Genomic DNA, 57,671 nt, shown 5'->3' with positions numbered 1-57,671 from the left:
TTAAAAGTTCATTAAACACTTTTATAGTATCAAAAGAATTTTCTGATTTTCTTACTACTTTGATTTTTCCATCTTCAACAACAACAAGTTTTATTGTTCGTGAACCTATATCTATTCCTGCTGAAATCATATGAATTTTTTATTTAGGTATTAGGTATATGGTATAAGGGCATACAGGAAATATTTACTTATACCTTTATACCCCTATACCTTTATAACCTTAATTAATTATTTTTTAATTCTTTCTATAAAAGCTTCAATTCTTGTTTTCAACTGACCTGCGTCTTCCTGACTGTAATCGGTTTCAATTAACAATACAGGAATACCGGCTTTTTCCAGTTCTTTTTCCAAAGTTTTACTTTCCATCTGATAAGGCTGGCAGAATTGTAGCCCATAATGTATTACTCCTTCAGCTTTATATTTTTTTACCATTTCTTTTACATGTTCCAATCGACCTGAATTTGGAGTGAATACAGCACAATCAATCTGGAAATATCGTTCAACAATATTATCAAGCAATTCATCAACAGTATTGCCTTTTATATTAACAAGATTTTGTGTGCCTCGTTCACCTGTACACATTTCTTCACCAACAATAACAGCGTTTGAAGTTTCGATGATGTATGGCAATTTCCAATTAGGTACAGCCATAGGACAACCTGATAGAAGAATTCTTGGTGTGCCTTTAGCTGCAATACCTACACCTTCTCTGATACGAGCATCAAGCTCATCGCAAATCGTATTAACAGAAGCCGTGAATCTTTCAGGATCATCATAGAAAAATACCTGGTTAGCAAGCAATGCATCAAGTCCTGATATTGGTGCAGGATTAACACTGCGAAGCGAAGCCAATCGATGAATTGCTCTGCGTTTGTTATTTGCAATTTCAATTCCTTTCTTTAAACTTTCTATCGTAATTTTTTTGCCGGACATTTGTTCAAGTTTCTGAGCAAACTTTTTATATTCAGCTTTCAGAAGAGCGCGTCCTTCAAGCGATTTCATCTGCGGTAAATCCATCACATATAAATTTCCTACGATATCTTTATAACTTTCGTAAGCTTTTTTCTTTCCATCGCAAGTGTTTTCTCCAACAATCAAATCTGTTGTTTCGATGTAAGGACAAACCTTTGCGAGCTTAAATCCAAATGCAGCTTTTATAAGCGAACATGTATTTCGTGGTAGGAATTTTTCAGCTTCCTCGAAACCTAACTCAGCACCAGCGCAAAGTCCGATACAGACCGCATCTACTGCCAGCACTAATTCTTCGGGAACAAAAACACAAAATGTTCCAACTACTTTTCTGCCTTGTGCTTTAGCATCCATGATTTCTTTTATACGTAATCCGTGAATTTCGCTCATTACGAAATCAAAATAGGACATGCCTTTCGGTCTGTGCTTTTGCGAAAGAAAAATGTCCTGATAAGCTTTGCCCACGATTTCTAAAACCATGTCGTGCGTTTTGAGGTCAAGTCCCAGACTTGCCCACATTTCATGATAATCTGCCATAATAGTTTTGTTTTTGGTTAATACTTAATTTGTTTAAGAGATTATTTATTGATTTTAATTTATTTTCATAAAACGCAGGAAGGACAAGGAGTATCACGATTCCTCGCAAGAAAAATAATTCAGAAAAAATTAATTGAAATAAAAAATATAAGGAATTAGAAAAAGAGAGGTTATGCTGAAAATTTTTCAGCTTTTGAAAAATTACAAATAATATTTTTTTCTTTACAAAAAGCATAAAGCTCAATGCCCACAATAGAAGCACCAGATATCAATTGACACCTGAAATATTGATGCTGCTGCAAATTACTTGCAGTGCTTTTGATGAATCAGTATTTACTTATAGAGTGCGACATTTTTATTTTTTATTTTTATTTGGGCTAAAGCCCTTTTAATTTTTAATATTGTTCCCCGACCTAAAGGTCGGGGCTAATCAATTTTATAATTTCAATATACAATTATATTTTTATTTTCTTTTTTTACAACTTCTCCAATCACTGATGTTGTTGGATATCCTGATCTAATTAAATCATTTCTCATTTGTTCAACATTATTATCAGGACAGCAAATCAGCATTCCGCCTGATGTTTGTGCATCAAGCAGAAGCATTTTATGATTATATGATAGTGATTTTTCAAACATACAATCGTTTTCAACATATTCAAGATTTCGAAAACATGCACCCGGAATGCATCCCATATCAAGCAATTCAAGAGATTGAGCAAATGCCGGAACTTTTTTGGAATCAATTTTTATTGTAACATTACTTCCCTGAGCCATCTTCAAAGCATGGCCAATCAAGCCAAAGCCGGTAATATCAGTTGCACATTTAATATTATATTTCTGCATTATTTCCGAAGCATTTTTATTTAACTGCTTCATACTTTCCAAAACAACCTGATGATTTTCATCGTTTACTTCACCAATTCTTTTTCCCGCAAGAATAATTCCAGCACCTAAAGGTTTCGTGAGCAAAAGCTTATCACCGGGGTTTGCTGCTGAATTGGTAATTATTTTTTGGGGATGCACTTTACCTGTAACAGCCAATCCATATTTCGGAATTTCATCAACAATAGTATGTCCGCCCATAATTACGCCGCCAGCTTCAATAATTTTATCGGTTCCGCCTTTCAATATTTCTTTTAAAATTTCCAAAGGTACTTTTGCCGGAAACATTACAATATTAAGCACGGTAAGCACTTCGCCTCCCATTGCATACACATCGCTTAACGCATTTGCTGCTGCAATCTGTCCGAATTCGTAAGCATCGGAGCAAACAGGCGGGAAAAAATCAGTTGTTTGTATTAATGCCAAATCATCATTAATTTTATAAACACCGGCATCGTCGTGGGTTTCAATATCGACCAATAAATTTTTATCAGAGATTTTTGGCAAATCAGCAAGCGCTTTGCTAAGTTCTTTAGCAGGCAACTTGGCTGAGCAGCCGCCATATTCAACAGTACTCAACAAATCAAACTTTAGCGGACTATTCTTTTTCATGAATCTTAAAATTCAAATTATTTTTCTTTAGTAATGATTTTATCATTTCCATATCTTCTGAAAAGCTTACCCTTACTGACATTCCGCAATCGGATGAAAATTCCTTTGGCGTTGGAATAATATCAAAACTGATTTTATTCGTCGCCAGAATTTTTTCCGCTTTCAGAACATGATGAATTGATTCAAATATCAGGATAAAATTTTTCATTCAATATAAATTACGGATAAATCACATTCCCTGCTTTACTCAATCTTTCAAGGATATCATACATATTCGAAATTTTTCCAACTCCTAACTCTTCTTTCTTTTTATAATAATCCAAACAAGTTCCGCAAGCAAGAATTTCAACTCCTGAATTTTCTAGTTTCTTCAACGATTCCAAAACCGGCGAATCTTTCAACGCCAGAAATATCCCGGAATTCAGAAACACAATAGTTTTTGGTTTTACATCAATTTCAGGAAGTGTATTTATAAATCCTTTAATTAAAATGGTTCCCAATTCTTCTGCACCATCGCCCAACCTGTTGCGTTGAATGGACACAACATAATTTGAAACTTTCACATCCTCAACCTGGCAATAGTCTTCAGCATTGGCACTTTCAGGAATGTTGCCTGTTTTATTAACAGTAAGTTCAAAAACATTTCCTTTCTTTTCGGTATGAACTTTCATTCCATTTTCTTCCAGAAAACGTGTTACATTTTTTACTGATGTTTCATTATCAATTAAAATTTTTAAACTCTCGTTTTCTTTAATTTCATTAATAGCCTTCTTGGTCATTATGATCGGAACCGGACAAAGTTTTCCTTTTGCATCAACTATTTTCATAGCTTATTGTTTTTTATTTTAAAGTATTTTATCATTTATTTAAAACTACTCCGTTATTTTACCGCAAAGAACTCAAAGTTTTTCGCAAAGTTCGCCATGGCGAACGCAAAGATTAAAGCCCATTTACAACTCTTTTAATTCCAGCCTTTAAGCGAACAACATTAAAATTTATCAACAATCCTAATTTATAATTACCTATTTTTAAATATGTAAGTGTTTGAGCCAAATGAATATCATTCAATGCTTCCACACTTTTTATTTCTATCACTAATTTTTTCTCTACCAATAAATCTATTCTATAACCACAATCTAATTTAATTTCCTCGAAAATTAATGGCATTGGTTATTCTTTTTCAACCAATATTCCCGATTGTCCAATTTTATAATACAAGCATTCTTTATACGCACTTTCCAATAATCCGGGACCCAATGCAGTATGGACTTCCATAGCTAATCCGATTATTTTATTCGATAGTTCGTTTTCCGTCATATTAAATTAATTTTTTTTCTTTGTGAACTTTGCATTTTTCATTGCGGACTTTGCGGTTATTTTTTAGCAAAGCTTGCAGCAACTAATATGATGGTTAAGTTTTTAAATCATTTATCTTTTTTATTTTTAAAAATTATCTTCTTTAATGAATCAACTGTATATTCAATTTCTCTTTCGGTATTAAAACATCCGATACTAAACCGTACCGTACCTTGCGGGAATGTTCCCATTGCCTTATGTGCAAGCGGCGAACAATGCAATCCGGCACGCACCATAATTTCATATTCGTTATCTAATTTATAAGCAAGGTCACTTGGAATAATATTTTTTATATTGAGTGAAATCAATGGTAATCTTTCTTCATTTCTATCGGGTCCGTAAAAAATTATCTCATCTATTTCCTGTAACTGATTGACAAAATATTTTACTAATTGTAATTGTTTCTTTCGAAGATTTTCAATTCCTTTTTCAATAATATATTCTATACCTGCTTTTAGCCCTACCACACCAACAGTATTTTCAGTTCCGGCTTCCAGTCTGTCGGGATAAAATTCAGGATGTGTTTCGTTTTCCGATTTACTTCCTGTTCCACCATGAATCAAAGTATCAATTTCAATATCGTCATTAATGCACAGACCGCCAATTCCCGGAGGGCCATACAATTTTTTATGACCGGTGAATGCAAGAATATCGATATTATCTTTTTGCATGTCGATAGGCACGAAACCCGCAGTCTGCGCCGCATCTACCAGGTAAAGCACTTTTTTCGATTTGCAGATTTCACCGATTTGATTTATTGGCAAAACTGTTCCGGCTACATTTGAACCATGAATAGTAGCAACAAGTTTGGTATTTGGTTTAAAACTGTTTTTTAATTTTTCTATATTTATGTTACCTCTCACATCGCAATCAACAATGCTTATCTCAATCAATCCAAGGTTTTCCAAATAACGTAAAGGTCGTATCATCGAATTATGTTCCATGTGACTGATGATAACATGATCGCCTTTTTTCAAAATCCCTTTCAATGCAATATTCAACGCATGTGTAGCATTAGCTGAAAAAATAACCCTTTCAGAAGATTTTGCATGAAACAATCCGGCAATTAATTCACGTGTTTCAAAAACTTCACGCGCTGCTCTTAATGCAAACTGATGACCTGAACGACCAGGACTGGCGCCATATTCGTTAAGGTAGTCGTTAATTGCATTTAACACTCCCGATGGCTTTGACCATGAAGTTGCCGAATTATCAAGATAAACTCTCATTTAATTTTTTTTCACCTGCTTTTGTAATATTGATGATAGTGTTTATTTCCAAACCTTTTTTCGATATTATTTTTTCTGCTTCAAAAATATCAACCAGCAACAGGCAGAAACGTTTTGTTGCATTCATCTTTGTTTTGAATTCATTCACTTCTATTCCGTTTTCCTTATTGACAAGCTCTTTCAACAGAAGTGTTCTGAATTTATTTACAAAGCTTGAATGAATAATTTCATTATTATAAAAATATATTTTCCCTTCTCTGATCAAATAAGATAAATACATTTTCAAATCATGTTTCGAAATTTTCTGGATAACGCTCTTCTCTTCAATTTCCGACATTACCGGTTTTTGAAGTTCATATTTTAATATTTCATTCTCAAGCCAGTTTATTTCTTCTTTTACTTTATTATCAAGCAAAGCCTGATGTCCTTTTATAATCCAGGTATTTTTATTTTTCTCGATTGAACCTTCTTTTTCCATTTCGGATAAAAGCAGTTCAAGAAAAGTTTTTCCAAGTTTAATTTTTGATAATCCAAGTTTGCCAATAATTTCATTAGGCTCCAAACCATCAGGAAATATAGGGTTCTCCTTATGATACTCTTTTAAAGCTTTAATAATTTTTTCTTTGAATGCATTGTTGTAATTACTATCAATCAAAATGAGTGACTCATTGGAATTATATACCTTGAAAGAAAAAGGTTTATTCTGAATTTCAAAAATTACCTGCTCGGTAATCATATGCAAACGCTCCGCAATTTCTTCGGGAGCAAATGGCCTGAATTCTTTTTTTAATTCAATATTTATAACATTATTGATGCTGTGTTCATCCAGGATATTTGTAGAAAGATGCGACAAACTTTCAATAAGCGTTGGTGTTCTTTTTTTGTGATGAAGCGGTGAAACATCAATGATATAGCCACCTCCAAGCGTTTTATCTTCTGAAGAATTCCGGATAATGAATTTATCTTTATTAACTAAAATCGTTGGTTTTGTGAAATGAATCTGTACGATTGCTTCTTCATTTTGTTTTATCGAATCTTTATCAAGCATGTGCATTCGCGCCTGGCATTCAAAAGTGCCGGTATGAAACGTGATGTTCGACCATGTTGATAACTCTGCTTCCGCATCAAACAATGAAATGCAGGCATCAACCATCATTGTTTCTTTTAATGATTTATTCGAGATGATCATTCCGCGAATAAAATCTTCTTTCTTCAAACCAATAAGATTTATCGCAGCCCTGTCGCCCGCAACAACCCTTTCCACGGCATTTCCATGACGTTCTATTGAGCGCACTCTCAATTTCGGATAGTTTCCGGGAAGAAGAAAAACATCACTGCCAACTTCAACACTTCCGTTTAAAACCGAACCTGTAACAACATTGCCAAAACCTTTTACATTAAATATTCTATCAATATACAAACGAAATAAATCACCTTTATCTTTTTCTTCAACATCAGCAATTATTTTTTCTATGGCTGAAATCAATTCATCTTTCCCCTGACCTGTAACTGAAGAAACACCGACAATAGAAGCATTTTTCAATGAAGTTTTTTCGAGAAATTCCATGATTTCATATTTCGCAATTTCTGCCAGTTCTTCATCAACAAGATCGATTTTTGTAAGCGCAACAATTCCTTTTTTAATTCCCAATGCATTGATAATATTGAGATGTTCGATGGTTTGCGGCATGATGCCGCTATCGGCTGCAATGACCAACAACACAAAATCAATTCCGCAAGCACCGCCAACCATGGTATTGATAAAATCCTTATGACCCGGAACATCAATAATACCAATGGATTCGCCCTTAGGAAGATTCAAATATGAAAAACCGAGATTAATGGTAATGCCTCTTCTCTTTTCTTCCTTATGTGTATCGCAGTCGATGTTGGTCAAAGCTTTTATCAGGGAAGTTTTCCCATGATCAACATGACCGGCTGTTCCCATTATCAAGTGCTTCATCGAATCAAAATTTCTATTATTATATAAATTTCTTTGTGAATCTTAGTGTAAACTTTGTGCACTTCGTGTTTAAAATAAACCACAAAAATTGCTAAGAGAAATACGTAAAGAACACAAAGAAATTATTTTTTACTTTTTTACTGTTTGATTTACTTCAATTATAATCTTCGCCAATTCATCAATCTCATCGTTGAACAAAGTCAGAATATCAAAATAGATATTCCCTTTTTTCAAAACTCCCAGCACCGGTTGTTTATGAGATAATAATCCCTGGTACATTTTTTCAGCATATTCCGAACGTTCTTTATTCGGATTCTCATTTTTTATCATCACTGAAAAACTTTCTATCTCACCATCAGGCAAAGTTCCACCTCCGCACTGACCAATGCTTGCAACCACTTCAGCAGGCATATTATTTTTTTCCAACTCATTTTTTAAAAGCTCAGCCGTATTTTTTAGATCATCTTTTTTACGATTGAAAATTTTAAAAAGAAGATTTTTTTCATTTAGTGTTTTTTCATCAAGGTAATACATACAAGCTGTTTCGAGCAGTGCCAGTGTGGTTTTGCAAACGCGCAAAGCACGAAGCATCGGTTCTTTTTTCAACTTGTCGATGAATATTTTTTTACCTGCAATAATGCCTGCCTGCGGTCCGCCTAAAAGTTTATCACCACTGAAACAAATCAAATCAATTCCTTTTTCAAGCGATTGCCTTACGTTAGGTTCATCAATAAATAATTTGTGATTATACTTTTTCAACAAACCGGAACCAATATCATACAACACAGGAATATTGTGCTGTTTGCCCAGTTCAACCATTTCTTCAAGTTCTGCTTCCTGTGTAAAACCTTTGATCACATAATTTGATTTATGCGCTTTAAACAGCATTGCAGTTTTATTGCTGATGGCATTTCTGTAGTCGTTGATGTTTGTTTTATTTGTTGTACCTACCTCTACCATCTTGCATTCCGAAGCTTTCATGATTTCAGGAATACGGAATGAGCCACCAATTTCAATCAGTTCACCACGCGACACTATCACTTCTTTCTTCTTTGCAAATGCGCGCAGAATAAGCATTACAGCAGCAGCATTATTATTCACTACTAAAACATCTTCAGCTCCTGTAAGGAATTTCAATAATTCTGAAGCATGGTCATTTCGGTTACCTCTGGCACCAGTATTAAGATTGAATTCAAGATTATTATATCTTTTCAGCACATTAATAGAATCGTTTATCAAAGCATCGCCAAAAGGCGCTCTGCCAAGGTTTGTATGAATTATCACACCTGTTGCATTGATAACTTTTCTAAGACTTCGATGCCCGCATAAGCGAATAAAAAATTCTATCTTATCAAAAATCTCATTTTGTGAAGGAGGCGGATTCCCTTTATTGATGCTGGTTCTGAAAAAATCTAATGAACTACGAATGGAAAAAATTACCAACTCTTTTCCATAAATGGAAATAAGCGATACAACTTCTGGCAGGTTAAGAAGCTTATCAACGGCAGGAAGGGTTTTAAAATCCTCCGGTTTAGGTTTCATATTTTATATATTCCGATTTTCATATTCTTTGCAGAGAAGGCAGGAATCGAACCTGCCACAGCCGGTTTTATCCGTCTGCTACCGGTTTTGAAGACCGGATGAAACACCAGTTTCGTCCTCTCTAATTATTTCAGTGTTTTCTACTTTGCTAATTTAGTAAAAATCGTAACACATTAACAAATATAGAAAAATATATATTTAATATTTTATATATGTTAGATGCAAATATTTTTCCAAAAACCAATTTTCTATTAAAACCCAATAGAAACAAGCTTTTCACAAACTTTCTACAGAATAAAAATATATGTAAAAATTTTTTAATATTTATTATTTTGATTTAATCTAAATAAATATTATTTTTGTTCAGAAATTATAACTTTGTAATTCCTGATTAATAAAAATAATTTAATGGAAGATAATATTTTAAATGAAGTAACGCAAAACGAATACAAGTGGGGCTTTACCACAAACATTGAAACTGAAACGGCTGCCAAAGGTTTGAATGAAGATATCATACGTTTTATTTCTTCGAAGAAAAATGAACCTGAATGGTTGCTTGAGTTTCGCTTAAAAGCCTATCGTTACTGGCTTACAATGAAGGAACCCAACTGGGCTCATCTTCATCACCCGCCAATAAATTATAACGACATTATTTATTACGCGGCACCAAAGCAAAAAGAAGAAAAGAAAAATTTGAATGAAGTTGATCCTGAACTTTTGAAAACATTTGAAAAGCTCGGCATTCCACTCGACGAACAAAAAATGCTTACAGGTGTTGCTGTTGATGCGGTAATGGACAGCGTTTCGGTAACTACAACTTTCAAACAAACATTAGCAGAAAAAGGAATTATCTTTTGTTCATTCAGCGAAGCAGTTCGCGAACATCCTGATTTGGTAAAGAAATACATGGGAAGCGTGGTACCTTATACTGACAATTTTTTTGCAGCGCTAAACTCTGCTGTTTTCAGTGATGGTTCGTTTTGTTATGTTCCAAAAGGCGTTAGATGTCCAATAGAACTTTCAACATACTTCCGCATCAATGCCTCTAATACCGGTCAGTTTGAAAGAACTCTAATTGTTGCAGATGATGATAGTTACGTCAGCTACATGGAAGGCTGCACTGCTCCCAGAAGAGATGAGAACCAGCTTCACGCCGCCATTGTTGAAATTATTGCAATGGAAAATGCTGAAGTGAAATATTCAACCGTTCAAAACTGGTATCCCGGGAATAAAGATGGTGAAGGTGGAATTTACAACTTTGTTACCAAACGCGGCATGTGTAAAGGAAATCATTCTAAGATTTCGTGGACACAGGTTGAAACTGGCTCTGCAATTACCTGGAAATATCCCAGCTGCATTTTACGTGGCGACTATTCTGTTGGCGAGTTTTATTCAGTAGCAGTTACTAATAATTATCAGCAAGCTGATACAGGTACTAAGATGATTCATCTTGGCAAGAATACTACAAGTACAATTATTTCAAAAGGAATATCGGCAGGTAAAAGCAATAACAGTTATCGCGGACTTGTAAAAATTACGAAGAATGCTATCAATTCAAGAAATTTTTCACAATGTGATTCCTTGCTGATGGGCTCGCAGTGCGGCGCTCATACTTATCCTTATGTTGAAGTTGCAAACAAATCTTCTATCACTGAACATGAAGCAACTACTTCAAAAATTTCAGAAGACCAGTTGTTTTACTGCTTGCAGCGCGGAATTGACATGGAAAGCGCAATAGGTCTTATTGTAAATGGATATGCAAAAGAAGTGTTGAATAAGCTTCCGTTGGAATTTGCTGTTGAAGCGCAAAAGCTTTTAAAGATTAGCCTTGAGGGAAGTGTAGGATAAGAGCAATTATTGAATTTTATAATGATTGAATAAAATAAATTTTAAGTGAACGATATTATTAAAATAGATAAAATACTGCTTGACAATATCAGTCAGCTAATAAAGCAAACCCATCAACGTGTTTCAAGCACCATTAACTCCGCTATGGTTTTGCTTTACTGGAATATCGGAAAAATAATTAAAGAAGATATTGTAAAAAATAAACGTGCTGATTATGGCAAAGCTGTTATTGAAGAAATTTCAAAGCATCTTACTATTCATTTTGGAAAAGGATATAGTCGTTCTAATTTGAGCAGAATGGTTGATTTTTATACGAATTTCAACAACCTGGAAATTTGTGCGACATTGTCGCAAAAATTATCATGGTCGCACTTTTTAGAATCAAATAAAAACTAAATAATATAATTATATGCTTTCAATAAAAAATCTCAAAGTAACCGTTAATAATAAAAAAATTATAAACGGTTTCAACCTTGAAGTTAAAGCCGGCGAAGTACACGCTATCATGGGTCCTAATGGTACAGGTAAAAGTACTTTAGCCTCTGCTATTGCAGGAAAAGAAAACTATACAGTTACCGAAGGTGAAATTATTTTCAAAGGTAAGAACCTCTTGGAAATGGCTCCTGATGTGCGTTCCAAAGAAGGAATATTTTTAGGATTTCAATATCCTGTTGAAATTCCGGGGGTAAGTCTTACTAATTTTTTAAAGACTGCTGTGAATGAACATCGCAAATATAAAAACCTTGAACCGCTTTCTGCATCCGACTTTTTAAAACTGATGGAAGAAAAGAAAAAAGTTGTAGAGCTGCAATCAAAGCTTACGAATCGCTCGGTTAATGAAGGATTCAGCGGAGGTGAAAAAAAGAAAAATGAAATTTTCCAAATGGCTATGCTCGAACCTGAACTTTGCATTCTCGATGAAACTGACTCTGGGCTTGACATCGACGCACTACGCATAGTTGCAAATGGTGTAAATAAAATGCGAACAAAAAATAATGCCTTCATCGTGATCACACACTATCAGCGCTTACTTGATTATATTGTTCCCGATTTTGTTCATGTAATGTACGAAGGTAAGATTGTAAAATCAGGAGGTAAAGAACTTGCGCTGGAACTGGAAAGCAAAGGATACGACTGGATAAAAAAAGAAATTGAAGAAAAAATTTAATTATATGCCGCAAAGACACGAAGAAACAAAGTTGCTCAAAGAAGCATTAACAATTTCGGAGCATGAAGAATTTCTTGCCAAAAGTATTGTCAATGCAGCATATAAAGTTCATTCTGCTTTAGGTCCAGGTCTTTTGGAAAAAGTTTATGAAATCTGTTTTTGCCATGAACTTGAAAAATTGGGTATACCTGTAATTAGACAAATGGATATTCCAATAACATACGATGGGTTGGTTTTCGAAGAAGGACTGAGGTTAGATGTTTTAGTTGATAATTTAATTATTTGTGAATTGAAAGCAGTTGATATTGTAAATCCAGTATGGGAGGCACAAATATTAAGTCATTTGAAACTTACAGGCAAAAAACTTGGTTTCTTGATTAACTTCAATGTTCCACTTATTAAACAAGGTATTAAAAGATATATTCAGAAGACTTAGAGAATCTTTGAGTCTTTGCGACTTCGTGGCAAAAAAATAAATATTATGACAACAAACGAATTCAAAGAAAAATTAAAAATATTATACGAAGAAAATTCAGCTTCGCTTTCAGGTAATGGATTCCTGTTACCCATGCGTAAGAAGGCTTTCAACAATTTCTATTCTTCAGGTTTTCCAACAACCAAGAATGAAGAATGGCGATTTACGAATCTTGAAAATGTTTTTTCTAACGATTACAATTGCTATTTTGAAAATACAGAAGGTAATGTTGACGTTGAGAATTTCTTCCGCTGCGATATCATGGACCTCGATACATATACCGCCGTTCTTGTGAATGGATGGTTTTTGTATAAAACATCTCCCATTACTAAATTTGAAAACGGAATTATTATTGGCAGTTTGCAAAAAGCACTGGAAGAATATCCACAACTGATAAAAAAACATTTTGGAAAATATAGCGACACAGAAAATAATGTTTTCGAAGCACTGAACACGGCATTTGCAAGCGACGGCGTATTTATTTATGTGCCCGATAATGTTGCTCCTGATAAACCTATTCAGATTATTAACATCATCAATAAAAAAGAAAATTTATTTATACAGCCCAGAAACCTCGTCATTGTTGGAAAAAACAGCAATCTTTCATTGGTGATGTGTGATGATGCTTTATCACATTTTCCAAGTTTAAACAATACCGTTACTGAAATTTTTATTGATAAAAATGCTTCTGTTGATCATTACAAGATGCAGAACAACGATAATCATTCTGCGATGATCAATAACATTAATTTCCATCAGCTTGATGGCAGTAAGGTTTCAAGCAACATCATAACATTGAATGGCGGCTTCATCAGGAACAATGTGAATATTGCTATTAATGGCGAACATTGCGAAACCAACCTGAATGGCTTGTATCTTGTTGACGGGAAACAGCATATCGATAATCACACATTCATCAATCATCTTAAACCAAATAGCACAAGCAAGGAATTATTTAAAGGTATAATTGATAACCAGGCTAAGGCTGTATTTAACGGGAAGATAATTGTACAGAAAGATGCCCAGAAAACATCGGCATTTCAGACTAACCGAAACATTCTTTTAACCGATGATGCTACCATAAATACAAAACCTAATTTGGAAATTTATGCTGATGATGTAAAATGTAGTCATGGGGCGACTGTTGGCCAGCTTGATGCCGATGCAATGTTTTATATGCGTGCTCGCGGTATTAGTGAAGATAGTGCTCGCATGTTATTGATGAATGCATTTGCAGAAGAAGTTGCTGCTAAAATTTCTATTGAAGCCATTCGCGAAAGAGTATGTCATTTGATTGATAAACGCCTGAAAGGTGAGCTTTCCATTTGCGACCAGTGCGTTCTGCATTGCAAGAAAAATGAACCTTTGGTGTTTAATATTGATATGGATAAGTTGAAATAGTTTTTTGTTTAGAGTTTGAAGTTATAAAAATATTAAAAAATAAACCACTTAGACACTAAGAACACTTAGATACACTTAGAAAAAACTTAGTGAGCCTTAGTGAACTTAGTGCCTTAGTGGTAAAAAATAGTACAGATTCATGTTTGATATAAAAAAAATAAGAGAAGATTTTCCTGCGCTGCATCAAATCATTTACAAGAAACCTCTTGTTTACTTTGATAATGCTGCCACTACACAAAAACCAAATTGTGTAATTGAAACGCTGAAAAATTATTACGAAAAACAAAACAGCAATATTCATCGCGGAGTGCACTACCTGAGTCAGCAGGCTACTACAGCTTATGAGGAAGCACGCAAAACTGTTCAGCAATTCATTAATGCGGAAAAATCGCATGAAATAATTTTTACTCGTGGAACTACAGAATCCATCAATCTTGTGGCTTCGTCGTTCATTAAAAAATTTCTGAAAGCAGGCGATGAAGTTTTAATCACTGCAATGGAACATCACTCTAATATCGTTCCCTGGCAAATAGGTTGCGAAGAAAAAATTGCAAAACTAAAAGTCATTCCATTTGATGAAAACGGAGAATTACAAATGGATGCTTTTGAAAAGTTATTAAACGAAAAAGTTAAAATTGTTGCAATAACTCATGTTTCAAATGCATTAGGGACAGTAAATCCAGTTAAAGAAATTATCAAAAAAGCACATCAGAAAAATATTCCTGTCCTTGTGGATGGTGCACAGTCATTGCCACACATGAAGGTTGATGTTCAGGATTTGGATTGTGATTTTTATTGTTTCTCCGGTCATAAAATGTATGCGCCAATGGGCGTGGGTGTTTTGTACGGAAAAGAAAAATGGCTTGAAGAATTACCTCCTTACCAGGGCGGCGGTGAAATGATAAAAGAAGTAACTTTTGAAAGAACAACTTACAACGAACTGCCTTTTAAATTTGAAGCAGGCACGCCAAACGTGGGTGATGGCCTGGGTTTGGAGACTGCAATAAAATATCTGACAAACATAGGGCTGGAAAATATTTTCAATTACGAAGATGAATTACTTACCTATGCAAATAAAAAACTTTCTGAAATTGAAGGTTTGCGATTTATCGGGAATGCTAAGGAAAAGAAAGGTGTTGCATCATTTCTTATTGGCAATATTCATCCTTACGACTTGGGAACTATCCTTGACAAGCTTGGTATTGCTGTAAGAACAGGACATCATTGCGCACAACCCGTGATGGATTTTTATAAAATTCCCGGAACAGTACGTGCATCATTCGCATTGTATAACACAAAAGAAGAAGTTGATATTTTAATAGAAGGTATTAAAAAAGCAAAAGATATGTTGGAATAATTGTTTATATTTCTTAACCACTTAGACACTAATCCGCCATGGCTGACACTCAGAAACACTAAGATAAAATGATCATCACTCAAAAATATATTAATGATATTGCATATAAAATAGTAGGGTGTGCAATTGAAGTTCATAAAAATATCGGTCCCGGATTATTAGAATCAGTTTATGAAAGTTGTTTTATTGATGAATTATTATCTGCAGGATTAAATGTTAAATCACAGGTTTACGTTCCTGTTATATATAAGGGTAAAGATTTAGGAGGAATATTAAAACTTGATATTTTAGTAAATGATTTAATTATAGTAGAAATTAAATCTGTTGAAGCAATAATTCCGGTGTACAAGGCACAACTTCTGTCTTATCTAAAACTTGCCGGAAAACCAAAAGGATTATTAATTAATTTTAACACGATTAATATCACACAAGATTTAGTACCCATGGTTACTGAAGAATTTTCTTTATTACCTAAAGAATAATACTAAGTGAACCTAAGTGCTCTAAGTGTCTTAGTGGTGAAAATTTGATTAGTATATGAAAATTGAAGAAATAGAAAACGAAATTATCAATGAATTCGGGCAGTTTGATGAATGGCTTGATAAATACAATTATTTGATTGAGCTTGGAAAAACACTTCCGCTGATTGATGAACAATATAAAACCGAGCAGTATGTCATATCCGGCTGCCAGAGCAAAGTGTGGCTGCATGCAACGTATAAAGATGGAAAAATATTTTTTGAAGCTGATAGCGATGCAATAATTACCAAAGGGATTGTAGGTTTGCTGATTCGTGTTTTATCAGGACAAACGCCTGTTGATATTCTCAATTCAAATTTAGAATTCGTTGATCAAATAGGACTGCGCGAACACCTTTCTCCTACCCGTTCCAACGGACTTACATCCATGATCAAGCAAATGAAACTTTATGCATTGGCTTTTAAAACAAAATATACACAAGATTCATAATTATATTTTAACTTAGTGAAAACATAGTGTCCTTAGGTCTTCGTGGCGAAAATGCCACTAAGTCGCAAAGACACTAAGTTACCCAAAGTATTTTAAACAACATTAAACGATGACTGAACAAAAAATTTTTCTAGAACTGGAAAGTAAAATTGTTGATACTTTAAAAACTATTTACGACCCTGAAATACCCGTCAGTATTTATGAAATGGGAATGATTTATGAAATTCGTATTGATGAAAATAAAGTTGCACATATCTTAATGACCGTAACAGCGCCTAATTGCCCTGTTGCCGATTCACTTCCACTTGAAGTTCACGACAGAATAAAAGAAATTGAAGGGCTAACAGATGTTGATGTTGTTTTAACTTTCGATCCACCCTGGAACGAAGATATGATGAGCGATACAGCAAAATTAGAGTTGGGGCTCCTGTGATTTTGTTCTTACAATAAAAAGGAAAAAGATAAGTCCGATTACAAAAAATAAAATTATCGCTAATATTGAATTACGCATGCTTCCTGTTATTGCTTCAATAAACCCGAAGCTGAATGTTCCTGCAACTGTAGCCAGTTTTTCCATCACATCATAAAAGCTGAAGAATGAAGTATGGTCTTTTGTTTCGGGCAGCATCTTCGAATACGTTGATCTGGCAAGCGATTGCGAGCCTCCCATTACCAATCCGACAAAGAATGCAACAGTTATAAAACCGATGGCATCAGTAATTAAATACGCGCCAATACATATAAAAATCCATCCTATTACCGAAATAATCAAAGCTTTAATATTTCCTATCTTCCCTGAAATCCTTGCAAACAGCCACGCTCCAAGCATTCCAATTAATTGTATCACCAAAATTGTTGAGATTAGAATTTCTTCACTAAGCTTTAATTGTTTTTCACCGTAAGTTGCGGCCATGAACATAACTGTCAGCAAACCCATGGTAATAAAGAAATAGCCGAGCAGGAAAATACTTAATCTGAATGATTTTCTTACCTGGTTAAAAACAATCCGAAGCTCTTTATAGCCATTAAGTATCACATTCGATTTTGTCCCTTTTTTTCTGTGTCCAAAAGTATATCGAGGTAAACGATTAAAAGTAATTTGTGAAAAACCTATCCACCAAAGGAACACAGACATGAAAGAAATTTTTGCCGGCAACAAATTATCTGTAATTCCAAACAAAGCGGGAAATAATACGATTACAAGATTTATAACAAGAAGGATAACACCTCCCAGATAGCCCATTGAATAGCCTCTTGCACTGATCTTATCCTGATCTTTTTCTTCAGCAATAACCGGTAAAAAAGAATTATAAAAAACTAGGCTTGCCCCATACCCCACTGTTCCAAGCGTAAAAGCAATTATTCCAAGTTCGATATGTTGTTTATCAAAGAAGAAAAGCATTCCGCATGATAAAGCTCCAAGCCATGTGAAAAATTTCATGAACGATTTTCTTCTTCCTGTGTAGTCTGCAATTGATGAAAAAAGCGGCGAAAACAATGCAACCAAAAGATAAGCAGCCGCAATTGCCCATGAATAAAGAACCGTATTTATTACATGAAGTCCAAAGAAATCAATTGTAAAATCGTTTCCGTTTCGTGTAACCTGATTATAATATATTGGAAAAATTGCAGAAGCTATTGTAAGCTGGTAAACAGAATTGGCCCAGTCGTACATTACCCAGCCACGGATAACTTTCTTGTCGCCTTTCTGAATTACCAGGTATTTATTTTTCTTCCACATTAATCTTCGTAATCTTTATCTAAGCGTAGACGAAAAGCAATTCCGGCATCAAAATAAAAATGATCTTTTGTTTTCTGAAAAACAAAACGTGTATTGTCAATTTTATTTTCATCATTATACTCTTCAAATATTCTGAAGCCTGTATAACCGATTTCTCCGTATAGCATTATTTGTTTTGTGATATAATACTGATAAAAATTTCGGAGCATATTATGTCCCCAAAATTTATCACCTTCACGTATGTAATGGTTTTCATATAACCTGTAAGAAGCAGTATTGCTCTTATATCCAAGACCCGTATAAAACTTATCACAAATTTTATATTCAAAATTCATTGCGCCCGGAAGTACTCCGAACAAATACATGCGACTACTGATTTTCCAATCAATTCCAGCCAAAGGCATAAAATAATTTCCAAAAAATTCACGGTTATAAAACAAACCAAATTTATATTTCAAACTATTTTTCTTTTTATATACAAACAAAACAGCACCACCCATTTGAAAACATTCTTTATCAAAAGCCATGTTATCATTGCATTCGCTAATCTTAGGAATGGCAAGCAATGTAGTACTCCATTTACTTTCTTTTCCTAATTTTTTTATCATCCCCAATTGAAGTGAAAACTGGCAAAGATTGTCGCTATTGATTTTCAGATTACTTGAATCTTCATGTAAATAAAAATTAAGGTAATCGTACGAAGCACCAACAAGAATTACATCCTTCGATTTTAATTGAATTGGCGCAAAAAGTTCAGCAGTATACTGATTGGTTGATGAGTGATAATTTGAATAATCTTTAAAATCAGTTTGAGGAAAACGAGAATATCTTAAATTCACAATATCAACGAAAGGCTGTGACAATGCCGAAAATCGAAGGATTAAAAGAATGACAACAAATATAATTTTTTTATTAAAAATCACGTTGCATCATTTGATCGGTGAATTTTTTTAAAACATTTTTTCTCTCTTCAGGAACATTAATCATTTTGAAGTATTCCAATGCCTTTTCATAATATTGATTTATCAGCTTCACCGTGGCTTCTCGAACACCAATATTATCATATATTTTTTTTACAGCATTTACTTTTTCTTCAGCATTAAAATCGGTTGAAGAAAAATAATGCTGCAACTTTTTTAAATCGTCACCTTTAGCATCCTGCAAGGCTTTTATGTACAGGTATGTTTTTTTGTTTGTAACAATATCGCCGCCAATCTTCTTTCCGAATTTATCCTGGTCGGCATAAACATCAAGCAAATCATCCTGTAATTGAAAGGCAAGACCGATATATTCACCAAACTTGTAAATATTTTCGGCATCCTGTTTTTTTGCTTTACCAATAACAGCGCCTGTTTTCATACTTGCAGCAATCAGCACCGCTGTTTTTAACCGAATCATTTCTATATAATCTTCAACGCTAACATTATCGATCGTTTCGAAATTCATGTCGTACTGCTGACCTTCACAAACCTCAATTGCAGCATTGGTAAATATCTCGAGTATGTTATTTAAATTTTCTTTTTCTGTTTTGATCAAATATTTATACGCAAGTGCAAACATAGTATCGCCCGAAAGAATGGCAATATTTGCATTCCATTTTTTAAACACAGTTTCTTTCCCCCTGCGTATAGGCGCGTTATCCATGATATCATCATGAAGCAAAGTAAAATTATGAAATACCTCAATAGCAATTGCCGGATATATTGCCGATTCAAGATTTCCTTCAAACATTTCACAAGTAAGCAGAACTAATACCGGACGTATGCGTTTGCCTCCAAGGCTTAGCGTATAACTTATCGGGACATATAATTCGTTAGGTCTTCCGTTTAGATCAACTGTTTTTAAAGCTTCTTTAACTTTTTCGAATAATATTTCAGCAGTGTGCATGATGTTTTTACCTGATAATATATTGAGTGTTTTCAAGGATTTTTTTTATTCCTTCTTCCATAGAATAAGGCTGTCTTTTCAGAATAGCGTGCATTTTAGTAACATCAGGATATCTGCGAAGCATATCCCCTTCTTCAAGTGCAGGCAAATGAATTATTTTTGATTTTGAACCGGAAATTTTAATTATTTTTTCTGCAAGTTCAAGAATTGTAATTTCTATATCACCTCCAACATTCATAATATCATTTACAACTTTATCTTCATAAAATGCATTTACGCATGCATCAATATTGTCATCGATATAACAGAAAGTTCGTGTTTGTTTTCCATCACCAAATATTGTTATATTCTGATCTTTCAATGCCATGGCGATAAACCGCGACATTACAAAATCAATACTTTGCTTTGGACCATAAGTGTTGAAAAAACGGAAAATAGTATAATCCAGATCATATTCTTTTTTATATGAACGGAGAAATGCTTCACCTGCATTCTTTACCACAGCATAAGGGATCCTCGAATTTAAAGGAGTCGTTTTTTCATTTTGCGGTAATTCCATGGGTTCTCCATATACTTCGGAAGAAGAAGAGAAGAATACTCTTTTTACCCCTGTATTCTTACTAAGAAGTAAAATATTTTCAATTCCTTTAATATCACTAAGCACTTTTACCGGATGCTGTTGTGTACGCTGAACTCCCACCATTGCAGCATAATGAAATACAAAATCGAAATGATAATTTTGCATGATGGATGAAATATCCATGTAAGAGTTCACATCGCACTTAATAAAACATAATTTAGTTTTTGGAGCAACTGGTAACTTTATCATTTCACCTGTTGTAAGATTATCAACAACAACAATAAAATTTTCAGAATCTTCAAGCAATTTTTCTGTTAATGCACTCCCTATGAATCCTGCGCCTCCTGTAATCAGTATCTTTCTCATTCAATAATAAAATTTAAGATTAATCTTGTTTTATATAATATAGAAATCAAAATTAATCCTTTTAATTTCAGCAATCAAATATTTAATGTAAAATTATTTTAACGAAAATTTTTTATCAAAGTAAATTCATCAGGTAATGCCCATATCCACTTTTTAATAAAGGTTGGGCAACTTTTTCAAGTTGTGCTGCATCAATAAACCCCATGCGATATGCAACTTCTTCAATGCAGCCTATTTTCAAACCCTGCCTTTCTTCAATAACCTGTACAAATTGCGATGCCTGTAATAACGAGCTAAAAGTACCGGTATCAAGCCATGCTGTTCCACGACTTAGTATTCCTACTTTTAATTTACCTTCATCCAGATAATGTTTATTCACATCGGTAATTTCATATTCACCCCTGGGGCTTGGCTTAATTTTCTTGGCAACTTCAACAACTGAATTATCATAAAAATATAAACCGGGAACAGCAAAGTTCGACTTAGGTTGTTTCGGTTTTTCTTCAATTGATATTGCTTTCCTGTTTTCATCAAACTCAACAACACCGTATCGTTCAGGATCAGACACATGATACGCAAATACGACACCACCTTCAGGGTTATTATTTTCCTGGATCAATTTCGGAAGATCCGTTCCATAAAAAATATTATCACCAAGAATTAATGCAACTTTCTCTTTTCCAATAAATTTTTCTCCAATAACGAAAGCCTGTGCAAGTCCATTGGGAATAGCTTGTTCAGCAAATTCAAATTTGCAACCTAAATTACTTCCATCGCCAAGTAGTTTTTTAAAACCCGGTAGATCATGTGGTGTGGAAATAATAAGAATCTCTTTTATTCCAGCCATCATCAGCACTGATAACGGGTAATAAACCATTGGTTTGTCATATATCGGCATCAACTGTTTACTTACAGCAATAGTCAAAGGGTGCAGCCTTGTACCGGAACCACCGGCAAGTATTATTCCTTTCATTTTCTCAATTTAATTAAATAAAAAATCAGTTTTATGTTTTAACGAATTTAGTTTTTTTCTTTTAACTCTTCCGAAAGCATCTCATCATTATTATCGTCAGTAACTTCAACATCGTAAATTTCAATGATTGGTTTTCTGAATGATCTTGTGGTAATGATTTTATCAAGAGTAATTATGAGTGAAGGCAAAACAATAATATTAAAGAAAAGCGCAACAAATAAAGTTATCGAAATCAACATGCCCAATGCTTGCGTTCCTCCAAATTCTGATACCGAGAATACAGCAAAACCCATTACAAGAACAATGGAAGCATAAATCATACTGATACCTGTTTCGCTTAAAGCATTAGAAACAGCAAGTTTAATATTTCCTTCATTTGTTTTCAGTTCATGCCTGTATTTCGACAAAAATAGCAAGGCATTATCAATTGAAATTCCCAATGCAATACTAAAAACTATTAATGTTGATGGTTTTACGGGAATACTTGCATACCCCATTATTGCAGCAGTTACGAGCAAAGGTATCAGGTTACATATCATTGCAATAACAACCATACGATATGAAGAGAATACAATCGCAACCAAAACTGATATTATAAGTATTCCTATGATTAAGCTTTCCCAAAGATTACGAATTAAAAAATCGGTTCCTTTTGTAAATACCACGCTATTTCCGGTAATGGTAACATCGAATTTTTTAGGATTAAAAATGGAATCAATCTTAGGTCTTAATTTAGATTCAATAAGCTTCATTTCTTTACTTCCCACATCTTTCATTTGAACACTTATTCGTGTATAACGTTTCGTACTATCGAGAAAAGAATGCATCAGGTTTTTCTTACCTTTTATATTCGTTGGAAGATATGATAAAATAAAATCTTTTTCATTATTGTTGGGAATTTTATAAAACGATGAGTCGCCATTATAAAATGCCTGCTTGGCAAATTTCACAAATTCAGCAAGGGATAATGCTTTTGAAAACTGGGGAAAACTATCGATCTCCTGTTGAAGTTTATTAATTTTATTAATCGTTGATAACTTCATTACCCCGTTTTTCTTTTTTGTATCAATGCATATTTCAAAAGGCATTACACCATTAAAGTTCTTTTCAAGAAATTTAAGGTCAACAAATATCGGGTCAGAAGATTTGATATCATCAACCAATTTTCCTGAAGTCTTCATAAAGGTAGTTCCAAATATACAAACCACTACAAAAAGCGTTGTAATAATATAAACAATACCCCGCCTGTTAAAAACCAACGATTTTATAGTTTCAATAACCTTTACAACTTTTTTATTTTCCAAATGTTCAACATGTTTTTCTTTAGGTGGTGCCCAATAGCTGAACAGAATTGGTATTAACGCAAGCGACAATAAATACTCGATCATTACATTAATTGATGCTACGATTCCAAATTCGCGTAACATTACATTAGAAGTGAAAACAAAAGCAGCAAACCCTGTAGCTGTTGTTAAATTGGTCATTAGCGTAGCAAATCCTATTCGTTTTACAACCCTTGATAATGCTTTGATTTTATTTCCATGAAGTTTGTATTCCCAATGATATTTATTGATCAGGAAAATACAATTTTCAATAGCAATTATGGTAATCACCGAAGGAATAGCGCCGGTAAGAATAGTAATTTTAAATCCAAATAGCGAAAGCGTTCCAAGTGTCCAGATAATACTAACTAAAACAATTATCATTGAAGAGAAAACAACTTTGGCTGATTTGAAAAAAAGAATCATGATAATCGCTGCAATAATCAAAGAAAGTATAATAAAAAGTATAAGCTCTGATTTAATTTTTTGTGTTGTAAGTGTCCTGATGTATGGTAAACCTGAATAATGGACTTCACTTCCGGTCTTTACCTGATAATTATCAATCGTTGATTTAATATCAAATATCAACCCTTCCCTGCTCTTATCGTTAATTTTATTTTTATCAAGTGTGATACCTAACAGGAAAACATCTTTGCTCTCATTATATAATAAACCTTTATAGAATGGAAGAGAGAAAATTAAATTTCGGATACTATCAACTTCAGCTTGTGTTTTAAGTTTACCCGGAACTATGGGCCCAAAGCTAAATTTTTTCAGGCTGTCATTTTTATAAATATTGATCAGACGGGTAATTGACACTACTTCTTCTATACCTTCTTTTTTCTTTATTTCTGAGCACAATTCATATAAAGCATTAAACTGTGTAAGTTCAAAAATTTTATTGTTCTTAATTCCGACAGCAAAAACATTCCCGTCTTCACCAAACCGGCTTTTAAAAATATCATATTTAATTGACGTTGAATCGCCCGATGAAAGCATTCGGGGCAACTCATAAGAAAGCTGAACGGTTAATGCCTGGTAAGCCATAAAACCCGTTAGAAGAGCAATTACAATAATAATTCCCGGTCTATTCCTTAGTATTAATCTAACAAGTACAGTCCACATTATTTATATTTTTATGTAACCCTATTTTTTTAGAAACCTCAAAATTAAGATATTCATTTGTAAAAGAAAAATGAATAAATTATTTTTAATCCTTCAATTTTATGTTTATGTCTAATAATAATTGTTAGGTAATTTTTATGTAAGGACTAAAGCCCTTTATAATTGTGGGTTTCACAATAACCCCGACCTTAAAATCGGGATTAATAAAACTCAATAAAATTGGGCTTTAGCCTAAAAATTATTAAAAGATTAACAAACTATTGTAATAATAAAACTTTTATTAAATGGCTTAATCTTTGTTTATTTATTTTTGCAACTTAATACATGATGTTATGAAAAAAATATTTACCCTTTCAATCACACTGATGATAATCATTTCGGGATGTTCTTCGTCAAAAAAATTAATGCAAAAAGGATTTTACGATGAAGCGATAAACAAGTCATTGAAAAAAGTTTTGAATGAAAAATATAAGGAACTTAATGTACTTTCAAACTCATACAAACTTGCAAACCAGAAAGACCTTGATGATATTACATTTTTAAAGAAAACAGGTGAACCCGATATTTGGGACAAAGTATATTCAAAATATGTTTCTCTTAAAGTACGCCAGGAAAAAGTAAAAGTATTGCCCGAAAATTTATTAAGCAAAATTGGTTTTGAAAATGTAAATTATGATAACGATATTATCGAAGCCAAGAAGAAAGCTGCCGAATATTTTTATGTTCATGCAAAATCTCTTTTAAAACAAAGCGGATGCGAAAATGCACAAAAAGCATATTATGAATTTGAAAAAGTAAAAAATTATTATACCACTTATAAAGATTGCGATTCGCTTGAAAAAGCAGCTATTGTAAAAGGAACAGCAAATGTGTTATTTAAAATCTTAAATGGAACAACTATTCCATTGCCTGCAGATTTTGAATCCATACTTACAAAAATATCAATGTCGGAATTGAACCAGATGTGGATTAACTACGATACCAAAGAAGTTGAAGGACGCGATTACGCTTATGTTATTTTGATGAACATAAAAGTTATTGATGTTTCACCGGAATCAATCAAAGAAAAACAATATACCGAAACAAAAGAAATTCAGGACGGATTCACATACAAACTCGATTCGCTTGGCAATGTTATGAAAGACAGCTTAGGTAATGATATTAAAATCCCAAAATATAAAACTATTACCTGCATTGTTAATGAAACCATGCAAAAGAAATCGGCTGTCATCAGCGGAGCTCTTGATTACTTAAGTGCAGAAACAGAAGATTTGATAAAGACCGAACCTGTTACCGCCGAATCATTTTTTGAAAATTATTTTGCAACAGCTAATGGTGATTTGAATGCACTTACTGATGAAACCAAAAAGAAATTAGGTAATGATTTTCTACCTTTCCCTTCAAACCCTGCAATGATCTTAAAAGCAGGAGAAGTATTAAAAGGAATGGTTAAAGATATTGTCTGGAAAAATAAATCATTATTAAAATAAATTAAAATCTATCTTTCAGAAAAATAAAAAAACTCATGATTGCTCATGAGTTTTTTTATGAAGCAAAATTTATTTTTATTTATTGTTGTACTCATCAAAAAAATCATTTCCCTTATCATCAGTAATGATGAATGCCGGCATATTTTCAACCCTGATTTTACGGATAGCTTCCATGCCAAGGTCTTCAAAATCTACAAGCTCAACAGACTTAATATTTTCAGCAGCAAGTATTGCAGCAGGTCCACCAATAGAGCCAAGATAGAATCCACTATATTTTTTGCATGCATCTTTAACAGCTTTGGTACGGTTTCCTTTTGCCAGCATGATCAACGAACCACCAAGGCTCTGGAATAAATCAACATAAGGATCCATACGTCCGGCAGTTGTTGGACCAAAGCTTCCCGAAGGCATACCTTTCGGAGTCTTTGCAGGGCCTGCATAATAAATAGGATGATTCTTAAAATAATCAGGCATTGGTTTACCTTCATCAATAATTTTTTTAAGCTGTGCATGAGCTGCATCCCTTGCAACTATTAGTGTTCCGGTAAGACTCAACCTGGTTTTAATTGGATATTTTGTAAGCTCGGCCAGAACTTCTTTCATCGGCCTGTCGAGATTTATTTCAACTGCTTTTTCAAGTTTCGGTTCTTTTGCAGGAATAAAACGTTCGGGTTTTCTTTCAAGCTCTTCAATGAAAATTCCATTCTCATTAATGTGTGCTTTAATATTTCTGTCGGCACTACAACTCACTCCCAATCCAACAGGACAAGAGGCTGCATGACGTGTAAGCCTTATCACCCGTACATCGTGGGCAAAATATTTTCCACCGTACTGTGCACCTACACCATATTCATTACAAATTTTTTCAATTTTCTTTTCCCATTCAATATCACGGAATGCACGACCGCTGGCGTTACCTGTTGTTGGCAGATTATCAAGATAGCCGGCAGATGCTTCTTTCACGGTTTTAAGTGTAACTTCAGCAGAGGTACCGCCAATTACAAGCGCCAGGTGATAAGGCGGACAGGCTGATGTACCAAGATCTTTAATTTTATCTTTCACAAATTTTACCAGCGATTCTTCATTCAACAATGATTTTGTTTGCTGATATAAGAATGTTTTATTAGCAGAGCCACCGCCTTTGGTAATAAACAGAAAATCGTACGACATCCCTTCTGTTGCATAAATGTCAACCTGTGCAGGCATGTTCGTTCCTGAATTCTTTTCTTCAAACATTGACAATGGTATTATCTGCGAATACCTCAGGTTCTTTTCCTGGTATGTTGTATAAATTCCTTTCGATAAAAATTCTGCATCATTACCGCTCGTCCAAACCTGCTCACCCTTTTTGCCTATCACTATTGCTGTTCCGGTATCCTGGCACCATGGAAGTTCACCTTTAGCAGAAATAACAGTATTTTTAAGCATCACATGCGCAACAAATTTGTCATTGTCTGTTGCTTCGGGATCGTCAAGTATTTTTGCACACTTTTCAAGATGAGAAGTGCGAAGAAAAAATGACAAATCAAAAATTGCTTCTTTTGCAAGAAGCTCTAATCCTTTCGGGTCAACCTGTAAAATTTTTCTGCCTCCTGCTTCAATTACTTTTACATAATCTTTTGTAAGCAGTCTGTACCTGGTTAAATCCTTTCCAATCTGAAAAGGCTTTTCATAAATAAAATCCGCCATAGTGTATGTTGTTTATAGTTTAAATTTTATTTTTCTTTTTTTACAGAAATTCTTCAATTCTTTCAGGGGGCCTGCAAATAATGGCTTTATTATTTTTTACAACTATTGGACGTTCCATCAATATCGGATATTCGCGAATAATGATAAGCCATTCATCGTCGGTGAACTTTTTTTTCTGAAATTTTTCCTTGAAAATTTTTTCGTTCTTCCTGATAATATCAAAAGGTTTCAAATGCAATTTTGCAAGAAGCTTTTTTAATTCTTCAATGCCTGGAATATTTTTCTGGTAATCGATTATCTGAATTTCTGCATTGTGTTTCTGTAATTCATCAACAACACTACGACTTATTTTACAACGGGGATTATGATAAACCTGGTACATATTAAAAATTAATCGACATGCTAATTTACATTTTTTGTTATTTCATTAACAATATTATGTAAAAAAAATCCAAAGTATCAAATTCAAAAAGAGAAAAGAATTTTCAAACACTATTATAGCGTTTAATCTCCTTAATTATTTTTTCCAAGAAGACCATTTGGGTTTTGAGCTTGATGCTTGAATTTTAGGACTTATTTCTGTCCGAATTCCATCAGGTAAGCTTTAATAAAATCGTATAAATCGCCATCCATCACTGCCTGCACATTCGATGTCTCAACACCTGTTCGTAAATCTTTGACCATTTTGTAAGGATGCATAACGTAATTACGAATTTGCGAGCCCCATTCTATTCTTTTTTTATTTCCTTCTATTTCAGCAAGTGTTTCTTTTTTCTTACGCAGTTCCAATTCGTATAACTGCGATTTAAGCATCTGTAAAGCTTTTTCACGATTCTGTTGCTGTGAGCGGGTTACCTGGCATTCGATGATAATACCGGTTGGAGCATGGCGCAAACGAACTGCGGTCTCAACCTTATTCACATTTTGTCCGCCCGGACCTGAAGAACGATAGGTATCCCAGCTAATATCGGCAGGATTGATATCGATATTTATATTTTCATCTATTATAGGATAAGCAAACACAGAAGCAAATGATGTGTGACGTTTATTGGCAGCATCAAATGGCGAAAGCCTTACCAAACGGTGAACACCGCTTTCCCCTTTCAGATAACCATAAGCGTAATCACCTTCAAATTCGAGTGATGCCGATTTTATTCCGGCAACATCGCCTTCCTGCACATCAAGAACATTTATTTTATAATTATTTCGTTCGCCCCAGCGGATGTACATTCGCATAAGCATTTCGGCCCAGTCCTGGCTTTCGGTTCCGCCAGCTCCCGAATTGATATTTAATACAGAACCCAGTTTATCTTCTTCTCCGCTAAGCATATTGCGGAATTCAAGAACCTCAATATTATTTAAAGTAGCGGAATATTGTTTATCAATATCCTCTTCGGTAGCTTCGCCTTCCTGGAAAAAATCCCACATCACATTCAAATCGTTCATTCCGCTTTCAGAAAGGGAATATGCTTCAGTCCAGCTTTTTTTTTCTTTAATTGATTTTAAAATTTTTTCGGCTTGTTTGGAGTCGTTCCAGAAATCGGGTTGTAATGTAAGTTTTTCTTCTTCGGCAATCAGTGAAAGTTTTTTCTTAATGTCAAAGGAACCTCCTTAAGGCTTCGAGCCTTCGGGTAAGGTCTTTAATATTTTCAGCAGTTACCATAATTTTATATTGAAATGCAAATTTAATTAATAATCATTAGATAGCAAATAATACCGATTGTATATATGTAATAGTCCAATAAATTGTATTATAACATCTATGTCATCGGCATAACCATTGTAAAATTTAAAATAGCCTTTGGACTATTTTAAATTAACAATTGGTATTACTTCATTGATGATAGCAAATAGAAAATATCAAATAGAAGAAATGGTTGTGGTTTTTGGCTGATGGCTGCTGGCTTGGTTATATGTTTTTTGTTAATGGAGTTTTTCCACCCCCCTTTAACCATTGACTTGGCTTGTAGCTAAACCTTTCAACCTTTGACCTTTTTATAGCTCCGCCACGGCGGATAGATAATTGCAAATAGAAAATATTAAATTGATGTCCGCCAAGGCGGATTGGTTGTTGGCTGATGGCTGCTGGCTTGGTTATATGTTTTTTGTTAATGGAGTTTTTCCACCCCCCTTTAACCATTGACTTGGCTTGTAGCTAAACCTTTCAACCTTTGACCTTTTTATAGCTCCGCCACGGCGGATAGATAATTGCAAATAGAAAATATTAAATTGATGTCCGCCAAGGCGGATTGGTTGTTGGCTGATGGCTGCTGGCTTGGTTATATGTTTTTTGTTAATGGAGTTTTTCCACCCCCCTTTAACCATTGACTTGGCTTGTAGCTAAACCTTTCAACCTTTGACCTTTTTATAGCTCCGCCACGGCGGATAGATAATAGTAAATGGAAAATATTAAATTGATGTCTTTGGTTATTAGTTTGTGGTTGCTGGTTAGGTTATTCGTTTTTCAGAGTTATTAGGTAATTTTATATTAATCATTCAAAATTGAACATTCATCCTTGATTCTTATCCACCTCGGCGGACTGCATGCTGAATTACCTCAGAAATTCAATCACTTCATGCTTTTCCTGTACTTTGACATTTTAAAAAGTAAATTGAAAAACATTTATATAGTTGTCTTAAGAAATAATATAATTTATTCCTTTATAAATTTTTTCAATAAACAACTTTCGTTTGTTTTAACTTCAATAATATAAACACCACTTGGAAATGCTGAAACATCAACACTTGTTTTATTACTGTTTGTTGTTAGGGTTTTTATTAGTTGTCCCTGAATTGAATAAAAGTTTATTTCTGTTTCTTTAGAGTTTTTAATGGTAATATAATTTTTTACAGGATTAGGATAAAAAGAGAAATCATTAATATAATTATATTGTTCTGCTATTCCCGTTAATTCAGATAATGGACGTTTCCATACACCACCACCAGATGTTCCCGGTTTACTTGTACCGGCATAAATAGTATCTCCTTTTATGGCTAAAGAAAAAACATAAATATAATTTACTAAACCGTTACTTTCCAATGTCCAAAGTTGTCCATTGTTTGAAGAAAAATATACCCCATTATTAGTTCCTGCAAAAATGTTATTCCCACTTATGACTAATGAGTAGATTGAAGTACTTGCTATACCTGTATTTTCAGCAATCCAATTATTTCCATTATTTGTAGAAACATATATACCATTATCTGTACCTGCAATAAAATTGTTCCCGTTTATTGCTAATGAATAAACTGAAGTATTTACTGGTAAACCATTATTCAAAGTTAACCAAACTATTCCGTTGTTTGTAGATAAATACACACCACCATCAGTCCCGGCAATAATGGAATCCCCTTTAATTACTAAAGCTAAAACAGCAATAGTATCAGATAAAGATGTTGCTGCCCAATTTTGTCCATTGTTTGTAGACAGATAAACACCGCCATTAGTTCCTGCAAAAATGGTGTCCCCTTTTATAGTTAATGCTTTGATATTGGCATCTAATAAGCCTGTATTCATATCTGTCCAATTATTGCCATTATCTGTTGATAAGTATACCCCATTATTATATGTCCCAGCAAAAATGTTGTTTCCGCTTATAGCTAATGATTGTATCATTGTACTTGTTAAGCCTGTATTCACAACAGTCCAATTATTTCCATTGTTTGAAGACAAGTACACACCACTACCATAAAAAGTCCCGGCAAAAATATTGTTTCCGCTTATGGCTAATGAATAAACTTGAGTATTATCAAGGCTTGTCTGTTGCCATTGAGCATTTATATGATTAATGGTTAATGTAAATACAAAAATAAATAGTATTATTTTTTTCATTTTATTTCATTTAAAATTAATAATTCAACATTAAAAATTCTTGTGTTTTATTTCTGAATTACCTCAGCAACTCAATACATCCATGCTTTTCCTGCACTTCTCCGTTTTCAAAAGTAACAGTAATAATATAAAAATATGTCCCTTCCGAAACTTCATTTCCCTGTTCGGTTTTACCATTCCACCCGATAGCTATCGGGTTGCTGTTTGCATCTGTAAACTTGTATAGCTCCTGCCCCCAGCGGTTAAATATTTTTCCGCTTATGGTTTTAATATTTTTTCCATGAACTATAAAATAATCATTGTAGCTATCGCCGTTGGGGGTAAAGGCATTTGGTATTGTAATTGAATCATTGCAATCTTTTACAAATACAGTAATGCTATCAATCGTTTCATCGAATTTAAAATCTTTTTGGGTTAAATAATATTTTGTTGTAATTTCAGGTTTAGCATAAGGGTTTGCAATTGTTGTATCGCTTAATCCTATTGATGGTTGCCAGTTATATAGGTATTGAGCATGAGGCGTAGAACCTATCTGCACACTATCGCCTTTGCATATTGTTGTGTTATTTCCTGCTTCAGCAATATATACAGGTGCACTGCAATCGTAAACGCACACATCATCTATGTAATAATATGTCATTCCTCCACAATATCCAGATGAATCTACATGGATAGTATCTGAAAAAGGATCGTCATTAAAATTCCCGATAGTAATATATTTTTCACCTCCTGATGCAACAAACGAACCTGATATTTTTTTCCAACCGTCTTTATTTGTTAAAGGATTTGTACTAATATTAATAATTTGAGGAATGCAAATTATAAGATCGTTCGTACTATTTATTGCCATTGTAGACAGGAACGCCCCAAGATTATTTACAGCATAATCTGATTTATCTCCAAGACTTACATAAAATTCAACGCAATATATCGTATTGTTTTTTAAACTATCTATTAGAAGAACCTGTACATATTCTCTACCCAGTTCTGACTTATAAAATGAACAAATTCCACTATAACCAATACCTGTATGTGCATTTTCATTCCCCCATGAATTATCAGGAACAGAAGAACCAGTTGAAATACTACAACAAGAATTGCAAAAATCAGGAGTGCGATTATTTGGGTTTTGCCATGGAATAGAAAAAGATAACTGACCTAAAGAAGATGGACAGATTGAATATTCTTCAAAACTTGGATTAGGAACTAAATTTTGAGTAATTCCTTTTACTGTATATAGAAAAAACAATAATATTATTAGTACTTTTTTCATAAAATAAAAGCATTCCGATATATATCGGAATGCTTCGAAGTTTAAAAATTATTTAATAACTGTAAGTTTATCATTGAATAAAACATTGCTTTTTTCATCTAATATTTTACAAATATAAACACCTTTATTAATTCCACTTAAGGATAAAGTATAAAGATTTTTATTTATACTTTCTGAAAGTATAGTTTGTCCAAGAACATCTATTAGCTCTATCTTGTATATACTTTTGATTTCAATAGGTATAGAAATAATAACCTCGTCTTTTGCAGGGTTGGGATAAACACTAATTGTTATTTCCTGTATGGTATTTTCATTAGTGTTTGACAATTTTGAACCCGATGCAGGCAAAGTATTTTCGCACGAATTGATGTACTCTGTTATATCGCCACATGCTTTAAGGTATGCACGTGCATGGTATACTGCTGGTCCGTACTGGTAAGGACATTGCTGAGCTATTTCTGCAAATACAGGTTTATCGGCATCAGTAAGCAGATACTTATTATCTGAAATTAGTTTTTCAGAATACAATTTATAAAAACCTATAAGGTTATCCGCCATTGTACTGCTCGATGTAATACTACTAATTTCCTCCTGTGCTTTTGCATATTCGCCATTTTCAATAAAATTGTTTACCTGTACCAGTTTTCCAATATCACTATCCTGATTGGCTTGCATAAAATTGCTTACTATACTTGTTGTGGTTTGGTTTTCCGATAAAACATTTTTATACAGGAAATACCTCATCAGCCATTTGTTTTCACTGCTTATTAGTGCATCATTGTTATTTTCAATTATTGCAGTGTACTCATCTGTTTTATCAATTACAGGAACTTCTGCTTCTGTTTGGCTCATACTCATAGCACCTCCTGAACAATAATTACAACGCACATAAGAATAGCCGGTGGTTTGATTAATAGTAACTGGAGGATAACCAATAGTGAATGTGTTAATTGTTGGCACATAAACACCTCCTGTATTTCTAACATAAAAAGGAGATTGGTTACCATAGGAATTATAAGCATAAGTATCGCTATTACGACTACCTGTAACCCACCAAGTATTATCAGTAGGATAACCGCTTGAGCCTTGCTGGCCCATAACGCACCAATTTAGGAAAAGTCCGTCCATGTAATTGGTCATATCATTTTTCGACATATCGGTACCGGGAGTACAAACTCCGCCAAAAATTATTCCCCTGCCAACAGATGAAGAACTGTTGCATTGCATTATTGTTCCGGGACATCCATCGGCACGTATGCCAGTAATACGCCAGTCACCATTACCTCCCGAAGGTCCTGTTACGGTATTTTGAGCAATTGTAGCGCTTTGGCAGTTTTCGGCAAGAATTCCACGAGTTTCATATGATTGTGAAGTTATGGGAGCTTTTATACTAATTATATTACATTTTACCATAGCTGCACTTGAATTTATTACATGAATCCCTCGCTTATACGTTACAAGTGTATTCTTATATATCTCTACGGGAGCCGATGATTGTGAAACAGAACCTGTATAAATAGCTTCACCCCAATTATTCCCAATAATAGTATATTCGAGATTGTTTTCTGTAATATCAACAAAATAATTATCATTAGTACAAATGCCATTTTCACAATTCTGGAATAAATTACTTTTATAATAACCCGAAACATAATGATCGCCTACTTTAAGTTTAGCTAACGGGTATGAAGAAGATGTATTGATAGCATCGGATTGAATTGCCGTAAAAATTGTATGTGTAGGGTTTATATACGAAACCGTAGGTTTTATATTGGTAAACTTATTATTGTATACCTTTACATAGCTGTCAAGAGATTTTATACCAAAATCCATATTATCGAATTGATTTTTGGCAGAAGTTGCGCTATCACCAATAAATAAAAATTTTACCGAATCAGCTTCAACTCCAATATATGTTCGTTCATTTTTGTGAGGATATAATAGAGTTGAGGTACAATAGAAATTTGTTGAGTTAATATGTCCAACATGACTTGCATTATAATAATGCGCCCAAACACACTTATAATTTTTGTCAAATAATGAATTCAAAAAACTAAATCCGCCACCAGCAATGGAAACCACTGCATTAAGAGCATCTTTTACTGTTGAACCTTCAATAAATACTAATGCTTTCTTTTTAGTAGAAGTAACATAAATACCGTCCCATAAAATAGTATCGCATGCCTGTAAATTACTTCTTGTAATATTAAGTGTACAACCGGGAACAATATTTATTTTTGCCATAGGACCAAAATATACCTGGTCATCATTCCAGTTTACTGTAGGATATACAGTACCAAAATTGGTAATAGTTAAAGTGCCATTCACTATAATTGTACTTCCGTTAATTGTAGTATTTGAATTTATCGTCGCATCGTTATATGTATATGTTGCCGTATTATCGCAACATTCATATACTTTAAAAGTAGACGTTGTAGTACAGCCATTATTATTAGCTGTAACTGTAATTGTTCCTCCCCCGGGAAGATTAATACCACTTGATCCCCAGTCAATGGTAAAAGTACTTGATGTAAAAGAATGAGCTATGCCTCCATTTACTGACCAAGTCCACGTATATGCAGAGTTAAAGGGTGAAACAGTATATGTTTTAGGTTGCGGATTACAATTATTATTTTTCCCGGAAATAGTAAAAGCAGGAGGAGGTGTACTTACAGATACAATTACATTATCGCTTCCTGTACATCCTTCAGCAGTTGTTCCAGTAACAGAGTAGGTTGTTGTTGTCGTTGGACAAACAATAATAGGATTTGATGTAGATCCATTACTCCATATATATGAAGAAGCTCCTGTTGCAGTTAATGTAGCACATTGCCCCGCGCTACAAATAGCTTGATTATTTCCTGCATCTACAATTGGGCTTTGATAATATATTCCCGCTAAATGCAAACTTCCAACATCATAACCACCTCCGAAAAGTGGAATATTTATAGTGAAATTATAAGTACTTTGGTTTTGAGTTAAATTTGTTGCTTGTTCTTCAAAATTCCAGAAATTTGGTAAAAAGTTAATTGTATTAATATTATTATATGTTACAGAAGGATATTGATTTGGGCCATATGCATTATCCTGAAAATCTGCAAGCAATAAAAAAGCTTTAGGATTATTAGGTGTATTAATAATATTTAAGCCCGATAATTGCTGACTCATGGTGCTACTACCATTGCTTTGAATCATTCCATTATATATATTTATGTTACCTATAAAATTACTGTTGGGTATTTTATAAATAATAAATAATGTTGCTCCATCAGTATCAGGGTTATAAGGAGGTTGATAATTTGCTGTAGGAAGCAAATTCACTTTATAAGTTCCACTATATGGTAGAGAAATATAATTTGTTACTTCTGTTTCAAAACTCCTGATTCCATACATCCAACCATTACCTGTAGGAGATGAGACAAGATAAGGAACATTATTAATCGTATAAGAAGTGTTAGAAGTATTATAAAATTGAACATTGCAATTATTATAACTACTTGCACAATCATCAATAACCCATGTTATAAAGGCTTTTACAATAATTGCATTATTTGGAATACCAGTTATATTGATAGATGCCGGTTGTGTAACAGATGTAGGGCTAAGATGCCTAGCCGCTAATTTTACACTTCCTGTAGTATAATTTAATCCACAACCGGAATAACTATATGCTTGAACTAATTCACCTGTTTGGGTCATTATTTCTTGACCACTGTACCTCCCATTTTGTCCTTTTACATCAATTGTAGCAATCCATGTTGCAATTAATACCAGCGCAAGTAGCGCATTTCTGATTTTTTTTGTTTTCATTGTTTGGGATTTTGATTAAACATTTTGTTAATTCAATTTTAATTTAATAATCTGCAAAATTTTTCAGAAAAAAATTAACTAAAAATAGAACGCATAAATATATGGCGATATTTTAAATATAGTTAATAACGTATTGAATTTAAGACTTTTTCGCATTTTAATACTTTTGCATTAATTCGATAAACTGGTTATAACGTTCGGTTATACCATGCATTAATAAGTGCATCCTGTTCATAACTATTTTTTTCCTTTACAAACTGTTAAAAACAACATAAAGTCAAACACAAATTTATATTTGGTTATGTTTTGACAATAGGTGGTAAGTTTGAATTAATAATTGGAAAATGAAGTGATTTTTTAATTTTTCAAGTCTCTGAATTATTAGTGCCTCTCTTATTTAAAAAACAGCAAATAATACAATATCCTTTATAAAACTTACGTTTTTTCTTCAAAGCTTTTTTATCAAGAAAAAAGTAGGTCGAAAAAATAAATTACAAACAAAAAAAAATGAAAACTATGAAAACAAATGAAACAGGCCACGCCAGGAACGTAGCCAATTTTGAACAATTAATTTCCTTTTGTACAGGATATGGTACAACTTACAATCCGGCTAAAGCATCTCTTAAGCTCACAGCATTAAATACCCTGCTTACTGCTGCCCAAACATCACTGGCAACTGTAAAGGACAAACATAATGCATATTCATTAGCTGTCGATGCACGCGAAATTTTGTTTAATCCATTAAGTAAATTCACAACACGCGTTTTAAGTGCTTTGGAAAGTTCCGATGTTACTGTACAAAAAATTGATGATGCTAAAACTATCACGCGAAAAATTACCGGCAAAAGAGCTACACCTAAAAAAGAGATTATCAGCCTCCCCGGCAAAGTTGCCGAAACACAACCCGAAATAAATACTATAAGCGAAGAAATTAAACAAATATCTGCATCGCAAATGAGTTACGATAATCGTATCGATAATTTTGCTAAGCTTATCAATTTATTAACTTCCGAAACAGGATACATCCCTAATGAAACTGATTTGAAGGTTGCAACTTTGAATACCTTGCTGACAAATATGAAAACAAAGAATACTGCGGTAATTAATGCCATAACTGCATTAAGCAATGCCCGTATCGAACGTAATAAAATCCTTTATAAAGAAAATACCGGCTTATATAATATAGCAATGGATGTAAAAGTATATGTAAAGTCGGTATTTGGTTCAACAAGTCCTGAATATAAAGAAATCAGCGGTATCAAATTCACTAAAACTGCTTAACCGTTTTTTGGTAACAGCCTGCATGTTTTGGTTTTTAACCTACCTGTTTCAGGAAACAAAGGGTTGTGCCAGGGAAACAAGCGATTGTTTTCAGGAAACTGTGGGTTTTGTATAGAAAACAACCAACAGCTTATATGAAAAAACGAATCGTGTTTAGGAAATAAAGGGTTGTGTTGCTTAAACAGCAAACAAATTTCAGGAAACAATTGGTTTTGTTTAGGAAACAACCCATATTGTTTTGAAAAATGGAGGCTTAATTAAAAAAAAAGAAAAAAAATTTCATTCTTTAATCATTGTTTTAGCTATATCCCATACCAAATCGTTTTCATAACCTTTCTGAATGGCATAACTTATAATCCGGTTCATTCTTTTATAGCTGTTTTTTTCTTTTACTTCTTTCGATTTTTTCAGAACAATTTCTTTTAATGCTTTCAAATATTCCGAATGGCTTATTTCCTGCAATCCTTTGTTTATGCAGTAATCAGAAATATTTTTTCGCTTCAGTTCATTTTTTATTTTCAGTTTGCCCCACTTTTTCATTCTGAATTTGCCACCTGCAAATGCTTTTGCAAAACGTTCCTCATTAATAAACCCTAAGGAAATCAATTCAGCTATTACCTGTTCTGCATCATCATTATATATTCCCCAGTCGTATAGTTTTGTTCGTATTTCCTGCTGACAACGTTCCTGAACTACACAATAATCGGCAGCTTTCTTTAGCGCCTGGGATGTGGTATATATATTTTTTTCTGCTTTTTTCATGCAGAAATATTAAAAGGTTACAGTTTTATTTCATCATCATCTTTATTGAAAAAGTGATATTCCAATAAATGATACGATGACATAGGAACAATACGAATTCGCTTTTTGAATTTCAGGAACCATTTTAAGCTAACCGATGGAATTCCTTTTGTAAGGTATGCATATATATATGGATGCACGCACATCTTCAGGAATTTTTCATTCTGATTCTGGATAAGATATTTTATGTTATTCTCAATTTCATCAACATAAATGATGCTTGCTTTTATTTCGCCTGTACCATCACATACCGGACATTTTTCAACAGTTTCAATATTCATCTCAGGACGTACACGCTGACGGGTGATTTGCACAAGTCCGAATTTACTTGGAGGTAAAATGGTATGCTTTGCTCTGTCCATACGCATTTCATCTCTTAGTCTTTCATATAATTTTCGACGATTATGACCATCATGCATATCAATAAAATCGATAACAATTATGCCGCCCATATCTCTAAGCCTTAATTGACGGGCAACTTCCGATGCTGCTTCGAGATTAACATCCAGTGCATTTTGTTCCTGGTTGTTTTCTGCATTTGTGCGATGACCACTATTTACATCAATTACGTGTAATGCTTCGGTATGTTCAATGATGAGGTATGCACCACTTTTTATAGAAACATTTTTCCCGAAAGAAGTTTTAATTTGTTTTTCTACTCCAAAATGTTCAAAAATTGGTGCTTTACCTTTATATAACTTCACAATATCCTGCAAATCGGGAGATATTGTATGTACGTAATTTCTTATTTCATCAAATAACCGCTGATCATTAACATGAATATTATTGAATGATTCATTAAGCAGATCGCGCAGTATGGCTGATGTGCGGTTTAATTCGCCAAGGATTTTTACGGGCGCTTTTGATGTTGCAAGCTTTGCAATGGATGAATCCCATTTATGAACTAATTCTCTTAGATCTGTATCCAGTTCGGCAACCATGCGGTTTTCGGCAACAGTACGAATGATGATACCAAAATTTTTGGGACGTATGCTTTGAACCAATCTTTTTAAGCGATTACGTTCTTCGGGATTTTTTATTTTCTGAGAAACAGAAATTTTATCATTAAAAGGTACCAGTACAAGATACCTTCCTGCAAAAGAAATCTCCGAACTTATTCTGGGTCCTTTAGTAGAAATAGGTTCTTTTGCAACCTGAACTAAAATTTGCTGGTTAACATTTATTACATTCGAGATCTTCCCTGTTTTTTCAATTTCTTTTTCAAGACGAAAATCTTCCATTGATGGGATGCCTTGTTTATTCGACATCGCCATTTTAATCATTTTATTCAATGAAAGAATCTGGGAGCCTAAATCGAGATAATGCAGGAAAGCATCTTTTTCATACCCTACATCAACAAAGGCAGCATTAAGACCCGGAATAATTTTTTTAACCTTTCCCAGATATAAATCGCCAACGGCAAAATTCTTCCCGCTTTTATCATTATTGAGCTCGACAAGACGCTTTTCTTCCAGTAAAGCAATAACTACTTCAGAAGCGGTCGAGTCGATAATTAATTCTTTATTCACCCTGATGATTTATAAAAGTAATACATAACACATCAACCACCTATGTGGCGATATGAAAATAAATAAAAATAAGAAGTAACAACCTTCGAATTCCTATCATTTTAAGAGAAAATATAAAACGTAAAATCAAGAAAAAATTATTTCTTTTTATGCCTGTTTTTTCTTAGGCGTTTTTTACGTTTGTGGGTAGACATTTTATGTCTCTTTCTTTTTTTTCCGCTTGGCATATAATATTATTTCTTTACCGTTTATTGTAAATTATTTTACATTCTTTTTAACTTCGTTTACAAAAGTCTTAGCTGGCTTAAATGAAGGAATATTGTGAGCAGGAATAATAATAGTAGTATTCTTAGAAATATTTCTTCCCGTTTTTTCAGCACGCTTTTTAATTATGAAACTACCAAAACCCCTCAGGTAAACATTATCTCCCTTTGCTAATGATGATTTTACTGAATTCATAAATGCTTCAACTGTTGCCTGTACTGCAACCTTTTCAACTCCTGTTTTACTAGCAATAGCTGCTACAATTTCTGCTTTTGTCATAATTTAAATAATTTTGTTTTTTTATTCTTAATCATTGAAAATTGGGGTGCAAAGTTAAATTTATTTTATTCTTTTACAAAAGAATTAATAAATATTTTTCCATAATGTTCTCAAAATAAATCTGTTTTATCATAAAATGAACCATTTATCTAAGATATTAATCCATTGGTATACGAAAAATAAAAGGGAGTTGCCCTGGAGAAAAACCAATGACCCGTATAAAATATGGTTGTCTGAAATAATACTTCAACAGACACGTATTGAACAAGGTACTCCTTACTACTACAGTTTTGTTAAACATTTTCCTACTGTTCATGACTTAGCCGCTGCAAAAACAAATAAGATCATGAAACTCTGGCAAGGATTGGGATATTATTCAAGGGCAATAAATTTACATGAAGCCGCTAAAGAAATTTCAAAAAACCATCATGGTATCTTTCCATCAAACTATGAAGATATAATAAAGATAAAAGGTATTGGCGATTATACTGCCTGTGCTATATTATCAATTGCATTTAGCAAACCTTATGCAGTGGTCGACGGAAATGTAATACGTGTTATTACACGAATTTTTGGTATAAAAGAAAATATAAAATTATCACATACAAAAAAAGAAATTAAAAAAACTGTAAGCCAACTTCTTCCGCCGAAACAAGCAGGTGATTTTAACCAGGCAATAATGGAATTTGGAGCGTTGCAATGCAAGCCTAAAAATCCAGATTGTTTAAAATGCATCATGAATAAATTTTGTATAGCTTATAAGGAAAATATCATTAGCTATTTACCGAACAAAACACAAAAAATAAAAAGTAAAAAAAGATTTTTCTATTATTTTTTCATCAAATATAAGAAAGGCTCAACAGTATATACATATATCCGAAAAAGAGATAATAATGACATATGGAAACAATTGTATGAATTCCCATGTATCACAACCGAAAAAAAACTATCAAAAGAATCAATAATAAAAAACAAAGAATGGAAAGAAATTTTCCATGAAGAATTTTATAAAATACAATCTATTCATATTTCCGATGTTCATGAACTCAGCCACCAGACAATTTATGCTGAATTCTATGAAGTAATCATCAATAAACCACTTGTTGATATTCCGTATAATCTTGAAAAAATTAATATTAAAAATATAAATCATTTTGCTATTTCACGTCTTATCGAAAAATTTTTAAAAAAGAAAAATTTATTATAGCATATTAATTAATTATGTAAGTTTGAAAAATATTATTTAACCTTAACTTTTACTATTATGGCAGGAATTAACAAAGTAATTTTAATCGGGAATCTTGGAAAAAATGCAGAGATACGCAGTTTTGAAAACAACACCAAGATATCATTTTCATTAGCAACAACAGAAGTTTATAAAGGCAGAGATGGACAAAATACAGAACAAACCGAATGGCATGAAGTTGTATTTTGGCGCAATGGTATGACCGAATTTGCTGAACGCAATTTAAAAAAAGGAACCAAAGTATATATTGAAGGTAAAATACGTACCCGTTCATGGGATGATAAAGACGGTGTTAAGAAATACCGTACAGAAATTATTGGTGACAAAGTAGAAATACTTGTTTCGAAAAGAGACGATAATACTTCAAGTAATGAACATATCCAGGAAGAACCTTATTCCGCAACAACTCCGGCACCGGAACCAAGTGATGATTTACCGTTTTAATTTTATATAAATAAAAGAGCGGGGCGCCCAAAGGTCGCCCCGCTCTTTTATAACAAAGACACTATTATTATTTTTCTTCCAATAGTTTTTCTAATTTTTCAATTCTTGCTTTAAGATCATCAATTTCTATTTTTTGTATGTCTATAAGCTTTTGTTGTTTTATGTTGTCAATAGCAAGTTGTTGAACACCGGCCAATGCTATACCATCAGGGTCAAGTGTATTAATGTGTTTATTATCTTCTCCCAGACCAAATGCAGCGAAGAAATCCTGTGCCATAGGTCCTATGTGCTCAATACTTGCATCCTGCGATTTATAACTCCAGCGGCTTATTGGCACTTGTATGAGTTTTGTAAGTATTTCGCTTCCATCAACCGTGCGTATGTTACGCTTAAGAGTACTATCGGAAACTGCTGACCATGAACTGCCACCAGCAGCCAACAATACTCCGGCTGATAAAGTACCATTTGAAAATATCCTGGTGCCACCACTTGCACGAATGGTAAATTGATTTTCAGCAGTAGATGCTATATCACTATTGGTCATATCTCCAAATACTATTGCTCCATGATGTACTGCTTTAGCCCTGTATCCAGCCGCAAAACAATAGGAGCTGTCTGCCCTATTCAGATAGCCACCAGGTATAGTGGCGGCATATCCGCCTGCTGTGTTCATATACCCGCCTCCGACAGTTGAATAGTAATTTGATGAAATATTAGAGTAACCTCCCCCAATAGTTCCGCGATATCCACTTGAATTATTAAAACGACCGCCTCCAACTGTTGCAGCTGCACCAGCTGCTTCATTACTGTCGCCCCCTCCAATAGCTGATAAAGTTCCGCTTGCCTGGTTGTAGTAACCTCCTCCAATAGTAGTATATGTATTTGTCGCCCTGTTTCGATATCCACCTGAAACAGTTGAATAATTATAATTTGCAAGGTTGCTTATTCCTCCGCCTATAACAGAATATTGCCCTGAAGCAACCAAATTGGCAGTATCTCTTTTAGTCTGAAGGTCGATAGATCCTAAACCTCTTGCATTCCCTATTATAGTACCGGTACCTTTACCTATGGTTTGTATTTCTCCTGTAGATTTTATTACTAATCCACTATCACTAACCTGTAAAAGAGCACTTGGGTTGGAAGTTCCAATACCAATGTATGTTCCATTGTTGAATAAAAGGCTGTTTGCTGCCCACCCTGCTCCGTCATGTCTTAATGTTTGACCTGAAGTTCCTGCAACCAGCGGACCTGTTACCCCGGTAGCCCCAACTTCTCCTGAAGGTCCGGTAGGCCCTGTTGCTCCATCACTACCAGTAGGACCAGTGGCTCCGGTAGCTCCGGCAGTACCTGAAGTTGCTGCATACAAAGCATATGGAACACTCAATAATTGATCAGTACCCATATTTGTATAAGAACTACCGCCATTCGGGTCCATCTGTATTTGAAGCCAATAATTTGCCGCTCCCCATGAAATCGTACTAAATGCAGCTCCCAGTGGAGTTCCTTGTCCTATTGCTATTGAAAATAGCCCAAATTGATTTGTTGTAGGAGAATGTGTTTCAGAGTAAACTATTGTCCCTGTTGAAGAACCCTGATGAATAAAAATTTTAATACTAATCGTTTTATTGATTAATAAACTACCTGAGCCGTCTCTTGCAACAGCTTGGTAATTGAATGCCTGAGGGGCTTGCGCCCATAAACTTACCGTGAATAATAATAAAATTAATGTTACTAAAAATGTGTTTACTGTTTTTTTCATATTTACTTTATTAAAATTAATATACTAAATTTATTTTATGATAATTGATTTGTTTGATTCCTTTTAAATCTACAGTTGATAATTCAAGTAAATAAATACCCTGACTCATATTGCTAATATCAAAATCAACAGAATTTAATCCTGCATTTTGAGATATATTTTTCGTAAGCATAATTTGTCCAACAAGGTTATATAATTTTATATCACAACTTCCGTTAGCGATTCCTAAAAAAGAAAGTGTGAACAATCCTGATGTTGGATTGGGATAAGTTGTAAATTCTCCTGAGTTTTTAACAGGCTCTATAATACCAACAACAAAATCTTCGGGTTGCTGAAAACCCTGGGTTAAGATATTATTTGTAACAGAAAAAGTTTGCACCATAGTCATTTCGGCAACGGTAAAAGATAACATTGCATTTGAAGATGAATAAAATCCTCCGGCTGAAGAAATAACTGTAGGTGTTAATGTTTGAGCCTGAATACTAAAAATGCTCATCAAACTAAACATCGAAATAAAAATTAAATTTTTGTTCTTCATAAAAATATATTTTAAACTATATACAAAGTTATTCTTTATTTTAATTTCAATGATTTTTCAATGCAAATTATAACCAAATTTTTCTATGTAATATTTTTCACATTCATATTATGGTTTGTAAACAATAAATTCAAAAGGTTCATCAGTTAAAGTACCTGAAATATCATATGTATAAATTATTAGATTACCGCTTACACTGTTGGTTATTATGAAACAAGGGCTCGAAGTGTTTATTGTTGCAATAGTAGTATATTTAGTCCAGGAATAAGTTTCTCCGGATATTGTTATTGAGTATTGACCAATACCTGAACGCGTACAGGTAAAATTAGAAGTACTGGCATCAGTATTTATACCACCGGCTGAAGTAATATTTCCGTAAGCTATCGGCGTAAGATTAGCGCTACCCGTTTGATTACGATTTAATTCATTTGTATTGGCGCCACTTATAGTAATAGTACCGGCAACATCCAGTTTGCTTGAAGGTGTATTTGTTCCTATACCAACTTCATTAGTAGATTTTTTAATTATAAATGCAGCATTTGATGAATAACCATTGGTCCAGTCAATCAACCTTAGATCATTACTACTGTATGTTCCAATTATCCAATTATCAGAACCCGAAGTTCTAAAATCTAAAAATGCATGATTGGCAGCAGCTGTTTTATCAATGATTAAATATGATATAGTACTATTTGCTGATCCAATTCTGACAGAAGATTTAACATTTAAATCATAATCTAATTCTTTTGTATTAATGCCAATTTTAGTTCCATCATTATAAAGATTACTATCGGCTATCCAATCAGTACCATTATGCATTAATGTTTCTCCGAATGTACCGGCTACCAATGGTCCAGTTGCTCCGGTTGCACCATCAGTACCTGTAGCGCCTGTAACTCCGTTTACTCCATCAAGACCAGTTGCTCCGGTAGGCCCGGTTACACCAGTTACACCTGTTGCACCTGTTGCACCTGGTACACCTGCATTTGCAGCATACATAGCATAAGGAACCGTTAATAATTGATCAACACCCATATTAGTAAATGTTGTACCACCAGCAGGATCCATTTGCACCTGTAACCAATAATTTCCCGTACTCCAATCTATCGTACTAAATGCGGCACCAATAGGAGTACCCTGTCCTACGGCTATTGTAAATAATCCAAATTGATTTGTTGTAGAGGTGTGGGTTTCTGAATATACAATTGTACCGGATGATGAGCCTTGATGAATTATTATTTTAATTCCAATCGTTTCATTTTTCAATAATTCACCTGATCCGTCACGAGCTACTGCCTGGTAATTGAATGCTTGTGGTACTTGTGCATGAATCACTTCAACAAGAAACAGTAAAAATAAAACACTTAAAATTGTTATACCTGATTTTTTCATAATCATTTTTTAATAAATCAAATTTATTTTTTAGTGATTTTTAATTTTCTCCCCTTTATAATTCAATGTTGTTAATTCAAGAAAATACACCTTGACGAAAATTGCTATTATCAATATTTAAATTATTTACACCTATATTTTGTGTAATTTCTTTTACATACACTATCTGGCCTACTATGTAATAAAGTATCATTTTATTTTTTCCACTCACACTACTTGTATAAATAAGTTTAAACACACCCGATGTTCGATTGGGGTACACCATTACATTTTCAGATATAATAGGGTTTTCAATAATATCTGTAGTTAAATCTTCAGGTTGCTGAAAACCCTGGGTTAAAATATTATTTGTAGTAGAAAAAGTTTGCACCATGGTCATTTGTGCAACGGTAAAAGATAACATTGTATTTGTTGAAGAATAAAATCCTCCTGAAGAAGATATTAATGTTTGTGATTGCAATATCCCTGAAATAAAAAAAAACAACAACTGTAAGAAACTTGAATTTTTATTTTTCATATTTCTTATTTTATATTTATTACAAAGATAAGTATTTCTATTCTTATGATAGAAAACCCTATATATACACAGGATTACAATAAAAACTCTCTATAGATTGATAACGAATTAATTTTCTTTTAAAACATATTCGTCGTACTCAATTTCAAAACGAAGTTTATGCTTCGACTCTTCTTGTGCTAACATCAAGAAAAGGTTTTTTAATTCAGCATTTGGAGCTTTTTCTGAAAGATTATAATATAATTTAAATGCCGATTTTTCTTTTTTCATTGCTAAAACCAGCGCATCTTGATAAGTCATTTGAGGTGTATAATGTACCTGAACAATATAATCGGAAATTTTTAAATCAATTATTTTTTCGATTGAATTATCAAAAAATCCTTGTTCTTCTATTGCAAGTAACTTTGCCTTATGTTGCATTTCTTCTCTGGCAAACTGTTGAAATATTTCTTTCATTTCGCGGTTAACTGAGCGAGAGGAAAGGTCGTTATAAAAATCGACTGCTTCTTGTTCCTGATTAATTGCAAAAGTTAAAATATCTTGTATGTTTTCGAATTCTTTCATTTTTAACTATTTTTTTCGTTATTCAATAATTCAACATATTTATCTTCAAAATATTTGACTAAGGCGTCACATCCGTAATCAAATAGTCGGAATCTATTTTCTTCTGTTGTTTCAGCAAAAGAATATTTTTTAGTATTATTTGGTTCGGGTAACATTTGAATTATTTCTGATATAACTTCCGACGGTTCTATTATTCCTTTTATCCCAAATTTTTCAATTAGCTTTATTAACTGTGCGTTTGAATCATATTCCATATTTGATTGGAATTGTTTTTCAAATTTTTGAATTACTTTTTGCGTATTGGTAAATGTACCTCCCGTTTCGAAAGGGAAAGAAGCAGGTAAAATTAAATTCGCCTGTTTAGATGTTTCGGTTAAAAAATAATCCTGAACAACTACAAACTCGGCCTTAGCAAACCAATTACGTACTGCTTTCGGTTCTATAGCACATCCAATAGGGTCTTCTCCAAATACAACTATATTTTTAAATTTCCCTTGATGTAATTGCTCTTTCACATTTATATCTCTCGATAGGGGTAATTCATTTATACCCCATTGCGTTTTCATTTTTTCAATTAATCCTTTATCGGTAATCGAAATACCGCCAACACCCCGTTCCGGACTTATTCCCATATCTAATAACCCTTGCGAATTATTTTTTTCTTTTAATGAAATAATTCCATTAGCTGTTTTCCCTAATTTTCCGGTAAGGATAGATAGATTAAATATTTCCTGACATGCATTTGCAGATAATTCCTTTTCCGAAAAAACAAGAATGGCATTTAATTCTTTATTATAATCCTGTGCAAATTTAGTGACTAATTCATTCGTAATTCCTGCTTTTTTAACCAGTTCCGAATAATTTTCTTTCAATAAATTTGTTCTATATTTATCAAATCCATCGCAATTATTCTTAATAAACAATTTATTTTCTAATTCGTTGGAAAGGATATAATGATTAAGTGCTTTTACGAAATAATAATATGATTTTATTTGAAGTAGCTTATCTACTTTATTAATCATCCTACTATTTGATTTATTAGTTATTAATTCAACAGGAATATTATTTTTAACTCTTGTATTTTGAATCATGAAGCCCACAACCGCATTATCCATATTTATTTCAGAACCCAATAAATAAATTCGACTTGCTTCTTTTATCTGATTAAAAGGAACGTTTGCACACGAATTATTAAGAAGTCCGTTCTCTCTATTTAAATAATGGAATGATGCTACCTGATTTGTTTTTGCTCCGGCTCTTGCCAATTTTTGGATAAGGTACATTTCTTCGTTCGACAAGCGTGCACCAGCAAAAAAAGCATTTTCATCGGCTTTTACATTTTTAATTTTTTCTTCAATAATTCCAAATGCTTTTTCAAAAGAAATTTCAGTAAACTTATTTCCTTCTTTAATAAGTGGTTTTGTTATTCTGTTTTTATCATTTATATAGGTATAACCGAATTTGGCGTATTTACATATATTCCCGTCTGTATTAACGATTCCTTCTCTGCCTGTTATTTTCATGGAAAAGCCATTTTTATGATGAATTGTTACTGCACAACCTACCGAACAATAATTACAAATTGTTTCTATTTTATCGAGTTTAAAGGGACCCGGTTTAAACAATACATTTTCAGTAATTGCACCTGTAGGACATGCAGATATACATAATCCACAGGATTCACATGTCGTATCTTGCAATCTTTTGCCCATAGCCGGAGCTACATAGGTATCAAATCCTCTCTTTACCAAACCCAATGCATTTGCGCCTACAACTTCCTTACAAATACGAATACATCGAGAACAAAGAACACATTTATTATTATCTATTTCAATAAATGGATGATGAAAATCGACGGGCGATTCGTTATATTTTCCTTTAAATTTATTCTGTTCGGCACCATACTCCGTTGCATATTTTTTTAAATCGCAATCATAATATTCAACACAGCCACATTCAAGACATCTGGCTGCTTCATGTTGAGCTATCTTTTCATTTTTATATCCTAATTCAACTTCTTTAAAATTGTTCCGTTCTTTTGGATTTAAGGTTGGCATTTCTTCGCGCATTTGTGTTAGAAATTTCCCTACATAATCTTCTGCAATTTGAAGTTTAAAATTATCTTTTTTACTGATAAATTCTTTTTGTAAAGGTTGAATTGCAAGATTTGTTAAATACTGATGACAACTTAAAGACGCTATTTTAGCTTGTGCTACTGCCTGAATTAATGTAGCCGGTCCGCTTACTCCATCACCACAGGCAAAAACAGAGGCTATCCCGGTTTGTAATGTTAGCGGGTTTGCATCTACATCGCCCCATTTTGTTGCATTTAACTCCCCTTTATCGCAATTTGTATTTATATCTTCTAAAAAATTAATATTTGTTTTTTGTCCTATTGCGGCGATGGCATAATCCATTTCCATATTAAATTCAGAGCCTTCCACAACAACCGGTCTTCTCCTTCCAGATGCGTCCGGTTCTCCTAATTCCATCTTAACACAGGTCATGGATTTAATTTTTCCTTCTTTATCCTTATTCACTTTTACAGGAGCTGTAAGGAAAATATATTCTACCCCTTCTAATTTCGATTCATGAATTTCAATGGGATTAGCAGGCATTTCTTTTTCTGTTCTTCTATAAATTACATACACTTTTTTTGCTCCGCAACGAATAGAAGACCGACAGCAGTCCATCGCCGTATTTCCACCCCCAACAACAGCAACTGTTTTCCCTTTAAAATCATATCTTTTACCACTAAGTTCCATTGCTTTTAAGAAATCGATACCCGACAAGCAATTGATAGCATCATCGCCTTCGCAACCAATTGATGTTCCTTTTTGAGAACCGATAGCAAGAACCAAAGAATCATATTTATTTTTTAATGTTTTATATGAGATATTCTCTCCTAGTTTCTGATTAAAGAAAATACGAACACCCATTTCTGTAATATTATCGACTTCTTTTTGTAAAATATCGTTAGGTAGTCGATATTCGGGGATGCCATATCTTAGCCAACCTCCGGCTAAAGGAGCTGCTTCGTAAATATCTACTTCATGTCCGTATTTGCGAAGGAAAAAGGCAGCAGATAATCCTCCAGGGCCTGCACCAATAATGGCTATTTTTTTTCCAGTAGCTGCTGGTATAGTAGGTTTATATTTATTTGAAGAAAACAAATCATAATCGGCAGCAAATCGTTTCATGTAGTCAATTCCAACCGCGGTTCCTTCGTTTAGCAAATTTCTTCTACAAGCAACTTCACAGGGGCGAACACAAACACGTCCGCAGATAGCAGGAAGTGGATTTGTTTCTTTTATTAAGGCAACAGCCTCATGATACATTCCTTTTTCAATATAAGAAATATATCCTTGTACATCAACACCGGCAGGGCATGTTTGTTTACAGGGGCCTAAACAATCAGCATAATGATTACTTAACAACAATTCTAAGGCTGTTTTCCGTGCTTTAAATACTTTTTCGTTGATAGTATTTATTTTCATTCCTTCCATAATTCGGGTGGAACAAGCCGGTTGTAAGTTTTTCATTCCTTCTATTTCAACTACACAAACGAAACAAGAAGAATACGGGTCTAACCTTTCATCGAAACATAAAGAAGGTATTTCAAATCCATTTCTTTTTGCAAGAGAAAGAATATATTCTCCTTTATTTCCTTTTATATTCTTTCCGTTTAAAACAACATTTATATCATTCATAACTACTATTATTCTTTAAAAAATCATTTAAAAAATGTTATCCAATTGTAATCGCTTGGAATTTACATTTACTATAACACATACCACATTTTGTACAAAGCGATTGATCTATTAAATGAGGTAATTTACGTTCTCCGGAGATAGCCGAAACGGGGCATGCTTTTTTACATGCAGTACAACCGGTACATTTTCCGGAATTTATTTCATACGTTATTAAAGGCTTGCATTTTTTTGCCGGACATTTTTTATCTCTAATATGTGCTTCGTACTCATGTTTAAAATATTTTAATGTAGTAAGAACCGGATTTGGCGCTGTTTGCCCAAGCCCGCAGAGACTGCTTTTAGTTATCTGTTCGCTTAGCTCTTCTAATAATTCGATATCCCCTTGTTTCCCTTCCCCTTGAGTAATTCTAAGCAATATTTCAAGCATTCTTTTGCTTCCAATACGACAAAAGGTGCATTTTCCACAACTTTCTTTCTGTGTGAAATCGAGGAAAAACCTTGCCATATCAACCATACACGTATTTTCGTCCATCACCACCAAGCCTCCGGAGCCCATAATAGCACCAGTTGCAATAACTGAATCATAATCAACAATAGTATCGAGAAGATGCTCTGGGATACAACCACCCGAAGGGCCACCCATTTGTACGGCTTTAAACTTAATTGTTTCTCCTGATACTGTTTTATCTACAATTCCACCTCCAACGTTGTATATAATTTCACGAAGGGTAGTGCCAAAAGGCACTTCTATAAGTCCGGTATTGGCAACATGACCTGTTAGGGCAAATATTTTAGTTCCTTTCGATTTCTCTGTACCAATTGAATTAATCCATTCGGGGCCGTTTTTAATAATTAAAGGAACAGTCGCCAATGTTTCTACATTGTTTATTACCGTTGATTTCCCAAAAAGTCCTTTTTGAGATGGATAAGGAGGTTTTCGATTAGGCATTCCTCTATGTCCTTCAATAGAACCGATTAATGCTGTTTCTTCTCCACAGACAAAGGCACCGGCTCCTTCCATAACATGAATATTAATATGCTGCTTTGAACCAAAAACATGACTCCCTAAAATTCCCATTTTATGAGCGTCTTCAATGGCTTTTTTCATACGCTTCACGGCAAGGGGGTATTCTGCTCTTACATATACATAAGCTTCATCTGCATTTATCGCTTTAGCAGCTATCATAATACCCTCCACAATTCGGTGTGGATTCCCCTCCATAAGACTTCTATCCATAAAAGCACCCGGATCCCCTTCATCTCCATTACAAATTACATATTTTTTATCACTCTGTGCTAAGCGCGTAAGTTCCCATTTTTGACCGGTAGAAAATCCACCACCACCACGACCTCTAAGCCCAGATTGAAGAATCATATCGCAGATTTCTTTATCGGTAAGTTGATTAAAAGCTTTTTCGGCTGCAATATATCCACCATGTGAAATATATTCTTCAATACTTTCTGGATCTACCTTTCCACATTCTCCTAAAACAAGCCTATTTTGTTGATTATAAAAAGGAATTTCCGATGGCCCTTTACTAATTTCTTCATTGGAAGGATTAATATATAAAAGGCGGTCAATTAATTCTTTTTTGACAAGCGTTTTTTGTATAATTTCTAGTGCATCTTCCGGTTTCACTTTTACGTACATTATCTCATCGGGGAAAATAGTAACTAAAGGTCCCTGTGCGCAAAACCCTTGACATCCGCTGCGAGAGAGGTAAACAGAATTATCATCTTCATGAATATCAAGTGTTAAATCTACCACCTTAGATAAGCCCGTTACTTCGAGTGCTTCTATCATTGCTTGATAAACCAACAAAGAACCATTTGCAATACATCCTGTACCGGCACAAATAACAATATGTTTATGAATTAGAGAAGCTTTCTTTAAATAACGTTCTTTAATATCTTCAATATCTTTTTTACTAATATATTTCATAACCCATTATTTTACTGCTACTGATTTTCTTTTTTAATAATATCTTCAACAATTTCTTCACACATTTTTGAAGTAACTTTTCCATATACTTTTTCGTTTATCACCATTACCGGAGCTAAGCCACATGCACCAAGACAGCTTACTATTTCTACTGTAAATAAACCATCTTCGGTAGTATGTTTTGTTTCGCTTGTTTTTAATTTTTCGTGAATAAATTCAACGAGCGTATTTGACCCTTTTACATGACAAGCAGTTCCTGTGCACATTTTAATGATATATTTTCCTTTTGGGAACAAGGAAAACTGAGCATAAAAACTGGCAACACCATACATATCGTTTAATGTTAATTGAGTTTCCCTTTCTAATTTGTGAAAAGCTTCTTGCGGCAAATAGCCGTATAGCTCTTGTGCATGCTGAAGTAAAGGGATTAAATTTCCTTTTTCGTTTTTGTATTTTTTAATAAATGGATCTAATAACGACACATCTATTTTTTTTTCTAGCTTTTCTTCTTTTTTATTTTTTATTCTTGAAACTCGCATAATATTTATTTGTTGCTCTTTTTTAAAAATTCTTTCTTTTGGAATAATTTCATATTACAAAGGAAGAAATAAAAAAACGAAGAATAAAATTTATTCTTCGTTTAATTATTAAAAATTATTAAAATAATACCTACAACGAGCCCATTAAAGTAAGAACTTCAGCTTCTGTAGATTTCTGCATAACTAAATCTATTATAATAGAAGAAGTTGATATGGTATAATTCTGTTTAAAATAATACATACTTGCATCGGTATCTTTAGCTATTGCAAATACGGTAACAGGCTCACCAACAGGCAAATTAGATACTGTTAAGTTGTTTACTTTTATATACGAATGTAAATTGTTGAACACAATAAAAATGTCGATGAAGTTCGTATTTGTTCCGACAGCAGTAAAAGTTATTCCCGAAGTAGAAGTAAATGTATTAAGTTTACATACACTTAACCAGCCTAATTTAGCTATTTTCATTCCGTATCCTTTTCCCAGAACGCCAATTTTTGTCACGGTATCTTGTGTAAATAAATAATCGGTTTGAGTAACATCAATGTTCCAATCGTCGGTAGTAGCATTTGTAAATCCATAATAAACACCCATAGTATCATCAGGATTTGATGAAGGAGCCCACATGTTCAACCCACAATGTTCTTTCAATACAAGTTCATCATTATTTTTAAATGCAGTAACTTTTAATTCACCATCCGACTTTAAAATATTTCCCTGGGCAACATTCGGAAGCTTTGACAAAATCATGTCTTTAATGCTATATGCTTCTATCAGCTTAATGAAGAAAGGATAATAAATATCCTGCTGCGTGCTTTTATACATGAAGATAGTTTTGGGTACTCCCCATATTTTAGTTCCATGTATACCAACAATAGTATCGCCGGGTATCGAATCAATAATAAATGTTTGTTCTTCGGGAGCATTATTATCATAAAATTCATCTAGAGGCTCATATTCACTGGTTTCGGTTCTTTCTTTTGAACAAGAACAAAAAACAATCATTACAGTTAATACTGATAATGATATCAAATATATTTTTCTAATTGTTTTCATGAGACAATATTTTTGTTAGTAATTATTATTTGCTTTCAATAATAATACACAAGAAAAAGTATTTACCCTTACGAGCTGGGAAAATTAAAACTGTGGACACTTTTTTATTTTCTGTCGTTTAGAAGAAAAGCATTCACCGAACTTAAGCATTAAGCCGATACCTATCGTTCCCTCTTTCCACTTAGCATCATAACGGTATTCAGCATAAGGATAAAAACATTTATACGCTATAATAATTCCTGTACCGGCTTCGTAAACAAAATTATTTTTTTTTGCAACATCATTAAGAAACTTGGAACTATTGAACCAATCATCGTAATAGCCACTGATAAAAGCATAAGGCATTACCCTGCGAATTGAAGGAAAATTATATCCAAGGTCAGCGCCTCCATACAATTCATGAACATTATTAAAAGAAGGGAAGTATGAAATTCTTGGCGAAACAAAAATTTTTTTATAAATAGGAATTTTAGCCCGTGCATCAATACCAATTCCCTCTGTCTGGAAATTATAATCTGCACCAATACCATACAATACCTTTTTATCTTTTTTCTGAGAAAATAATAATGATGTCCCTGCAAAGAAAAACAATATGATGATCAAAACTTTTCGCATGAATTATATTTCAAAAAATAAAGGCTGTAAATATAGAAATATATTTTTAAAAAAATATTAGGGCTTTTATACAAAAAAAAGGAGGTTACTCATTTGAATAACCTCCTTACCCGGTAATTAGCGTAAACACAAACTCCATTATACCAAAAAATAATGGTGTTTTTGCCTGACATTAATTATTATTCACTACAATCCTGAATATATTTGATTTATTATTTGTAGTTATATTGAACAGATAAACCCCATTTTTCAAAGTTTCTTTTACATTAATACTAAAAATATTATTATAAAAATTTTTACTTTCAATAGTTTTAGAAAATACTTTTATTCCAAGCGCATTGTATGCTTCAATATTGATTATATCATAATTTTCCGGTAAGGATATATTTATAATATCATTAACGGGATTAGGATAAACTAAAATATTATTTTCTTTACTATTATTTACAAATATAACATCAGAATATGAGTACCTACCATCAAAATCAGTTTGTTTTAGCCTGTAATATGAAATGCCATTATAAGGATTATCATCAGAAGCATTATATGAAATTATGCTATTGCTATTTCCTGAACCATCAATATTAGTAAGACTTTCAAAGTTTACTCCATCAATTGATTTTTCCACTGTAAAATAATCGTTGTTGATTTCAGAAGCAGTAGCCCACGATAACTTAACTTCATTATCTGAAGTTGAGGCATTAAAATAAATAATTGAAACCGGTAAAATTGCTGTTGCATTAGTAGAGCCGAATGTCCAATATTCGTTATTTGAAGCATTAGCCCCTGTGAACTGACAATATTTATAAGTGTCATCAACCATCCACCCTGTTGTTGGCTTTGTCCATTCATCGGTTGAAGTAGAAACCTTATTATTTGCTAATGTTAAGTATGCTATTCTTTGCGCAGAGCTTAATTCTGGAAAATCACTATCCTTATAATAGATTCTGCGTTGAGGATTACCTCCTGATACATTTACATGTTTCCAATAATATTTATCAATTATACCTCCCGGCAGAAAACCATAATTAATATAATTGTAATTAACTGGTGATGCATAGATAAACTGAACATCATGCACTCCATCAGCTCCCGAATGCTGAGCAATTCCAAATCTTCTTGATTTTCCACTATTACCTACCGGGAAAATATACATCTTTCCCCCGGTTGCGACCGTTCGCGATACTATTCCATCAACATAAGAATTATCTGTTGTGTTTATATCTAGTTTAATGGCAATTGAATTTAATAGCAGTTTGGCGCCGGAAGTCATTGATAGCACACCTTTAGTTAAAACAATTACAACACTATCGCCAGGAACACAAGTTGAAAGATTAAGATTATGATTGCATGTAACTCCCGCGGTCCTATTTAAAGTAATTTTCTGAAGCATTGTTACACTTGAAGGCAATGTAATTTGCGATTTTGAACCATAATCAACAACTACTAATTTCGAATTACAGGTAGTTGTTAATGTTCCCGGACTTGTAACTGTTAAATTACCTGATATCGTAAGTTGGAATGAACTTAAATTTAAACTTCCACCTGTTGCGCCACCATTAATATTAAGGTCAATACATGAAGCATCGGCAGTTAAGGTAATTGCATCACCATTAAGTATTGTAACATGATTTGCTGAACTTGGGGCTACGCCTCCAGTCCATGAAGAACCACTGCTCCAATTTCCGCCTCCAGTGCCATTGCTTGTAATTGTTCCTATGCCTATTGTTCTTGAACCTGAAATTGTTGAAGGTGATGGCGTATAAGATGATCCACCAACAGTAACCGAAGTACATTCAGCATCCAATATATTTGTAGTTTTTGCAAAACCAGAAACATTGTATGCAAGCCAAAAATAATTTGTTCCTGTAACCAATGTTTGTGAACCATTAATAGTAAAACTTCCATTTGGACTTGCCTGTGTTCCGAATAAGTTAGAAGCCGAAAAAGTTGATGTACTTCCGGTATAATATATTTTTGCCGATGAAATATCATTAGCAGCATCTGTCGACCCAGTAGTGCTTAATGCAAATGAAGTTGCAGTAGGTCCTGTACCACAAGCGCCACTAACAACAACCTGAATTCCAATTATATCATTATTTGAAGTTCCAACATCAACATTCGCTGTATTGTTCTGAGTAACTGCACTTGAAGAATATGCCATAGCAGCAGCTTGTGTTAATGTCCCAAAACTTGTAGAACCATTTGTCATCCCAACAATTGAAGCATCAGTAGGAGAACCCAACGTTTTTATCATATTTCCAGATGCAGCCACCGGAGATACATTACTTGCTTTAACTTGTATACCTGATATGTAAAAGAAATCCAGTTTATTTGTATTATCTGTTGTATATGTTATTGTAATGGAAGAAGTAGTAACATTAATTGCCATTGCTGAAATATTTTTTGCAGATTCAAAATAATAAGAACCGGAACCTGCTTTAAATTCATAACCTGAAGGAGCACTTATTACAAGCTTTGCATCCGTTTGCTTTGATAAATCAGCATTATTATTTTCTGAAATAGTTATATTCCCCAAAGTAGTATAAGAACCCGAACACAAACTTTCGCCACCTGAAGCTACAGTTATAGTAACAGCAGCATTTACATAAAAATATGGTAACAAAACAAATATTAAAAAGGATAATATTTTCTTTGAAAAGCTCATTAATTTTTTCAGTATTTGTACTCATTTGTCTTCGTAAGTTACAGTATTTTGGGCAAAATGTCAAGCATATTAGAGCCTGTTTAAAATTTTGTTAGAATAAAAGAAAAAGGGTATCGCAAACCGA

48 protein-coding genes, 1 tRNA gene and 1 pseudogene (1 of these 50 running past the window's edge) are annotated in these 57,671 nt (G+C 33.5%); 13 read left to right on the top strand and 37 right to left on the bottom strand.

Annotated features, from left to right (window positions below):
- From PKK00_03615 to PKK00_03570, 10 genes and pseudogenes are all read right to left on the bottom strand, one after another.
- Positions 1-130, bottom strand: the start of a protein-coding gene (locus PKK00_03615; GenBank protein ID HNW97485.1) for an acyl-CoA dehydratase activase. The gene continues 617 nt to the left of window position 1, outside the view; only the first 130 of its 747 coding nucleotides appear in the window; it begins with the start codon at positions 128-130; the stop codon falls past the left edge of the window.
- Between the two features lie 98 nt (positions 131-228).
- Positions 229-1,506: a double-cubane-cluster-containing anaerobic reductase gene (locus tag PKK00_03610; protein ID HNW97484.1), complete on the bottom strand. Its 1,278-nt coding sequence runs from the start codon at positions 1,504-1,506 to the stop codon at positions 229-231.
- Between the two features lie 444 nt (positions 1,507-1,950).
- Positions 1,951-3,003, bottom strand: coding sequence for a selenide, water dikinase SelD (selD, locus tag PKK00_03605; GenBank protein HNW97483.1), 1,053 nt, complete (start codon positions 3,001-3,003; stop codon positions 1,951-1,953).
- On the bottom strand, positions 2,990-3,211 hold the full coding sequence (locus PKK00_03600; GenBank protein ID HNW97482.1) for a DUF3343 domain-containing protein: 222 nt from the start codon (positions 3,209-3,211) through the stop codon (positions 2,990-2,992). Before PKK00_03600 ends, selD begins: the two co-directional genes overlap by 14 nt.
- A gap of 10 nt (positions 3,212-3,221) precedes the next feature.
- Positions 3,222-3,830: a sulfurtransferase-like selenium metabolism protein YedF gene (yedF, locus tag PKK00_03595; protein ID HNW97481.1), complete on the bottom strand. Its 609-nt coding sequence runs from the start codon at positions 3,828-3,830 to the stop codon at positions 3,222-3,224.
- Positions 3,831-3,942: 112 nt separating this feature from the next.
- Positions 3,943-4,320: pseudogene (locus PKK00_03590) on the bottom strand (GxxExxY protein).
- Between the two features lie 107 nt (positions 4,321-4,427).
- Entirely contained in the window at positions 4,428-5,588 is a 1,161-nt protein-coding gene (locus tag PKK00_03585; GenBank protein HNW97480.1) for an aminotransferase class V-fold PLP-dependent enzyme, read from the bottom strand.
- The gene (gene selB / locus PKK00_03580) at positions 5,572-7,551 is read right to left on the bottom strand and encodes a selenocysteine-specific translation elongation factor (GenBank protein HNW97479.1); all 1,980 of its coding nucleotides are present in this window, start codon (positions 7,549-7,551) and stop codon (positions 5,572-5,574) included. The genes PKK00_03585 and selB overlap by 17 nt, the downstream gene beginning before the upstream one ends.
- A gap of 129 nt (positions 7,552-7,680) precedes the next feature.
- Positions 7,681-9,093 (bottom strand): L-seryl-tRNA(Sec) selenium transferase, encoded by a 1,413-nt coding sequence (gene selA, locus PKK00_03575; GenBank protein HNW97478.1) that lies wholly within the window; start codon positions 9,091-9,093, stop codon positions 7,681-7,683.
- 31 nt (positions 9,094-9,124) lie between these two features.
- Positions 9,125-9,216 (bottom strand) — tRNA-Sec (locus PKK00_03570).
- Between the two features lie 285 nt (positions 9,217-9,501).
- On the opposite strand from PKK00_03570, the gene sufB reads away from it, so the two are divergent.
- The 9 genes from sufB to PKK00_03525 all read left to right on the top strand — a co-directional run bounded on the left by sufB (position 9,502) and on the right by PKK00_03525 (position 16,744).
- On the top strand, positions 9,502-10,941 hold the full coding sequence (sufB, locus tag PKK00_03565) for a Fe-S cluster assembly protein SufB (protein HNW97477.1): 1,440 nt from the start codon (positions 9,502-9,504) through the stop codon (positions 10,939-10,941).
- A gap of 45 nt (positions 10,942-10,986) precedes the next feature.
- Positions 10,987-11,337, top strand: a complete 351-nt coding sequence (locus PKK00_03560) for a DUF1016 N-terminal domain-containing protein (GenBank protein ID HNW97476.1) — start codon at positions 10,987-10,989, stop codon at positions 11,335-11,337.
- A gap of 13 nt (positions 11,338-11,350) precedes the next feature.
- A complete protein-coding gene (sufC, locus tag PKK00_03555; GenBank protein ID HNW97475.1) occupies positions 11,351-12,109 on the top strand; it encodes a Fe-S cluster assembly ATPase SufC in 759 nt (252 codons plus the stop codon).
- Positions 12,110-12,113: 4 nt separating this feature from the next.
- Positions 12,114-12,545, top strand: a complete 432-nt coding sequence (locus PKK00_03550; GenBank protein HNW97474.1) for a GxxExxY protein — start codon at positions 12,114-12,116, stop codon at positions 12,543-12,545.
- Between the two features lie 45 nt (positions 12,546-12,590).
- On the top strand, positions 12,591-13,985 hold the full coding sequence (sufD, locus tag PKK00_03545; GenBank protein ID HNW97473.1) for a Fe-S cluster assembly protein SufD: 1,395 nt from the start codon (positions 12,591-12,593) through the stop codon (positions 13,983-13,985).
- A 139-nt stretch (positions 13,986-14,124) separates the two neighbouring features.
- Complete coding sequence (locus PKK00_03540; GenBank protein HNW97472.1) at positions 14,125-15,342, top strand: cysteine desulfurase; 1,218 nt, start codon at positions 14,125-14,127, stop codon at positions 15,340-15,342.
- Positions 15,343-15,410: 68 nt separating this feature from the next.
- The gene (locus PKK00_03535; protein ID HNW97471.1) at positions 15,411-15,824 is read left to right on the top strand and encodes a GxxExxY protein; all 414 of its coding nucleotides are present in this window, start codon (positions 15,411-15,413) and stop codon (positions 15,822-15,824) included.
- Positions 15,825-15,879: 55 nt separating this feature from the next.
- Positions 15,880-16,311, top strand: coding sequence for a SufE family protein (locus PKK00_03530; GenBank protein ID HNW97470.1), 432 nt, complete (start codon positions 15,880-15,882; stop codon positions 16,309-16,311).
- A 109-nt stretch (positions 16,312-16,420) separates the two neighbouring features.
- On the top strand, positions 16,421-16,744 hold the full coding sequence (locus PKK00_03525) for an iron-sulfur cluster assembly protein (protein ID HNW97469.1): 324 nt from the start codon (positions 16,421-16,423) through the stop codon (positions 16,742-16,744).
- Here PKK00_03525 and PKK00_03520 read toward each other — a convergent pair.
- From PKK00_03520 to PKK00_03495, 6 genes are all read right to left on the bottom strand, one after another.
- Entirely contained in the window at positions 16,724-18,052 is a 1,329-nt protein-coding gene (locus tag PKK00_03520) for an MFS transporter (GenBank protein HNW97468.1), read from the bottom strand. The two genes, PKK00_03525 and PKK00_03520, sit on opposite strands and share 21 nt — an antisense overlap.
- A complete protein-coding gene (locus PKK00_03515) occupies positions 18,052-18,975 on the bottom strand; it encodes a DUF6268 family outer membrane beta-barrel protein (protein ID HNW97467.1) in 924 nt (307 codons plus the stop codon). Before PKK00_03515 ends, PKK00_03520 begins: the two co-directional genes overlap by 1 nt.
- Positions 18,965-19,939 (bottom strand): polyprenyl synthetase family protein, encoded by a 975-nt coding sequence (locus tag PKK00_03510; GenBank protein HNW97466.1) that lies wholly within the window; start codon positions 19,937-19,939, stop codon positions 18,965-18,967. The genes PKK00_03515 and PKK00_03510 overlap by 11 nt, the downstream gene beginning before the upstream one ends.
- Before the next feature lie 7 nt (positions 19,940-19,946).
- Positions 19,947-20,885, bottom strand: coding sequence for an NAD-dependent epimerase/dehydratase family protein (locus tag PKK00_03505; GenBank protein ID HNW97465.1), 939 nt, complete (start codon positions 20,883-20,885; stop codon positions 19,947-19,949).
- Between the two features lie 115 nt (positions 20,886-21,000).
- Positions 21,001-21,858 carry a glucose-1-phosphate thymidylyltransferase RfbA gene (gene rfbA / locus PKK00_03500; protein HNW97464.1) on the bottom strand — a complete coding sequence of 286 codons (858 nt, stop codon included), beginning with the start codon at positions 21,856-21,858 and terminating at the stop codon, positions 21,001-21,003.
- Between the two features lie 47 nt (positions 21,859-21,905).
- Complete coding sequence (locus PKK00_03495) at positions 21,906-24,305, bottom strand: MMPL family transporter (GenBank protein HNW97463.1); 2,400 nt, start codon at positions 24,303-24,305, stop codon at positions 21,906-21,908.
- 332 nt (positions 24,306-24,637) lie between these two features.
- On the opposite strand from PKK00_03495, the gene PKK00_03490 reads away from it, so the two are divergent.
- Positions 24,638-25,795, top strand: a complete 1,158-nt coding sequence (locus PKK00_03490; protein HNW97462.1) for a hypothetical protein — start codon at positions 24,638-24,640, stop codon at positions 25,793-25,795.
- A 75-nt stretch (positions 25,796-25,870) separates the two neighbouring features.
- Here PKK00_03490 and PKK00_03485 read toward each other — a convergent pair whose 3' ends face one another.
- The 7 genes from PKK00_03485 to PKK00_03455 form a co-directional block, all read right to left on the bottom strand.
- Positions 25,871-27,484, bottom strand: a complete 1,614-nt coding sequence (locus PKK00_03485) for a fumarate hydratase (GenBank protein HNW97461.1) — start codon at positions 27,482-27,484, stop codon at positions 25,871-25,873.
- A 40-nt stretch (positions 27,485-27,524) separates the two neighbouring features.
- A complete protein-coding gene (locus tag PKK00_03480; GenBank protein HNW97460.1) occupies positions 27,525-27,866 on the bottom strand; it encodes an ArsC/Spx/MgsR family protein in 342 nt (113 codons plus the stop codon).
- Positions 27,867-28,057: 191 nt separating this feature from the next.
- Positions 28,058-29,147, bottom strand: a protein-coding gene (gene prfB / locus PKK00_03475) for a peptide chain release factor 2 (GenBank protein ID HNW97459.1) whose coding sequence is annotated in 2 segments (ribosomal slippage) — positions 28,058-29,083 and positions 29,085-29,147 — 1,089 coding nt in all. Because the reading frame shifts where the segments join, the coding sequence is not laid out codon by codon here.
- Between the two features lie 246 nt (positions 29,148-29,393).
- A complete protein-coding gene (locus tag PKK00_03470; GenBank protein HNW97458.1) occupies positions 29,394-29,624 on the bottom strand; it encodes a hypothetical protein in 231 nt (76 codons plus the stop codon).
- A 513-nt stretch (positions 29,625-30,137) separates the two neighbouring features.
- Entirely contained in the window at positions 30,138-31,316 is a 1,179-nt protein-coding gene (locus PKK00_03465; GenBank protein ID HNW97457.1) for a T9SS type A sorting domain-containing protein, read from the bottom strand.
- Between the two features lie 58 nt (positions 31,317-31,374).
- Entirely contained in the window at positions 31,375-32,589 is a 1,215-nt protein-coding gene (locus tag PKK00_03460) for a gliding motility-associated C-terminal domain-containing protein (protein ID HNW97456.1), read from the bottom strand.
- A gap of 48 nt (positions 32,590-32,637) precedes the next feature.
- On the bottom strand, positions 32,638-36,399 hold the full coding sequence (locus tag PKK00_03455; protein HNW97455.1) for a T9SS type A sorting domain-containing protein: 3,762 nt from the start codon (positions 36,397-36,399) through the stop codon (positions 32,638-32,640).
- Positions 36,400-36,915: 516 nt separating this feature from the next.
- Here PKK00_03455 and PKK00_03450 point away from each other — a divergent pair.
- The gene (locus tag PKK00_03450; GenBank protein HNW97454.1) at positions 36,916-37,680 is read left to right on the top strand and encodes a hypothetical protein; all 765 of its coding nucleotides are present in this window, start codon (positions 36,916-36,918) and stop codon (positions 37,678-37,680) included.
- Positions 37,681-37,959: 279 nt separating this feature from the next.
- On the opposite strand, the gene PKK00_03445 is transcribed toward PKK00_03450, so the two are convergent.
- The 3 genes from PKK00_03445 to PKK00_03435 all read right to left on the bottom strand — a co-directional run bounded on the left by PKK00_03445 (position 37,960) and on the right by PKK00_03435 (position 40,553).
- Positions 37,960-38,442: a regulatory protein RecX gene (locus PKK00_03445; GenBank protein HNW97453.1), complete on the bottom strand. Its 483-nt coding sequence runs from the start codon at positions 38,440-38,442 to the stop codon at positions 37,960-37,962.
- 17 nt (positions 38,443-38,459) lie between these two features.
- On the bottom strand, positions 38,460-40,010 hold the full coding sequence (locus PKK00_03440; protein HNW97452.1) for an Rne/Rng family ribonuclease: 1,551 nt from the start codon (positions 40,008-40,010) through the stop codon (positions 38,460-38,462).
- 258 nt (positions 40,011-40,268) lie between these two features.
- Entirely contained in the window at positions 40,269-40,553 is a 285-nt protein-coding gene (locus PKK00_03435) for an HU family DNA-binding protein (GenBank protein HNW97451.1), read from the bottom strand.
- A 136-nt stretch (positions 40,554-40,689) separates the two neighbouring features.
- Between PKK00_03435 and mutY the strand changes: the two genes are divergently transcribed.
- Both mutY and ssb read left to right on the top strand, forming a co-directional pair.
- Positions 40,690-41,760 (top strand): A/G-specific adenine glycosylase, encoded by a 1,071-nt coding sequence (gene mutY / locus PKK00_03430; protein HNW97450.1) that lies wholly within the window; start codon positions 40,690-40,692, stop codon positions 41,758-41,760.
- A gap of 57 nt (positions 41,761-41,817) precedes the next feature.
- Positions 41,818-42,243, top strand: a complete 426-nt coding sequence (gene ssb, locus PKK00_03425) for a single-stranded DNA-binding protein (GenBank protein HNW97449.1) — start codon at positions 41,818-41,820, stop codon at positions 42,241-42,243.
- Between the two features lie 67 nt (positions 42,244-42,310).
- Here the strand turns inward: ssb and PKK00_03420 are convergent, their stop codons facing one another.
- The 11 genes from PKK00_03420 to PKK00_03370 form a co-directional block, all read right to left on the bottom strand.
- The gene (locus PKK00_03420) at positions 42,311-44,002 is read right to left on the bottom strand and encodes a tail fiber domain-containing protein (protein ID HNW97448.1); all 1,692 of its coding nucleotides are present in this window, start codon (positions 44,000-44,002) and stop codon (positions 42,311-42,313) included.
- 16 nt (positions 44,003-44,018) lie between these two features.
- Entirely contained in the window at positions 44,019-44,540 is a 522-nt protein-coding gene (locus PKK00_03415; protein ID HNW97447.1) for a T9SS type A sorting domain-containing protein, read from the bottom strand.
- Between the two features lie 108 nt (positions 44,541-44,648).
- Positions 44,649-45,932 carry a collagen-like protein gene (locus PKK00_03410; GenBank protein HNW97446.1) on the bottom strand — a complete coding sequence of 428 codons (1,284 nt, stop codon included), beginning with the start codon at positions 45,930-45,932 and terminating at the stop codon, positions 44,649-44,651.
- 76 nt (positions 45,933-46,008) lie between these two features.
- Positions 46,009-46,449, bottom strand: coding sequence for a hypothetical protein (locus PKK00_03405; GenBank protein HNW97445.1), 441 nt, complete (start codon positions 46,447-46,449; stop codon positions 46,009-46,011).
- 108 nt (positions 46,450-46,557) lie between these two features.
- Complete coding sequence (locus PKK00_03400) at positions 46,558-47,013, bottom strand: ferritin family protein (protein ID HNW97444.1); 456 nt, start codon at positions 47,011-47,013, stop codon at positions 46,558-46,560.
- A gap of 2 nt (positions 47,014-47,015) precedes the next feature.
- Positions 47,016-50,723 carry an FAD-dependent oxidoreductase gene (locus PKK00_03395; protein ID HNW97443.1) on the bottom strand — a complete coding sequence of 1,236 codons (3,708 nt, stop codon included), beginning with the start codon at positions 50,721-50,723 and terminating at the stop codon, positions 47,016-47,018.
- 37 nt (positions 50,724-50,760) lie between these two features.
- A complete protein-coding gene (locus PKK00_03390) occupies positions 50,761-52,668 on the bottom strand; it encodes an NADH-ubiquinone oxidoreductase-F iron-sulfur binding region domain-containing protein (GenBank protein HNW97442.1) in 1,908 nt (635 codons plus the stop codon).
- 17 nt (positions 52,669-52,685) lie between these two features.
- Positions 52,686-53,207, bottom strand: a complete 522-nt coding sequence (locus PKK00_03385; protein ID HNW97441.1) for an NAD(P)H-dependent oxidoreductase subunit E — start codon at positions 53,205-53,207, stop codon at positions 52,686-52,688.
- 130 nt (positions 53,208-53,337) lie between these two features.
- Entirely contained in the window at positions 53,338-54,264 is a 927-nt protein-coding gene (locus PKK00_03380; protein ID HNW97440.1) for a hypothetical protein, read from the bottom strand.
- A gap of 84 nt (positions 54,265-54,348) precedes the next feature.
- Positions 54,349-54,879 (bottom strand): hypothetical protein, encoded by a 531-nt coding sequence (locus tag PKK00_03375; protein ID HNW97439.1) that lies wholly within the window; start codon positions 54,877-54,879, stop codon positions 54,349-54,351.
- Between the two features lie 172 nt (positions 54,880-55,051).
- Entirely contained in the window at positions 55,052-57,547 is a 2,496-nt protein-coding gene (locus PKK00_03370) for a BNR-repeat neuraminidase N-terminal domain-containing protein (GenBank protein HNW97438.1), read from the bottom strand.
- Between the last annotated feature and the right edge of the window lie 124 nt (positions 57,548-57,671).

It is taken from the genome of Bacteroidales bacterium (genome assembly GCA_035353855.1).
Taxonomy (GTDB): Bacteria; Bacteroidota; Bacteroidia; order Bacteroidales; family CG2-30-32-10; genus DAOQAK01.
The sequence above is the reverse complement of the archived record's forward strand: the minus strand, read 5'-3'. Positions and strand labels throughout refer to the sequence as shown.

Coding starts and splice junctions, on each gene's coding strand:
- PKK00_03610 (HNW97484.1), bottom strand. CDS start 1,506: ATGGCAGATTATCATGAAATGTGGGCAAGTCTGGGACTTGACCTCAAA.
- selD (HNW97483.1), bottom strand. CDS start 3,003: ATGAAAAAGAATAGTCCGCTAAAGTTTGATTTGTTGAGTACTGTTGAA.
- PKK00_03600 (HNW97482.1), bottom strand. CDS start 3,211: ATGAAAAATTTTATCCTGATATTTGAATCAATTCATCATGTTCTGAAA.
- yedF (HNW97481.1), bottom strand. CDS start 3,830: ATGAAAATAGTTGATGCAAAAGGAAAACTTTGTCCGGTTCCGATCATA.
- PKK00_03585 (HNW97480.1), bottom strand. CDS start 5,588: ATGAGAGTTTATCTTGATAATTCGGCAACTTCATGGTCAAAGCCATCG.
- selB (HNW97479.1), bottom strand. CDS start 7,551: ATGAAGCACTTGATAATGGGAACAGCCGGTCATGTTGATCATGGGAAA.
- selA (HNW97478.1), bottom strand. CDS start 9,093: ATGAAACCTAAACCGGAGGATTTTAAAACCCTTCCTGCCGTTGATAAG.
- sufB (HNW97477.1), top strand. CDS start 9,502: ATGGAAGATAATATTTTAAATGAAGTAACGCAAAACGAATACAAGTGG.
- sufC (HNW97475.1), top strand. CDS start 11,351: ATGCTTTCAATAAAAAATCTCAAAGTAACCGTTAATAATAAAAAAATT.
- PKK00_03550 (HNW97474.1), top strand. CDS start 12,114: ATGCCGCAAAGACACGAAGAAACAAAGTTGCTCAAAGAAGCATTAACA.
- sufD (HNW97473.1), top strand. CDS start 12,591: ATGACAACAAACGAATTCAAAGAAAAATTAAAAATATTATACGAAGAA.
- PKK00_03540 (HNW97472.1), top strand. CDS start 14,125: ATGTTTGATATAAAAAAAATAAGAGAAGATTTTCCTGCGCTGCATCAA.
- PKK00_03535 (HNW97471.1), top strand. CDS start 15,411: ATGATCATCACTCAAAAATATATTAATGATATTGCATATAAAATAGTA.
- PKK00_03530 (HNW97470.1), top strand. CDS start 15,880: ATGAAAATTGAAGAAATAGAAAACGAAATTATCAATGAATTCGGGCAG.
- PKK00_03525 (HNW97469.1), top strand. CDS start 16,421: ATGACTGAACAAAAAATTTTTCTAGAACTGGAAAGTAAAATTGTTGAT.
- PKK00_03520 (HNW97468.1), bottom strand. CDS start 18,052: ATGTGGAAGAAAAATAAATACCTGGTAATTCAGAAAGGCGACAAGAAA.
- PKK00_03510 (HNW97466.1), bottom strand. CDS start 19,939: ATGCACACTGCTGAAATATTATTCGAAAAAGTTAAAGAAGCTTTAAAA.
- PKK00_03505 (HNW97465.1), bottom strand. CDS start 20,885: ATGAGAAAGATACTGATTACAGGAGGCGCAGGATTCATAGGGAGTGCA.
- rfbA (HNW97464.1), bottom strand. CDS start 21,858: ATGAAAGGAATAATACTTGCCGGTGGTTCCGGTACAAGGCTGCACCCT.
- PKK00_03495 (HNW97463.1), bottom strand. CDS start 24,305: ATGTGGACTGTACTTGTTAGATTAATACTAAGGAATAGACCGGGAATT.
- PKK00_03490 (HNW97462.1), top strand. CDS start 24,638: ATGAAAAAAATATTTACCCTTTCAATCACACTGATGATAATCATTTCG.
- PKK00_03485 (HNW97461.1), bottom strand. CDS start 27,484: ATGGCGGATTTTATTTATGAAAAGCCTTTTCAGATTGGAAAGGATTTA.
- PKK00_03480 (HNW97460.1), bottom strand. CDS start 27,866: ATGTACCAGGTTTATCATAATCCCCGTTGTAAAATAAGTCGTAGTGTT.
- PKK00_03470 (HNW97458.1), bottom strand. CDS start 29,624: ATGGTTAAAGGGGGGTGGAAAAACTCCATTAACAAAAAACATATAACC.
- PKK00_03465 (HNW97457.1), bottom strand. CDS start 31,316: ATGAAAAAAATAATACTATTTATTTTTGTATTTACATTAACCATTAAT.
- PKK00_03460 (HNW97456.1), bottom strand. CDS start 32,589: ATGAAAAAAGTACTAATAATATTATTGTTTTTTCTATATACAGTAAAA.
- PKK00_03455 (HNW97455.1), bottom strand. CDS start 36,399: ATGAAAACAAAAAAAATCAGAAATGCGCTACTTGCGCTGGTATTAATT.
- PKK00_03450 (HNW97454.1), top strand. CDS start 36,916: ATGAAAACAAATGAAACAGGCCACGCCAGGAACGTAGCCAATTTTGAA.
- PKK00_03445 (HNW97453.1), bottom strand. CDS start 38,442: ATGAAAAAAGCAGAAAAAAATATATATACCACATCCCAGGCGCTAAAG.
- PKK00_03435 (HNW97451.1), bottom strand. CDS start 40,553: ATGACAAAAGCAGAAATTGTAGCAGCTATTGCTAGTAAAACAGGAGTT.
- mutY (HNW97450.1), top strand. CDS start 40,690: ATGAACCATTTATCTAAGATATTAATCCATTGGTATACGAAAAATAAA.
- ssb (HNW97449.1), top strand. CDS start 41,818: ATGGCAGGAATTAACAAAGTAATTTTAATCGGGAATCTTGGAAAAAAT.
- PKK00_03420 (HNW97448.1), bottom strand. CDS start 44,002: ATGAAAAAAACAGTAAACACATTTTTAGTAACATTAATTTTATTATTA.
- PKK00_03415 (HNW97447.1), bottom strand. CDS start 44,540: ATGAAGAACAAAAATTTAATTTTTATTTCGATGTTTAGTTTGATGAGC.
- PKK00_03410 (HNW97446.1), bottom strand. CDS start 45,932: ATGAAAAAATCAGGTATAACAATTTTAAGTGTTTTATTTTTACTGTTT.
- PKK00_03405 (HNW97445.1), bottom strand. CDS start 46,449: ATGAAAAATAAAAATTCAAGTTTCTTACAGTTGTTGTTTTTTTTTATT.
- PKK00_03400 (HNW97444.1), bottom strand. CDS start 47,013: ATGAAAGAATTCGAAAACATACAAGATATTTTAACTTTTGCAATTAAT.
- PKK00_03395 (HNW97443.1), bottom strand. CDS start 50,723: ATGAATGATATAAATGTTGTTTTAAACGGAAAGAATATAAAAGGAAAT.
- PKK00_03390 (HNW97442.1), bottom strand. CDS start 52,668: ATGAAATATATTAGTAAAAAAGATATTGAAGATATTAAAGAACGTTAT.
- PKK00_03385 (HNW97441.1), bottom strand. CDS start 53,207: ATGCGAGTTTCAAGAATAAAAAATAAAAAAGAAGAAAAGCTAGAAAAA.
- PKK00_03380 (HNW97440.1), bottom strand. CDS start 54,264: ATGAAAACAATTAGAAAAATATATTTGATATCATTATCAGTATTAACT.
- PKK00_03375 (HNW97439.1), bottom strand. CDS start 54,879: ATGCGAAAAGTTTTGATCATCATATTGTTTTTCTTTGCAGGGACATCA.
- PKK00_03370 (HNW97438.1), bottom strand. CDS start 57,547: ATGAGCTTTTCAAAGAAAATATTATCCTTTTTAATATTTGTTTTGTTA.